Annotated in this window: 58 protein-coding genes, 1 pseudogene and 1 other annotated feature; of the genes and pseudogenes, 6 read left to right on the top strand and 53 right to left on the bottom strand. The window is 36.7% G+C overall.

Annotated features, from left to right (window positions below; genetic code table 11):
* Positions 1–62 precede the first annotated feature (62 nt).
* The gene (locus PQF83_RS15600) at positions 63–317 is read left to right on the top strand and encodes a YbeF family protein (RefSeq protein ID WP_001003923.1); all 255 of its coding nucleotides are present in this window, start codon (positions 63–65) and stop codon (positions 315–317) included.
* Positions 318–432: 115 nt separating this feature from the next.
* On the opposite strand, the gene pyrE is transcribed toward PQF83_RS15600, so the two are convergent.
* The 39 genes from pyrE to panE form a co-directional block, all read right to left on the bottom strand.
* A complete protein-coding gene (gene pyrE / locus PQF83_RS15595; protein WP_000711449.1) occupies positions 433–1,065 on the bottom strand; it encodes an orotate phosphoribosyltransferase in 633 nt (210 codons plus the stop codon).
* On the bottom strand, positions 1,062–1,778 hold the full coding sequence (pyrF, locus tag PQF83_RS15590; protein WP_000083496.1) for an orotidine-5'-phosphate decarboxylase: 717 nt from the start codon (positions 1,776–1,778) through the stop codon (positions 1,062–1,064). The genes pyrE and pyrF overlap by 4 nt, the downstream gene beginning before the upstream one ends.
* A complete protein-coding gene (gene pyrD, locus PQF83_RS15585) occupies positions 1,763–2,692 on the bottom strand; it encodes a dihydroorotate oxidase B catalytic subunit (protein WP_001081057.1) in 930 nt (309 codons plus the stop codon). Before pyrD ends, pyrF begins: the two co-directional genes overlap by 16 nt.
* Positions 2,689–3,468: a dihydroorotate oxidase B electron transfer subunit gene (gene pyrK / locus PQF83_RS15580; RefSeq protein WP_000983352.1), complete on the bottom strand. Its 780-nt coding sequence runs from the start codon at positions 3,466–3,468 to the stop codon at positions 2,689–2,691. Before pyrK ends, pyrD begins: the two co-directional genes overlap by 4 nt.
* Positions 3,465–6,683 (bottom strand): carbamoyl-phosphate synthase large subunit, encoded by a 3,219-nt coding sequence (gene carB, locus PQF83_RS15575; protein ID WP_001126106.1) that lies wholly within the window; start codon positions 6,681–6,683, stop codon positions 3,465–3,467. Before carB ends, pyrK begins: the two co-directional genes overlap by 4 nt.
* On the bottom strand, positions 6,668–7,765 hold the full coding sequence (locus tag PQF83_RS15570) for a carbamoyl phosphate synthase small subunit (protein WP_000828682.1): 1,098 nt from the start codon (positions 7,763–7,765) through the stop codon (positions 6,668–6,670). Before PQF83_RS15570 ends, carB begins: the two co-directional genes overlap by 16 nt.
* Positions 7,762–9,048 carry a dihydroorotase gene (gene pyrC / locus PQF83_RS15565; RefSeq protein ID WP_001108374.1) on the bottom strand — a complete coding sequence of 429 codons (1,287 nt, stop codon included), beginning with the start codon at positions 9,046–9,048 and terminating at the stop codon, positions 7,762–7,764. The genes PQF83_RS15570 and pyrC overlap by 4 nt, the downstream gene beginning before the upstream one ends.
* Positions 9,032–9,946 carry an aspartate carbamoyltransferase gene (gene pyrB / locus PQF83_RS15560; protein ID WP_000018849.1) on the bottom strand — a complete coding sequence of 305 codons (915 nt, stop codon included), beginning with the start codon at positions 9,944–9,946 and terminating at the stop codon, positions 9,032–9,034. The genes pyrC and pyrB overlap by 17 nt, the downstream gene beginning before the upstream one ends.
* A gap of 148 nt (positions 9,947–10,094) precedes the next feature.
* Positions 10,095–11,378, bottom strand: a complete 1,284-nt coding sequence (gene uraA, locus PQF83_RS15555) for a uracil permease (RefSeq protein WP_000435929.1) — start codon at positions 11,376–11,378, stop codon at positions 10,095–10,097.
* Positions 11,379–11,524: 146 nt separating this feature from the next.
* Positions 11,525–12,067 carry a bifunctional pyrimidine operon transcriptional regulator/uracil phosphoribosyltransferase gene (gene pyrR, locus PQF83_RS15550; RefSeq protein ID WP_001156487.1) on the bottom strand — a complete coding sequence of 181 codons (543 nt, stop codon included), beginning with the start codon at positions 12,065–12,067 and terminating at the stop codon, positions 11,525–11,527.
* Positions 12,068–12,269: 202 nt separating this feature from the next.
* Positions 12,270–13,178: an RluA family pseudouridine synthase gene (locus PQF83_RS15545; RefSeq protein ID WP_000005840.1), complete on the bottom strand. Its 909-nt coding sequence runs from the start codon at positions 13,176–13,178 to the stop codon at positions 12,270–12,272.
* A gap of 4 nt (positions 13,179–13,182) precedes the next feature.
* The gene (gene lspA / locus PQF83_RS15540; protein ID WP_000642177.1) at positions 13,183–13,641 is read right to left on the bottom strand and encodes a lipoprotein signal peptidase LspA; all 459 of its coding nucleotides are present in this window, start codon (positions 13,639–13,641) and stop codon (positions 13,183–13,185) included.
* A 124-nt stretch (positions 13,642–13,765) separates the two neighbouring features.
* Positions 13,766–14,095: a molecular chaperone DnaK gene (locus PQF83_RS15535; RefSeq protein ID WP_001004664.1), complete on the bottom strand. Its 330-nt coding sequence runs from the start codon at positions 14,093–14,095 to the stop codon at positions 13,766–13,768.
* A gap of 156 nt (positions 14,096–14,251) precedes the next feature.
* Positions 14,252–17,017, bottom strand: a complete 2,766-nt coding sequence (gene ileS2, locus PQF83_RS15530; RefSeq protein ID WP_000455923.1) for an isoleucine--tRNA ligase — start codon at positions 17,015–17,017, stop codon at positions 14,252–14,254.
* Between the two features lie 71 nt (positions 17,018–17,088).
* Positions 17,089–17,313 (bottom strand) — a binding site (T-box leader).
* Between the two features lie 51 nt (positions 17,314–17,364).
* On the bottom strand, positions 17,365–17,871 hold the full coding sequence (gene divIVA, locus PQF83_RS15525; RefSeq protein WP_001131612.1) for a septum site-determining protein DivIVA: 507 nt from the start codon (positions 17,869–17,871) through the stop codon (positions 17,365–17,367).
* Between the two features lie 89 nt (positions 17,872–17,960).
* Positions 17,961–18,728 carry a YlmH family RNA-binding protein gene (locus PQF83_RS15520; RefSeq protein WP_000029725.1) on the bottom strand — a complete coding sequence of 256 codons (768 nt, stop codon included), beginning with the start codon at positions 18,726–18,728 and terminating at the stop codon, positions 17,961–17,963.
* 15 nt (positions 18,729–18,743) lie between these two features.
* Complete coding sequence (locus PQF83_RS15515; RefSeq protein WP_000450920.1) at positions 18,744–19,007, bottom strand: YggT family protein; 264 nt, start codon at positions 19,005–19,007, stop codon at positions 18,744–18,746.
* Between the two features lie 6 nt (positions 19,008–19,013).
* Positions 19,014–19,484 (bottom strand): cell division protein SepF, encoded by a 471-nt coding sequence (locus PQF83_RS15510; RefSeq protein WP_000119138.1) that lies wholly within the window; start codon positions 19,482–19,484, stop codon positions 19,014–19,016.
* A 19-nt stretch (positions 19,485–19,503) separates the two neighbouring features.
* Entirely contained in the window at positions 19,504–20,178 is a 675-nt protein-coding gene (locus tag PQF83_RS15505) for a YggS family pyridoxal phosphate-dependent enzyme (RefSeq protein ID WP_000218169.1), read from the bottom strand.
* Entirely contained in the window at positions 20,175–20,993 is an 819-nt protein-coding gene (pgeF, locus tag PQF83_RS15500; RefSeq protein ID WP_001208999.1) for a peptidoglycan editing factor PgeF, read from the bottom strand. The genes PQF83_RS15505 and pgeF overlap by 4 nt, the downstream gene beginning before the upstream one ends.
* Before the next feature lie 118 nt (positions 20,994–21,111).
* Positions 21,112–21,396, bottom strand: a complete 285-nt coding sequence (locus PQF83_RS15495; protein WP_001998116.1) for a YlmC/YmxH family sporulation protein — start codon at positions 21,394–21,396, stop codon at positions 21,112–21,114.
* A gap of 167 nt (positions 21,397–21,563) precedes the next feature.
* Complete coding sequence (gene sigG, locus PQF83_RS15490; RefSeq protein ID WP_000197753.1) at positions 21,564–22,343, bottom strand: RNA polymerase sporulation sigma factor SigG; 780 nt, start codon at positions 22,341–22,343, stop codon at positions 21,564–21,566.
* Positions 22,344–22,500: 157 nt separating this feature from the next.
* Positions 22,501–23,220: an RNA polymerase sporulation sigma factor SigE gene (sigE, locus tag PQF83_RS15485; protein ID WP_000976948.1), complete on the bottom strand. Its 720-nt coding sequence runs from the start codon at positions 23,218–23,220 to the stop codon at positions 22,501–22,503.
* A 19-nt stretch (positions 23,221–23,239) separates the two neighbouring features.
* Positions 23,240–24,157, bottom strand: a complete 918-nt coding sequence (gene spoIIGA, locus PQF83_RS15480) for a sigma-E processing peptidase SpoIIGA (protein ID WP_000261993.1) — start codon at positions 24,155–24,157, stop codon at positions 23,240–23,242.
* A 315-nt stretch (positions 24,158–24,472) separates the two neighbouring features.
* Positions 24,473–25,627, bottom strand: coding sequence for a cell division protein FtsZ (gene ftsZ / locus PQF83_RS15475; protein ID WP_000888991.1), 1,155 nt, complete (start codon positions 25,625–25,627; stop codon positions 24,473–24,475).
* A gap of 39 nt (positions 25,628–25,666) precedes the next feature.
* Positions 25,667–26,974, bottom strand: a complete 1,308-nt coding sequence (gene ftsA / locus PQF83_RS15470; RefSeq protein WP_001087555.1) for a cell division protein FtsA — start codon at positions 26,972–26,974, stop codon at positions 25,667–25,669.
* 400 nt (positions 26,975–27,374) lie between these two features.
* Complete coding sequence (divIB, locus tag PQF83_RS15465; protein ID WP_000798230.1) at positions 27,375–28,145, bottom strand: cell division protein DivIB; 771 nt, start codon at positions 28,143–28,145, stop codon at positions 27,375–27,377.
* Positions 28,146–28,243: 98 nt separating this feature from the next.
* Positions 28,244–29,149, bottom strand: coding sequence for a UDP-N-acetylmuramate dehydrogenase (gene murB / locus PQF83_RS15460; protein ID WP_000437040.1), 906 nt, complete (start codon positions 29,147–29,149; stop codon positions 28,244–28,246).
* A 61-nt stretch (positions 29,150–29,210) separates the two neighbouring features.
* Positions 29,211–30,305 (bottom strand): undecaprenyldiphospho-muramoylpentapeptide beta-N-acetylglucosaminyltransferase, encoded by a 1,095-nt coding sequence (gene murG / locus PQF83_RS15455; protein WP_001265415.1) that lies wholly within the window; start codon positions 30,303–30,305, stop codon positions 29,211–29,213.
* 105 nt (positions 30,306–30,410) lie between these two features.
* On the bottom strand, positions 30,411–31,502 hold the full coding sequence (gene spoVE / locus PQF83_RS15450; RefSeq protein ID WP_000753510.1) for a stage V sporulation protein E: 1,092 nt from the start codon (positions 31,500–31,502) through the stop codon (positions 30,411–30,413).
* Positions 31,503–31,592: 90 nt separating this feature from the next.
* A complete protein-coding gene (gene murD, locus PQF83_RS15445) occupies positions 31,593–32,945 on the bottom strand; it encodes a UDP-N-acetylmuramoyl-L-alanine--D-glutamate ligase (protein WP_000860124.1) in 1,353 nt (450 codons plus the stop codon).
* Positions 32,946–33,920: a phospho-N-acetylmuramoyl-pentapeptide-transferase gene (gene mraY, locus PQF83_RS15440; protein ID WP_000893058.1), complete on the bottom strand. Its 975-nt coding sequence runs from the start codon at positions 33,918–33,920 to the stop codon at positions 32,946–32,948.
* Between the two features lie 22 nt (positions 33,921–33,942).
* Positions 33,943–35,418 (bottom strand): UDP-N-acetylmuramoyl-L-alanyl-D-glutamate--2,6-diaminopimelate ligase, encoded by a 1,476-nt coding sequence (gene murE, locus PQF83_RS15435; RefSeq protein WP_000766300.1) that lies wholly within the window; start codon positions 35,416–35,418, stop codon positions 33,943–33,945.
* A 208-nt stretch (positions 35,419–35,626) separates the two neighbouring features.
* Positions 35,627–37,543, bottom strand: a complete 1,917-nt coding sequence (locus PQF83_RS15430; RefSeq protein ID WP_001266227.1) for a stage V sporulation protein D — start codon at positions 37,541–37,543, stop codon at positions 35,627–35,629.
* An 81-nt stretch (positions 37,544–37,624) separates the two neighbouring features.
* The gene (locus PQF83_RS15425; protein WP_073535857.1) at positions 37,625–39,775 is read right to left on the bottom strand and encodes a penicillin-binding protein; all 2,151 of its coding nucleotides are present in this window, start codon (positions 39,773–39,775) and stop codon (positions 37,625–37,627) included.
* Between the two features lie 21 nt (positions 39,776–39,796).
* Positions 39,797–40,159: a cell division protein FtsL gene (ftsL, locus tag PQF83_RS15420; RefSeq protein WP_000067081.1), complete on the bottom strand. Its 363-nt coding sequence runs from the start codon at positions 40,157–40,159 to the stop codon at positions 39,797–39,799.
* Positions 40,160–40,174: 15 nt separating this feature from the next.
* Positions 40,175–41,107: a 16S rRNA (cytosine(1402)-N(4))-methyltransferase RsmH gene (gene rsmH, locus PQF83_RS15415; RefSeq protein WP_000481790.1), complete on the bottom strand. Its 933-nt coding sequence runs from the start codon at positions 41,105–41,107 to the stop codon at positions 40,175–40,177.
* 368 nt (positions 41,108–41,475) lie between these two features.
* The gene (gene bshC / locus PQF83_RS15410; protein ID WP_000403052.1) at positions 41,476–43,092 is read right to left on the bottom strand and encodes a bacillithiol biosynthesis cysteine-adding enzyme BshC; all 1,617 of its coding nucleotides are present in this window, start codon (positions 43,090–43,092) and stop codon (positions 41,476–41,478) included.
* Positions 43,093–43,171: 79 nt separating this feature from the next.
* Positions 43,172–44,062: a 2-dehydropantoate 2-reductase gene (gene panE, locus PQF83_RS15405; protein WP_000782392.1), complete on the bottom strand. Its 891-nt coding sequence runs from the start codon at positions 44,060–44,062 to the stop codon at positions 43,172–43,174.
* Between the two features lie 293 nt (positions 44,063–44,355).
* Here panE and PQF83_RS15400 point away from each other — a divergent pair, with 293 nt between their 5' ends.
* Positions 44,356–44,829 (top strand): N-acetyltransferase, encoded by a 474-nt coding sequence (locus PQF83_RS15400; RefSeq protein WP_000506707.1) that lies wholly within the window; start codon positions 44,356–44,358, stop codon positions 44,827–44,829.
* Positions 44,830–44,863: 34 nt separating this feature from the next.
* Here PQF83_RS15400 and PQF83_RS15395 read toward each other — a convergent pair whose 3' ends face one another.
* From PQF83_RS15395 to PQF83_RS15385, 3 genes are all read right to left on the bottom strand, one after another.
* On the bottom strand, positions 44,864–45,370 hold the full coding sequence (locus tag PQF83_RS15395) for an RsfA family transcriptional regulator (protein WP_000246478.1): 507 nt from the start codon (positions 45,368–45,370) through the stop codon (positions 44,864–44,866).
* Positions 45,371–45,499: 129 nt separating this feature from the next.
* Positions 45,500–45,673, bottom strand: coding sequence for a 50S ribosomal protein L32 (gene rpmF / locus PQF83_RS15390; protein WP_001984764.1), 174 nt, complete (start codon positions 45,671–45,673; stop codon positions 45,500–45,502).
* A gap of 61 nt (positions 45,674–45,734) precedes the next feature.
* Positions 45,735–46,235: a YceD family protein gene (locus PQF83_RS15385; protein ID WP_000872145.1), complete on the bottom strand. Its 501-nt coding sequence runs from the start codon at positions 46,233–46,235 to the stop codon at positions 45,735–45,737.
* A 153-nt stretch (positions 46,236–46,388) separates the two neighbouring features.
* Here PQF83_RS15385 and PQF83_RS15380 point away from each other — a divergent pair, with 153 nt between their 5' ends.
* Positions 46,389–47,630, top strand: a complete 1,242-nt coding sequence (locus PQF83_RS15380) for a nucleotidyltransferase (protein WP_411267126.1) — start codon at positions 46,389–46,391, stop codon at positions 47,628–47,630.
* Between the two features lie 29 nt (positions 47,631–47,659).
* On the opposite strand, the gene PQF83_RS15375 is transcribed toward PQF83_RS15380, so the two are convergent.
* Together PQF83_RS15375 and PQF83_RS15370 are read right to left on the bottom strand one after the other, a co-directional pair.
* Positions 47,660–48,682, bottom strand: a complete 1,023-nt coding sequence (locus PQF83_RS15375; RefSeq protein WP_000476307.1) for a SepM family pheromone-processing serine protease — start codon at positions 48,680–48,682, stop codon at positions 47,660–47,662.
* Positions 48,675–49,466: a patatin-like phospholipase family protein gene (locus tag PQF83_RS15370; protein ID WP_272792300.1), complete on the bottom strand. Its 792-nt coding sequence runs from the start codon at positions 49,464–49,466 to the stop codon at positions 48,675–48,677. The genes PQF83_RS15375 and PQF83_RS15370 overlap by 8 nt, the downstream gene beginning before the upstream one ends.
* A 113-nt stretch (positions 49,467–49,579) precedes the next feature.
* Here PQF83_RS15370 and ylbJ point away from each other — a divergent pair, with 113 nt between their 5' ends.
* Positions 49,580–50,809, top strand: coding sequence for a sporulation integral membrane protein YlbJ (ylbJ, locus tag PQF83_RS15365; RefSeq protein WP_000273104.1), 1,230 nt, complete (start codon positions 49,580–49,582; stop codon positions 50,807–50,809).
* On the opposite strand, the gene coaD is transcribed toward ylbJ, so the two are convergent.
* Positions 50,801–51,292, bottom strand: a complete 492-nt coding sequence (gene coaD, locus PQF83_RS15360; RefSeq protein ID WP_000200598.1) for a pantetheine-phosphate adenylyltransferase — start codon at positions 51,290–51,292, stop codon at positions 50,801–50,803. The two genes, ylbJ and coaD, sit on opposite strands and share 9 nt — an antisense overlap.
* Positions 51,289–51,855, bottom strand: a complete 567-nt coding sequence (gene rsmD, locus PQF83_RS15355) for a 16S rRNA (guanine(966)-N(2))-methyltransferase RsmD (protein WP_001266987.1) — start codon at positions 51,853–51,855, stop codon at positions 51,289–51,291. Before rsmD ends, coaD begins: the two co-directional genes overlap by 4 nt.
* A 503-nt stretch (positions 51,856–52,358) precedes the next feature.
* Here rsmD and PQF83_RS15350 point away from each other — a divergent pair.
* On the top strand, positions 52,359–52,748 hold the full coding sequence (locus tag PQF83_RS15350; protein ID WP_000616011.1) for a DUF7147 family protein: 390 nt from the start codon (positions 52,359–52,361) through the stop codon (positions 52,746–52,748).
* 54 nt (positions 52,749–52,802) lie between these two features.
* Here the strand turns inward: PQF83_RS15350 and PQF83_RS15345 are convergent, their stop codons facing one another.
* From PQF83_RS15345 to PQF83_RS15320, 6 genes are all read right to left on the bottom strand, one after another.
* Entirely contained in the window at positions 52,803–53,069 is a 267-nt protein-coding gene (locus PQF83_RS15345; RefSeq protein WP_002080814.1) for a YlbG family protein, read from the bottom strand.
* Between the two features lie 126 nt (positions 53,070–53,195).
* Positions 53,196–53,648 carry a YlbF family regulator gene (locus tag PQF83_RS15340; RefSeq protein ID WP_000634351.1) on the bottom strand — a complete coding sequence of 151 codons (453 nt, stop codon included), beginning with the start codon at positions 53,646–53,648 and terminating at the stop codon, positions 53,196–53,198.
* Between the two features lie 115 nt (positions 53,649–53,763).
* The gene (locus PQF83_RS15335; RefSeq protein WP_001998138.1) at positions 53,764–54,336 is read right to left on the bottom strand and encodes a histidine phosphatase family protein; all 573 of its coding nucleotides are present in this window, start codon (positions 54,334–54,336) and stop codon (positions 53,764–53,766) included.
* An 82-nt stretch (positions 54,337–54,418) separates the two neighbouring features.
* Positions 54,419–54,664 carry a YlbE-like family protein gene (locus PQF83_RS15330; protein WP_001200990.1) on the bottom strand — a complete coding sequence of 82 codons (246 nt, stop codon included), beginning with the start codon at positions 54,662–54,664 and terminating at the stop codon, positions 54,419–54,421.
* Positions 54,665–54,675: 11 nt separating this feature from the next.
* The gene (locus PQF83_RS15325) at positions 54,676–55,125 is read right to left on the bottom strand and encodes a YlbD family protein (protein WP_001143326.1); all 450 of its coding nucleotides are present in this window, start codon (positions 55,123–55,125) and stop codon (positions 54,676–54,678) included.
* A gap of 141 nt (positions 55,126–55,266) precedes the next feature.
* Positions 55,267–56,301: a CAP domain-containing protein gene (locus PQF83_RS15320; protein ID WP_000735391.1), complete on the bottom strand. Its 1,035-nt coding sequence runs from the start codon at positions 56,299–56,301 to the stop codon at positions 55,267–55,269.
* A 207-nt stretch (positions 56,302–56,508) separates the two neighbouring features.
* Between PQF83_RS15320 and PQF83_RS15315 the strand changes: the two genes are divergently transcribed.
* Positions 56,509–56,874, top strand: coding sequence for a YugN family protein (locus tag PQF83_RS15315; protein ID WP_001160940.1), 366 nt, complete (start codon positions 56,509–56,511; stop codon positions 56,872–56,874).
* Between the two features lie 46 nt (positions 56,875–56,920).
* Here PQF83_RS15315 and PQF83_RS15310 read toward each other — a convergent pair.
* Positions 56,921–57,544: pseudogene (locus PQF83_RS15310) on the bottom strand (formamidase); the annotation flags it as partial.
* Between the last annotated feature and the right edge of the window lie 127 nt (positions 57,545–57,671).

Genomic DNA, 57,671 nt, shown 5'->3' with positions numbered 1-57,671 from the left:
AGTAATTATTTCAAAACGTTTATAAGAAACAGATTACTGCAATTAGAAAAGGGGACATACCTATGAATGAATTGATTTTCGTCTTATTAATTTGTCCGTTATTTATCTTTATCGTATCTGTTATTGGAACACGCAAAACGAAAACGTATTACGTAATGCCGATTGTAACGTTTACTAGTTTTTTAATAATAGGTGTTATCGCCTTTACTCCAAAATTTTTCTTTTGGGTTGGCATGTACAGCATCTTCTCATTTATTGTTTCTTATATGACGCTATTGTTTGTGAAAGGATATGAGGTTGCTGAAAACGCTAAATAGTTGTTAGCAAGGAGACAGGAATATGATTTTCTTTGATATTGATGGAACTTCACATGAAGTTTTAACAATAATATAAAAAAACGACTGCGTTCCCCCGCAGTCGTCTTTTTTCGTGTTACGCTGTGATCCAAGCTTCGTTAGCTGGATTTTTACGCCACTCTTGTAATTTTTTCGTTTCAGCTTGTCCGATCATACCTTTTTCTGCTGCAACTTCAGTTAATGCACTGTAATCACTTAAAGAATATGATGCTACGTTCGCTGCTTCTAACTTTTCTTTTCCTGCTTCTAGCTCGTATGTGAAGATTGATACGATTCCTAATACTTCACAGCCAGCTTCGCGAAGTGCTTCTACACATGTAATTGCACTGCCGCCAGTTGAAATTAAGTCTTCTACTACTACAACTTTTTGACCTTTTTCAGCTTTTCCTTCGATTTGATTCCCTTTACCGTGACCTTTTGCTTTACTACGTACGTAGCACATTGGTAAATCCATACGATCACTTACCCATGCAGCGTGCGCAATACCAGCAGTTGCTGTTCCTGCAATAACTTCTACAGTTGGGAAGTGCTCTTTAATTAACTCTTCTAATCCAGCTGCAATCGCTTGACGTACTTTCGGATAAGATAAAGTTAAACGGTTATCACAATAAATTGGTGATTTCATACCTGAAGACCATGTGAATGGATCATTCGGTTGTAAAAATACTGCTCCAATTTCTAATAAATGCGATGCGATTTCTTTTTTCATACTGTTACACCTTCCCACTGTTGTTTTACTGTTTTATACGCTTCAAGCGGATTTTCTGCTTTTGTAATACTACGTCCAACTACGATATAGCTTGAGCCAAGTTCCCTCGCACGTTTCGGTGTTGCTACGCGCACCTGGTCATTTACATCATCGCTTGCAAGACGAATCCCCGGTGTTACTGTTACAAATTCATTTCCGCATACTTCACGTAATTTTGGAACTTCAAGCGTTGAACAAACAACGCCATCCAGTCCACTTTCTTTCGTTAATTTTGCATAATGAGCAACCGCTTCTTCTAACGTTTTCTCAATGCCGATCTCTTTTTTCATCATAGCTTCCGAAGTGCTTGTTAGTTGTGTAACTGCAATACAAATCGGTCTCTCTTTTCCTTCTTGCTTACCTTCCTCTAATCCCTCAATCGCAGCTTTCATCATGCTGCTTCCCCCAGCAGCATGAACATTTACCATATCAACATCTAGACTAGCTAGGCTACGCATAGCGCTTTTTACCGTATTTGGAATATCATGAAGTTTTAAATCTAGAAAGATCTTATGCCCTTTTTCTTTTAAGTACGTAATAATCGCAGGGCCTTCTTTGTAAAATAACTCCATACCAACTTTGACAAATAACTCTTCCCCTTCAAAGTGGCGCAAGAATTGTTCTACATCTTGTTTCCCCGGAAAATCTAGTGCAACGATTAACGACTGTGACATGTTTGCTTCCAGCTCCTTCCTTGACATTCCGAAATGTGATCAAATCCTAATTCATCTAGTAATGCTGGTAACTCTTCAATAATTGTCGGACATACGAACGGATCGATAAAGTTCGCTGTACCAACTGCAACTGCGCTTGCGCCAGCGTAGAAGAATTCAATTACATCTTCCGCTGTTTCAATACCACCCATTCCGATAATTGGAATGTTAACCGCTTGGCTTACTTCATGTACCATACGAATTGCTACTGGCTTAATCGCAGGACCTGATAATCCGCCTGTACGGTTTGCTAAAATTGGTTTAGCTGTTTTTAAATCTAGACGCATACCAAGCAATGTATTAATCATCGTTAAACCATCTGCACCTGCATTTTCAATCGCTTTTGCAATTTCCACAATGTTTGCCACGTTCGGTGACAACTTCACATATACAGGTACTTCAGAAACCTCTTTTACTCGCTTCGTTAAATCAGCAGCAATTTCAGGATTTGTACCAAAGGCGATACCACCTGTTTTTACGTTTGGACAAGAAATATTTAATTCCAGTGCATGGACATTAGGCGCTTTAGAAATTTCCTTTGCAACCGCTACGTAATCCTCAGCTTGTGAACCTGCAACGTTTGCAATGATTGGAAGGTCAAATTGTTCTAACCATGGTAATTCAGAATTCATTACTTTTTCTAATCCTGGGTTTTGAAGTCCGATTGCATTTAACATGCCACCCGGTGTTTCAGCAACACGAGGCGTCGGATTTCCATAGCGTGGTTGTTCTGTCGTCGCTTTGATCATGATTGATCCTAGTACACTTAAATCGTAAAACTGTGCATATTCACGACCAAATCCAAAGCATCCAGATGCCGGTATAATTGGATTTTTTAATGATAATCCTGGTAATTCAACTTGCAATCTGTTCATAGTACAACCTCCCCGATTGGAAATACTGGTCCGTCGCTACACACCTTCTTGTAAGAATGTCCACTTGGATCTTCTTGTAAGTGGCATACACATGCGAAACAAGCTCCAATACCACAGCCCATACGTTCTTCTAATGAAATATAGGCTTTTTTCTCTTTGTAACGTCCTTCTAATGCACGAAGCATCGCTAACGGACCACATGAATAAAGAATATCAAAGTCAATTCCGTAATGATCAATTACATCTGTGACAAATCCTTTTGTACCGTGTGTACCGTCTACTGTCGCAACGTACGTATCACCAAGTTCTGCAAATTTTTCTTCATAGAAAACAACATCTTTCGTTTGAAAACCTAAGATGTGAATTACGCGTACACCTTTTGCAACGAGGCGCTGTGATAATTCATAAAGTGGTGGTACACCAATCCCCCCACCTACTAGTAAAGCTGTTTGACCAGCTTCTGCTTCTTCTACAGGAAAACCGTGCCCTAATGGTCCTAGTACGTCTACCATTTCACCTTGTTTTTTAGTGGCTAATGTTTTTGTTCCTTGTCCTTCCGCACGATATAGCATTGTAAATTCGTTCTTCTCTTGATCTACATTACAAATACTAATTGGGCGGCGCAGAAGGGGCGCAATGCCCTCTGCTACCTTAATGTGTACAAACTGCCCTGGTTCGTTCATTTGCTGTACTAAAGTTCCTTGAAGCACTAATTCGTAAATGTTCTTTGCGATTTCTTTTTGATTAACGACGATCATATTTTGCTTTTGCATCATGCATGTACCACCTCGTGACGCTTTGTTTGCGTAATTTCTTTCATTGAATGAGCTGAGAATGTCATAGATTCTAATACTCGTAAGATTGCTCTCGTTGTATCAAGTGATGTTAAGCAAGCTACACCATTTTCTACTGATTCACGGCGAATGCGGAAACCATCACGCGCTGGTTGTTTGCCTTTTGTTAATGTATTGATTACAAACTGTGCTTTTCCTTGGCGGATAATATCTAGTAAGTTGTAGTCTTCAGAATCAATTTTGTTTACAACTTGTACTGGGATATTTTGCTCTGTTAACGATTTTGCTGTTCCAGCTGTTGCTAATAAGTTATAGCCGATTTCATGGAAACGTTTTGCAATTTCCATCGCCTCTTCTTTATCTTTATCCGCTACAGTAATGATTACTGATCCGTGCGTTGGGATGTTAATTCCAGAAGCAACTAAACCTTTGTATAATGCTTTTTCAAGCGTTAAATCTTTACCCATTACTTCCCCTGTTGATTTCATTTCAGGTCCTAATGTTGTATCCACTGAGCGTAATTTCGCGAATGAGAATACCGGAGCTTTTACATACACTTCTTTCTCTTCTGGGTGATAGCCCGTTCCGTATCCTTGCTCTACTAGGTCTTGCCCTAGAATAACTTTCGTTGCAACGTTTGCCATTGGTACACCTGTAATTTTACTTAAGAATGGTACTGTACGGCTCGCACGTGGATTTACTTCAATTACGTACACTTGATCTTCGAATACGACAAACTGGATATTTAGTAATCCAACAATGTTTAATCCTTTTCCAAGTGCAATTGTATGTTCAATAATTTGTTCTTTTAATTTTTCAGATAAGCTTTGTGGTGGATATACTCCAATTGAGTCACCAGAGTGAACTCCAGCGCGTTCAATATGTTCCATAATACCTGGAATGAATACATTCTCACCGTCTGAAATTGCATCTACTTCAATTTCTTTACCAACCATGTAACGGTCGATTAATACTGGGTGATCTGCGTGAACTTTAACTGCATTTTTCATGTAGTGCAGTAGTTCTTCTTGACGATATACGATTTCCATCGCACGTCCACCTAGTACGTAAGATGGTCTTACTAATACTGGGTAACCAATTTCTTCTGCGATTGCTACCGCTTGCTCTACAGTCGTTGCTGTTTTACCAACTGGTTGTGGGATACCAAGTTTTGTTAAAGCAGCTTCGAATTTATCACGATCTTCTGCACGGTCTAAGTCTTCAAGTGATGTTCCTAAAATCTTCACACCATGTTCTTCTAATTTTGCCGCTAAGTTAATTGCTGTTTGTCCACCGAACTGAACGATAACACCTTCTGGTTTTTCTAAATCGATGATGTGCATTACATCTTCAATCGTTAATGGTTCAAAGTATAATTTGTCAGAAATACTGAAGTCTGTTGAAACAGTTTCTGGGTTATTGTTAATGATAATTGCTTCATATCCAGCTTCTTTAATTGCCCATACTGAGTGAACTGTTGCATAGTCAAACTCAACACCTTGACCAATGCGGATTGGACCAGATCCTAGAACTACTACACTCTTACGATCTGTTACAATTGATTCGTTCTCATCAGCGTATGTGCTGTAGTAATACGGTGTTGCAGATTCAAACTCTGCCGCACAAGTATCTACCATTTTGAATACTGGCGTCATATTATTTTCTTTACGCATATCGTAAATTTCGCGCTCCGTTTTGTTCCAAGCTGCTGCAATGTAGTGATCGCTGAAGCCCATTTCTTTTGCAGTTTGTAGTACTTCCATATTTCCTACATTCGCTTTTACTTCGCGTTCCATATTTACGATATTTTCAACTTTTTGTAAGAAGAAGAAGTCCATTTCACACCATTCGTTAATCTCTTCTTTCGTTACACCTTGACGAATTGCTTCTGCTACGATAAACAGTCGCTCATCATCTGCTTTAATAATGCGTTTTTTCATTGTTTCTTTATCAAGTTCTTTTAAGTGGTCTAATTCTAAGTGATAAATACCAAGTTCTAAAGAACGAACCGCTTTTAATAATGATTCTTCTAAGTTACGTCCGATTGACATAACCTCACCAGTTGCTTTCATTTGCGTTCCAAGTGTTCTGTTCGCTGATTCAAACTTATCAAATGGCCAGCGTGGAATTTTTGAAACAACATAGTCCAATGCTGGCTCGAAGCAAGCGTAAGTTTTTTGTGTTACCGGGTTTACGATTTCATCTAACGTTAAGCCGACTGCAATTTTCGCTGCTAATTTCGCAATTGGATATCCAGTTGCTTTAGACGCTAGTGCAGATGAACGACTTACACGTGGATTTACTTCGATTACATAGTATTGGAAGCTATATGGATCTAGTGCAAGCTGAACGTTACATCCACCTTCAATTCCTAGTGCACGAATAATTCGTAATGACGTGTTACGTAACATTTGGTATTCACGGTCGCTTAGCGTTTGGCTCGGTGCTACAACGATAGAATCACCTGTATGAACACCAACTGGATCGATGTTTTCCATGTTACATACTACAATCGCGTTATCATTTGAATCACGCATTACTTCATATTCAATTTCTTTACAGCCAGCAATACTTTTCTCTAATAAACATTGTGTTACTGGGCTATGTTTTAAACCACTTGTTACGATTTCAATTAACTCTTCTTCGTTATGACAAATTCCGCCGCCCGTTCCGCCTAATGTGAATGCTGGACGAACGATTACTGGATAACCAATTTCGTTTACAAAGCCATATGCTTCATCAAGGTTATGAATAATTTCACTTGGTGGTGTTGGTTCATTTAAATCTTGCATTAATGTACGGAATAAATCACGATCTTCCGCTTGCTCGATTGCTGATAATTTTGTTCCTAAAATTTCAACTCCGCACTCTTCAAGTACGCCTGATTTTGCAAGTTCAACAGCCATGTTTAAACCTGTTTGACCGCCTAATGTTGGTAAGATTGCATCTGGACGTTCTTTACGAATGATTCGGCTTACGAATTCTAATGTTAAAGGCTCAATGTATACTTTATCTGCAGTTGCAGTATCTGTCATAATTGTCGCTGGGTTAGAGTTAACAAGGATTACTTTGTAACCTTCCTCTTTAAGAGATTGACAAGCTTGTGTTCCAGAGTAGTCAAACTCCGCTGCTTGCCCAATTACAATTGGTCCTGATCCGATTACTAAAATTGTGTTAATGTCTAGGCGTTTTGGCATAACTCTTCCCCTTCTTTCTTGAAGTTTTCAATCATTGTTAAGAAATCTTCGAATAAATCATTTGCATCTTCTGGTCCTGCTGAAGCTTCTGGATGGTATTGAACTGTAAATGCTGGGAACTTCTTATGACGAAGACCTTCTACTGTTCCATCATTTAAAGCAACATGTGTAATTTCAAGTTCTGTATTTTCAACTGATTCTTCTTCTACTGCGTAACCATGGTTTTGAGATGTAATTGCTACTTTTCCAGTTGCAAGATTTTTTACTGGATGGTTTAAACCACGGTGACCGAATTTTAACTTACTTGTATTCGCACCAGATGCTAAAGCAAATAGTTGGTGTCCTAGGCAAATTCCGAATAAAGGAACTTTACCGATAATGTCTTTTAACATTTCAATTGCTTCTGGTACATCTTTTGGATCCCCAGGTCCGTTACTTAACATAATTCCATCTGGGCTAAGGCGTAAAATTTCTTCAGCTGTCGTGTTGTAAGGAACTACAATTACATCACAATCACGTTTATTTAATTCTCTTAAAATACCATGTTTCATACCGAAGTCTACTAATACAACACGATGTCCGCGGCCTGGGCTTGGGTATGGATCTTTCGTTGATACGCGTTTTACATGGTCTGTAAATACTGTCGCTTTTAATTGACTTACGATGTATTCTACATCTGCATCCATGTTACAAAGGCGTCCGCGTAATGTACCGTATTGACGAATTTTTCTCGTTAATTTTCTCGTATCAATTCCTGCTAATCCTGGAATGTTTCTTTCTTTTAAGTAGTCATTTAACGAAATTTCATTACGGAAGTTTGATGGGTGATCACAAATTTCGTTTACGATTAAACCATTTACAGATGGGTGAATCGATTCAAAATCGTCACGGTTGATGCCGTAGTTTCCGATTAATGGGTACGTGAATGTTACAATTTGACCGCAATATGATGGATCAGATAATGTTTCTTGATATCCAGTCATTCCTGTTGTAAATACAACCTCACCTGACTTTTCGATTTCTCCTCCGAAACCTGTTCCAATTAATACTGTTCCATCTTCTAAGATAAGTTGTCTTTTCATACTAATGCACTCTCCTTTTGCCATGCGATCTTACCACCAACGATTGTCATTACCGGCCATCCTTGGCATTTCCAACCTGCGAATGGTGTATTTTTTCCTTTTGATAAGAATGTTGTTGGATCAATCTCTTCTTCTTGTTCTAAATCAATGATTGTAATATCAGCTGTTCTACCTTCTTTCAGGCGACCTGCTTCTAAGCCGAATGTATCAGCTGGCTTTTCTGTTAAGAATTGAATTAACTGTTCTAGTGTAATAATTCCTTTTTTCACAAGGTTTGTGTATAGAAGTGGGAATGCTGTTTCAAAACCAGTAATTCCGAACGGTGCTCTTTCAATTCCTTGCGCTTTCTCTTCCGCTGTATGCGGTGCATGATCAGTTGCAATCATATCGATTGTTCCATCTAATAAACCTTCAATTAATGCTGCATGATCCTCTTTTCCACGAAGCGGTGGGTTCATTTTAAAGTTAGGGTCAGCTGATGGGATATCATCTTCACATAACACTAAGTGATGGGGTGTTACTTCTGCTGTTACTTTAATTCCAGCGCGTTTCGCATCACGTATTACACGTACAGATCCTTTCGTACTTACATGACATACGTGATAGTGACAATCTGCCGCTTCAGCAAGCAGTATATCCCTTGCAATATGTACAGATTCACATACTGATGGGATACCGTTTAATCCGTGTTTCTCAGAAAACTTCCCTTCATGTACACAACCTTTATTAATAAGAGTATTCTCTTCACAGTGCGCAACTACTGCCATATTCAGTTTTGCTGCACGCTTCATAGCAGCTAACATCATGCTAGCATCTTGTACGCCTACACCGTCATCAGTGAAAGCAAATGCTCCAAGCTCTTTTAATGTTTCGAAATCTGTCATTTCAGAACCCGCTTGACGTACTGTAATTGCTCCATATGGTAGTACGTTAACATGTGCTTTTTCTTTAATACGATTTTGTAAGTCTTCCATATGTTCTCTACAATCTGGTACTGGGCGTGTATTTGGCATTGCGCAAATTGTTGTGAATCCACCTTTTGCCGCTGCTAGCGTACCTGTTTCAATTGTTTCTTTATGTTCACCACCTGGTTCACGAAGGTGTACGTGTACATCTACTAATCCAGGTGCGATTAACTTTCCGTTCACATCGATTACTTCAGCATTATCTGCCGTAATATTTTCTGCTACCTTAGCGATTTTACCGTCTTGTACGAGAAGATCCGTTGCTACGATTTTTCCTTCTTCATTCATATAACGACCATTTTTAAACAAATAATTCATGTTTCATTCCTCCTAATACATTTGGTAAGGCGCGTTTTAGTACAGCCATTCTTACGTAAACTCCATTTTCCATTTGTTTAAATATGCGTGAACGCTCACACTCAACAAGTTCACTTGCAATTTCAACATCTCGGTTTACAGGAGCTGGATGCATAATAATGCTTCCTTCTTTCATACGCTTTTCTCTTTCTACTGTTAATCCGTGTTTCTCATGATACTCTTTCATAATGTCTGTTTCATAATGATCATGACGCTCATGTTGTACACGAAGTAGCATCATTACATCCACTTCCGGAACAAGTTCATCTAATGGTTTGTATGTTCCAAATGTGTTGTCTTCATCTTTCCACTCTTCTGGACTTGCAAAGTAAATTGTTGCACCTAGCTTCGTTAATGCTTCTGCATTAGAACGTGCTACTCGGCTATGACGAACATCTCCTACTATCGCAATCTTCAAACCTTCAAATCTTCCAAACTCTTGTTTAATTGTAAGAAGGTCGAGTAGGCACTGCGTTGGGTGGTTTCCACATCCATCTCCAGCGTTTAAGATCGGGATATTCACCTGATCTTTTAGTTCATCGAAGTAGCGATCTTGCTCATGGCGGATGACCACTGCTTTTGTTCCGATTGATTCTAGTGTTCTTATCGTATCGTATAAAGTTTCTCCTTTTTGTACGCTAGATGCATCCGCTGAAAAGTTTAAAACATCAAGTCCTAATCTCTTCTCAGCAACTTCAAAGCTAAATCTCGTTCTCGTACTATTCTCAAAGAACAAGTTTGCAACAAAAGTTTGCTCTGTCGTTTTGCTCTCTTTTCCATTCGCAAAATCTTCTGCGTCTTTTAGGATTTCTGAAATTTCTACTTCCGATAATTCACTCATCGTTAACAAATGGCTCATCGTCATCCCTCATCTTTCTGATTTTTATGTTACCACTTTTGTATTTTTATAACAACCTTTGCATAAAAATACCCTAGTCATGTGAGACTAGGGTGCAAGAAAGAAGCCACCCTTTCCGGTCTCACAGGACTGAATTAAAAGGTTATTATTATGAAGCAATCTGCTTAGATTGTTTTATTTGTTTCGTTTCCGGTAGTAGTAGATTTAACAGTACACCTACAATTGCTGCTAGTGCCATTCCTTCTACTTGGAATGATTCTCCTACGTGAAGTACCGCTCCACCAATACCGATTACTAGTATTACTGATGCAATCATTAAGTTTCGTTTGTCACTTAAATCTGTTTTATCGTCTACCATCATGCGTAATCCGCTTGATGCGATTACACCGAATAGTAAGATTGATACACCACCCATAACTGGTGTGGGGATCGAATGAATCAGTGCAGAAATCTTACCGATAAATCCGAACATGATTGCGAATACCGCTGAACCGATGAATAAGTATACACTGTACGCTCTTGTAATTGCTAGCACACCGATGTTTTCACCATACGTTGTATTCGGTGGTCCACCGATTAGTGATGCGATTAATGTGGCTACTCCATCACCGAAGATTGAACGGTGTAAACCTGGTTTTTTAATTAAATCTCTTTTAATAACATTTCCTAATACAATTTGATGTCCGATATGTTCTGAAATTGTTACTAGTGCAACTGGTACCATCAAGAGTACAATCTTCCATGAAAACTCTGGTGTGTATGTTACAAATGGTACTGTGAAATCTGGTACAACAAACCATTTTGCCTCAGCTACCGGCTTTAAGTCTACTAACCCTTGGAAGTAAGCGAAGATATATCCGCCGATAATGCCAAGTAACACTGGTATGATACTGAAAAATCCTCTTCCGAATATTGAGCATATAATTGTAATTGCTAATGTTACTAATGCTACTGAAAAGTGTGTAAAGCTATATTTGCCATCCGCACCATTCATCGCCATGTTAACTGCTGTATGTGCTAAAGCTAGCCCGATTACCATTACTACTGGACCAACTACGATTGGTGGTAGTAATTTCATAATCCACTCTGATCCTGATTTCTTAATTCCGAGTGAGATTAAGATGTATACAAGTCCTGCTAGCAAACCACCAAGCATTGCTGCTCCAGGTCCCCCTGCCGTTTTCGCTGTTATAATCGGTGCGATAAAGGCGAATGATGATCCTAGATAGGCAGGTACTTGACCTTTCGTTATAAGAAGAAACGCTAACGTTCCTAATCCACTTGATATTAATGCTACTGACGGATTCAATCCTGTTAAAAACGGAACAAGCACTGTTGATCCAAACATCGCGAACAAATGTTGTATACTTAAAAATAACCATTTTCCCGGTTTCGGTACTTCATTAACGTCTAACACTGGCTTTTGTTCCATTGTTACATCCTCCTTCAGTTTAAATCTTTGCAATAAAAAAACTCTTTGTGCCTGTGCACAAAGAGTCCTACACTTTCGTATGCCAAATTTGACATATGAAAGCCAAGACCCTTTGGCAGCCTCACAGGACTACATTTAAAAGGGCTTTACTTATCGTATATGCTTACTCGATCTTGTTGATCTGTCTCTTGCAAATCAACTTCGATACGCTCTTCACTTGATGTTGGAATGTTCTTTCCTACATAATCAGCGCGAATTGGTAGTTCACGATGACCTCTATCAACAAGAACCGCTAGTTGGATTTGTGATGGTCTACCTAAATCCATAAGAGCATCCATTGCTGCTCGAACAGTTCTGCCTGTATATAATACATCATCCACAAGGATAACTTTTTTCTTCGTAATATCTACAGGGATATCAGAACCTTTTACAAGTGGTTCTTTATTTTTCGATTGTAGCGTTAAATCATCACGGTATAACGTAATGTCTAGCTCTCCAACCTCTATTTCTTTTCCTTCAATTTGACCAATTCGTTCTGCCAAACGTTGTGCAATAAAAATTCCACGAGTTTTAATTCCGACAAGAACACAATTATCGACACCTTTATTTCGTTCCACGATTTCATGACTAATTCGTGTTAAAGCGCGGCGAATCATTTGGTCATCTAAAACGACAGCTTTCTCTTGCATGCTCTACACCTCCAAGCTTTTTTCTTGCGTGAGAGTAATGGTATAAAAAAAGTCCTCTCAGCGTGTGCGAGAGGACTTTTGAAAAAGGGTATAGCATACCCTATGCATTTCAAACCGTTACCTTCTCAACCTCACGGGGCTGTGTTAAAGGATCATTATTTAACTGTTGTCAGTATCTCAGTTTTCTTATGATTTGTCAATACTATTTTCGCAAAATATTTAATGCGTCTTCAAACACTTTTGGAATCGGTGCCTCAAACTGAATATATTCACCAGTACGAGGATGATCAAAGCCTAAAATACCTGCATGAAGTGCTTGTCCGTTCATATCTAATGTTTTCTTTGGTCCATACTTTGGATCTCCTGCAAGTGGATAGCCAATATATTTCATATGAACACGAATTTGATGTGTACGCCCTGTTTCTAAGCGACATTCTACAAGTGTGAAATCTTTGAATCGCTCTAACACTTGGAAATGCGTAACAGCATGCTTACCATTTTCATCAACCGTCATACTTTGGCGTTCTTTCTTATCACGAGCAATCGGAGCATCAATCGTTCCCTTATCGTGCGGAATAACACCGTGTACAATCGCTTTGTAACGTCTCGTTACTGTTTTTGCTACAAGTTGATTTACAAGTGATTCGTGTGCCATATCATTTTTAGCAACCATTAATAGACCAGACGTATCTTTATCAATACGATGTACGATACCCGGACGCATCACACCATTAATGCCTGATAAGTCTGTACAATGGTGCATAAGACCGTTCACAAGTGTACCACTTGTATGACCTGGTGCTGGATGCACAACCATACCACGCGGCTTATTAACAACAAGTACATCTGCATCTTCATAATAAATTTCTAAATTCATATCTTCTGGCTGAATATCTAACTCTTCTGGCTCAGGAATCGTCACTGTAATTTCATCATTTTCTCTAACTTTATAATTCCCTTTTACAGCTTTTCCATTAACTGTAACAACGTCATCTTTAATCCATTGTTGTACTTGTGTACGTGACCATTCATTATTTATTCCTGCAACGAATTTATCAATTCGCTCATTTTTTTGTTCTTCTGCAACTGTTACTTGTACTACTTCACTCATTCAATTACTCCTTCGTTTTCTTGCCTTCTAATAATGTTTGAATAATAATTAATACAACACCAATACATAATGCTGAATCAGCGATATTGAATACTGGATAGTTGTACGAGAAAATATACACGTGAATGAAATCCACTACTTCTTGTCTAAATACACGATCAATAAAATTACCAATTGCTCCGCCTAAAATTAGACCTAATGAAATTCCTAGAAGCTTGTCTGTTTTTGCATATTTTTTCATATAAAATACGATAAATGCTACAAAAACGACTGTAATAATGTAGAAAAACCACATTTTATTTTCTAAAATACCCCAAGCAGCTCCTCTATTTCGATGTGATGTTATGTATAATACATTATCGATAATCGGAATACTCGTACCCAATTCCATGTTCTTTACAATTAGCCATTTCGATATTTGATCGATGGCAATGACAAATAACGCTATTACATAATATATCATTTTCATTTCCCCCACAAAGACAGTGTACCTCAAAATTTTAGCATAGCTGCAACCTTTTCACAATGAACCTTTATAGAAGAATAAAATAAATTAAAAAAAGGTAATATAATATCGTTGTGCACATTCATACATTTACTTTTTCATAGAAAAATTCATGAATGGTACGTGCAGTCGGCATCGTTTTCATTTGTTTTACCGACATTACTCTCCCTGTGTCTTCACAAATACCATACATATCTATTTCCATTTTAAATAATGCACGTTCTACATCTTTTAAATCCTCTTTTATATCATGTAATAAAAGTTTTTTCTTTATCTCTTCCTTAATTTCATACCCAAGCTCTTCGCTAAACTCTGTATTATATTTGTACATAACCTCTTTAGCTAGCCTCTCTTGTAACTCTTTTCGCATCAATTGCAATTCTTCTTTGATTTCCATATACATTTCATTCACGTGTACATTCCTCCCAGTTGCAATGTACGATTAGTGTGTCCGAAATTTATATGCTTACCTCTCACACATTTTTCCTTCATAGGAAAGAGAGTGAAAGTTATTTCAATATACTGTTAACCAAAAAAATGACTGCACTTTACGTGCAGTCACCCCTTATTATTTTACATAATTTTCTTTAACAACCGTTGCGCAACGCTCACATAATGTTTCATGTTCAGCATCTTTACCAATTGTTTCTGAAACTACCCAACAACGTTCACATGTTTCACCAGTTGCTTGAACAACAACAACCGCTGTATGTTCATACTTCGGTGCATCTGCTGGCGCCTCTTCCATCATACCACCAAGTTTGTACTCAGAAACGATGAATAATTGCTTTAAGTCTTCGTTAATAGACTCTAACATAGCTTTCATTTCTGCAGTTGGATATAGCGTAATGCTTGCATTTAATGACTTACCGATTACCTTTTCATTACGAGCTACTTCTAACGCTTTTAATACGTCATCACGCAATGTCATAAATGCATCCCATTTTGTTTTTAATGCTTCTGCACCATCTAATTGTACAGCTTCTGGCATATCAGTTAATTGTACACTTTCTTCTGTTACACCTGGAATGTATGGCCATACTTCATCAGCTGTATGCGGTAAGATTGGTGTTACAAGTTTCGTCAATGCAACAAGAACATCATATAATACAGTTTGAATTGCACGACGATCTTCATGGTTCGCACCTTCAATGTATAAAATGTCTTTTGCAAAGTCTAAGTAGAATGAACTTAAATCAATTGTACAGAAGTTATGAATTGCATGATATACAGCAGCGAAGTCGTATGTCTCATATGCTTCTTTTACTTTTGTAATTAAGTCATTTAATTTCACTAACATGTAACGATCTACTTCACGAAGTTCAGCTATAGCTACTGTATTTTCACTTGGCTTAAAGTCGTCTAAGTTTCCTAATAAGAAACGGAATGTGTTACGGATTTTACGATACACTTCTGCTACTTGTTTTAAAATATCATCCGAAATACGTACATCAGATTGATAGTCAACAGAAGATACCCATAATCGTAAAATATCTCCGCCTAATTGATCCATAATTTTCTTCGGTACGACGATGTTTCCAATCGACTTACTCATTTTACGTCCTTCACCATCTAATACGAAACCGTGGCTTAGTACGCCTTTATATGGCGCTTTTCCTGTTACAGCAACTGCTGTCGATAATGAAGAGTTAAACCAACCACGATATTGGTCAGATCCTTCTAAATATAAATCTGCTGGACGTTGTAAGTCATCGCGCTCTTCTAATACTGCTTGGTGAGAAGAACCTGAGTCGAACCATACATCCATGATGTCTGTTTCTTTACGGAATTCACCATTTGGGCTACCTGGATGTGTAAATCCTTCTGGTAATAGATCTTTCGCTTCACGCTCAAACCATACGTTAGAACCGTGTTCACGGAATAAATCAGCTACATGGTTAATTGTTTCATCCGTAATGATTGGATCACCATTCTCAGCATAGAATACAGGTATTGGCACACCCCATGCACGTTGACGAGAAATACACCAGTCACCACGGTCACGAACCATGTTATGAAGACGAGTTTCGCCCCATGCTGGTACCCATTTTGTTTCCGCAACAGCTTCTAATAACTCTTTACGGAATGCTTCAATAGATGCAAACCACTGTGCTGTCGCACGGAAAATAATAGGTTTTTTCGTTCTCCAATCATGTGGATATGAATGCGTAATGAATGTTAGCTTCAGTAATGCGCCTACTTCTTCTAATTTTTCTGTAATTGGCTTGTTAGCTTTATCATAGAATAAGCCTTCAAATCCAGGTGCTTCCTCTGTTAATACACCTTTATCATCAACTGGACAAAGTACTTCTAAGCCATACTTTTTACCAACAATAAAGTCATCTTCCCCGTGTCCTGGTGCTGTATGAACACAACCTGTACCTGCATCTGTTGTTACGTGATCTCCTAGCATAACTAATGAATCACGATCGTAGAATGGATGCTTTGCAACTGTATACTCAAGCTCGCTACCTTTTACTGTTTTCACAACTTCAGCGTTTTCCCACTCTAACGTTTTTGCAACTGTCTCAAATAGTTCAGAAGCAATAATATATTTTTCATCATTTACTTTTACAATAGCGTATTCAAGTTCTGGGTGAACAGAAATACCTAAGTTTGCAGGCAACGTCCAAGGCGTTGTTGTCCAGATAATGTATTTCTCATCACCTTCTAATACGTTCTTTCCATCTTTTACAGGAAATGCTACGTAAATAGATGCAGATTTTTTATCTTGGTATTCAATTTCAGCTTCTGCTAAAGCTGATTCACTCGTTGGTGACCAATAAACTGGCTTTTGCCCTTTATAGATATAACCTTTTTTCGCCATATCACCAAACACTTTAATTTGTTGTGCTTCATATGCTGGCTCTAAGGTAATGTATGGGTTATCCCAATCAGCACGTACACCTAAACGCTTAAATTGCTCACGCTGACGTTCTACTTGTTCATATGCATACTCTGCACATAACTTACGGAACTCAGCAACTGTCATTTCTTTACGCTTCACACCTTTATTTGTTAAAGCTTGTTCAATTGGTAAACCGTGTGTATCCCAACCTGGGACATATGGTGCACAGAAACCAGTCATTGATTTATAACGAACGATAAAGTCTTTTAATACTTTATTTAATGCATGTCCCATATGAATGTCACCATTCGCATATGGAGGTCCATCATGCAGTACAAATAAAGGACGACCTTTCGTATGTTCTTGTACCTTTTCATAAATATTCATTTCCGCCCACTTTTCTTGCATTGCAGGCTCACGTTTTGGTAAATTCCCACGCATCGGGAACTCTGTTTTTGGCATTAGTAATGTATTTTTGTACTCCATGCTCAATTCCTCCTTACATGTATAAAAGAAAGACCTAAAAAACGGAATAAAAAAGAGACTTTCTCATCCCAAAAAGGGACGAGAAAGTCTCCCGCGGTACCACCCTAGTAGATTCTATACGTATGTATACAATCCTCTTTATATTCTTAACGCGAATATACGCCTACGCTTACTCTATTTGTTCAGCGCGGAACTCCAGGGTGATATTCCCATTATCTCCTTATCCTGAGCTTACACCATCCTCAGTTCGCTATATAAGGTATGAAAAAGGTACTTATCCCTATCTTCGTTTTTCTTAATAAATATGTTGTATAAAATTATATGTAATAATGAGAAAAACGTCAAGCTTACACTGTTTCTTCTTTTTTCAACAGCTCGTCTACTTCGTCTTCTAACTCAATTAGTTTATCCCAATCATCGTTGTTTAACATTTCAAGCTGTGTTTCTAATAACATACGGAAACGAGTGCGGAATACTTTCGCTTGTTTCTTTAGCTCTTCAATATCAAAAGCAACTTTTCTTGATTTTACTAAAGCTTCGTTAATAATACGGTCTGCATTCTTTTCAGCTTCACGTACAATTAATTTCGCTTCTTTTTGGGCATTACGTTTTACTTCTTCCGCTGCTTCTTGTGCAACAACGATAGATTTGTTTAACGTATCTTCAATATTAGAGAAATGATCTAACTTCCCTTCTAATTGCGCAACTTGTTCTTCTAAAGCTTTTTTCTCACGAATGACTAATTCATAATCTTTGATAATTTGATCAAGAAACTCATTTACTTGATCCTCATCATAGCCACGGAATCCGCGACCAAATTCTTTGTTATGAATATCTAATGGTGTTAACGGCACAACGCCACCTCCAAGTAGTTATCTAAATTTCCTCTTTCAATTATATCTTTTCTTCGACAAAATAGGAGGATTTCCTTCTAAAAAACCAATCATTTTAGTATACCATACAAAATTCTCCATTTGTCGCGCTTTGTTCTACCTTCTACAGAAAACAATTTACTGCGTCCATATCCTCTCACTGAAAAAACATCTCCTGGATAACATTCATAAGAGGTTTGCTCCACTGTTTTCCAATTCACTTTTACTAAACCATTTTTTATGAAAGGTTGTACTTTTTGCCTAGATATATGTAACATTTCAGCTAACATAACATCTAAACGAAGTGAAGAAACCGTTCCGGATTTCTCCCCCCACGTTTCTTGTATCTGTAGAATTTTTTCCCCTTGCACTGGTGATAAGGAGACTTTCACTTTTCCTATAGATTGTAAGTTCATCTCAATATAAGATACAACTTCTTTCGCGACTACAATTTGGGCACGATCTTCTTGAAGCAAAATATCACCACATTTTTCTCTCGTTAAACCGAGAGACATAAATGTACCTAATATTTGCCTATGCTCTAGCGTATAAAACTTGGAAGGATAGTCAATTTCCAATACTTCTACTTGAAATTCCTCTTCATTTATTACTAGATAGTCCGGATAAATGAGTGCTCTTTTGCGCTCTGCTTGAGACGTTGCACCATCAAATTGTACAGCAACATCCCCTTGGCCTATTACCATCGTGACAATTTGTTGTTGCCTTGGATCAAGGAAATCTGTTAATTTCACTTGATGGTACTCCGCTGCTCGCTTCCACTCTAACACTTTATCCACAAAGACCACTTCATCAGGTCTAAAATGCTCGTAGATGCTCATACATATAACCTCTTACTATAAGAAATAGCCGAATAAACTTATTAAACCATTTGTCGCAAGTCTTAAAGCAAAGATCGCAACGAGTGGCGAAATATCAATCATACCAAGCGGCGGAATAAATCTGCGAAATGGTTCTAAATATGGTTCACAAATACGCGCAAGAAACTCTCCGAAAGTTGATTCCTTTGCACCTGGGAACCATGATAGGAGAATGTAAATAATAAGTGCCCACGAGTAAATCTCGATAGCATAAACTAAAAGTCTTAAAACGGTTTCCATGGCGTATTACCACCTCTTTATATTTGTGTCTTCTTCTTCACCGAATAACTCTGAAATTGCACCAACTATATCTACATTTTCAGGCGTACACATAAATGTTTTCGGTCCTATTTTTTGAATGTCCCCGCCTATAGCGTATACAGTACCACTTAAAAAGTCAACGATACGTACAGCTTGATCCGTAGACATTCGTTGTAAATTAATTACAACAGCTCGTCTACCTTTTAAATGGTCCGCAATTCCTTGCGCTTCCGAATATGTGCGTGGTTCTAATAAAACAACTTTTGAGGATTGCTTCGCTGTTTCAATGCTCACAACATTTTGTTTCGTTTGCGCTTTTGGAAACGTAACATCTTGTTGTTCTGGCGGATCTTGCTGCTTCTTCATGTCCGTTTGCTCCTTTTCATAACTATATTGAGCTGCTTCTTTTTCTTCAGGTGTATCAAAAAAGAAGTATTTTACTTTTGACCAACTCATAATAAGATTCTCCTTCCTTTTACGCTTTTCCTACTAAAATCGTCCCCAAACGAATGTATGTAGCACCTTCTTCAATTGCAATCGTGTAATCATTAGACATTCCCATTGATAATTCTTTACATGGCGCATGTAATAATTCTAACTCCTGCACCTCTGTTTGTAGCATACGTAATGTCTTAAAACAGCGTCTGATTTCTTCCTCTTCTTCTGTAAACGGAGCCATTGTCATTAGTCCAACCACTTCAATCTTATCCAATTCTTGCAAACTTTGAATAAAAGAAACGGTTTCTTCTATTGCCAATCCTTGCTTTGATTCTTCAGATGATGTTTTCACTTGAATAAAACATTTCACTTTCTTATCCGCACGTTTTTGAATTTCTTTTGCAAGTGAAAGACGATCTAATGAATGTAAATAATCGATTTCATTAATGATTTCTTTTACTTTTCTCGTTTGTAATGATCCAATAAAATGCCAATTCACTTTTGAACCGAAATGTTCATACTTCTGTAAGAAACCTTCATTTCTATTTTCACCTAAATCGATAATTCCTGCTTCAATTACTTCGTTTGTTTTTTCAATTCCTACCGTTTTTGTAACTGCAACGAGTTTAATATCTTGCAAAGAACGTCCCGCTCGCGCGCAAGATTGTTTAATTGCTTCGTTTACAGTTGTTAAATTTGTTTGTACTGTCACTTGCTTTCATCCTCCTTAAAACCTATGAAACTCAACATTCTCCCTGTCTTACCTTGATCACGACGGTGAGAGAAAAACAGTTGTTCTTCACAGCTTGTACAAAGAGATGACATTACAATATTCTCTTCTTTTATGCCTGCTTGTACACATAATATACGATTAATTTCTTTTAAATCAATTGCGTACTGTCCGTCAGAAACTTTTTTATAAGGAACAGAACCGTTTACTACTTGCTCTGCTGCTGTTAACACTCGATCATCAACAACATAACAACAAGATCCAATTGCTGGTCCAATCGCAACATGAATTTCATCACTCGAAATCCCTTCTGCATTCCATTTTTGAATCATTTCTTTTGCAATCTCTTTTACAGTCCCTTTCCATCCAGCATGCGCAAGTCCTATCATACCATGTGATGGTGCATAAAAATAGAGTGGAACACAATCAGCATAACAAGATGTTAAAAGAACATCATTATTAGTCGTATAAATGCCATCTGTTTTTGAAATGCCGTCTTCATATGAATAAACGCCACTTCCTTTTTCCTGTTGTCCTACTTTTTCAACATGATGATCATGAACTTGTTCAGAGCAAATCCAGTTTTCTAATGGTTTTTGTAACTTATTTGCTAAAATGCGTCTATTTTCATGAACGTTCTCGGCAATATCATTCACATGTAATCCTAAATTCATTGCATGAAAGGAGCCCGTACTTATCCCACCATCTTTTGTCGTAAATCCAGCAGTAATGTTTCCAAGTTCTTTCCACGCTTCTAAATACAGTATACCGTCCACATATTTAAATGGTTCTCTCATAACAGCGGCTCCTTTTAATTAAAATAACATAAAAAAGCATGGTACTTCCTGTCTATTTTACCATACTTTTATTTTTTCATAATCCTAACAGAAAAAAAAGAGGAATTTGTAATATTCTTTATGAAATTGTCGGTGTTTGTATTGATTCTGTTACAGAATTAACAGGATTTACTCTAACAAGTATGACATCTTCCCCAATTTTCACAATTTCTTTCCAAGGAATTACAATTTCTACGTCTTTCCCAAAAATCCCAAACATACGTGCCTGTTTAGAAATAATAATAGAATCGATCTTCCCTGTGTTCATATCAATTTCAATATCACCAATATTACCCAGCCTTTTTCCGTCTGAAACATTTATTATATCTTTCATCTGCAATTCCGAAATTTGTATCACTTTCATCCTCTCCCTTATATATGACGAATCGAAAAAACATTGTTTCTCAAATGAACAGGAAGCAACCTCTTACCCACTTCATATTATTTTCATTATATGAACACAGCTACCCTACTATGAGCGCAAACAAACTATATGACATATAAAAAGGTTTCACCATAAATGGTGAAACCTTATCCTTGAATTGTCTTATTCATTTGTTTAATAGCTGATTTCTCTAAACGTGACACTTGTGCTTGAGAAATCCCAATTTCTTCTGCAACTTCCATTTGTGTTTTCCCTTGGAAGAAACGTTTGCGAATAATCATTTTCTCACGATCATTTAAACGCTTCATTCCTTCTTTTAGTGCTAGCTCTTCAACCCACTGCTCGTCCTTTTGTTTTTCATCACTTAACTGATCCATAACAAAGATAGGATCTCCCCCATCGTTATAAATCGGCTCAAATAATGAAACTGGATCTTGAATTGCATCTAAAGCAAAAACGATTTCTTCATGAGTCACTTCAAGCACTTTTGCAATATCCATTGCTGTTGGTTCTTTTGAATTTTCTGCAATCAACTTTTCTCTTACTTGTAACGCTTTATACGCAATATCTCGTAATGAACGAGATACGCGAATCGGATTGTTATCACGCAAATATCTGCGTATTTCCCCAATAATCATCGGCACAGCATACGTTGAAAATTTTACATTTTGGCCTAAATCAAAATTATCAATGGATTTCATAAGTCCGATGCAACCAACTTGAAATAAATCGTCAACATATTCTCCTCTGTTATTAAATCTTTGGATGACGCTCAGTACAAGACGTAAGTTTCCATTCACTAATTTCTCTCTTGCGCTTATCTCTCCACTTTGCATTTCACGAAATAATTTACGCATTTCATCATTTTTTAGTACGGGAAGTTTAGCTGTATCAACACCGCAAATTTCTACTTTGTTTCTCGTCAAAGTGTTCCCTCCTATCGGGAGTTGCTGTACAGTGTAAAGTATTTCCTTTGAAGGAGATTTTATGCATGCGGTTTTCTCTTCATTTTTCATTTTCGTTGTCCTTCCTCATACAACGAAAGAGAATAAGACCAGCCTACATAACGGCTGGTCTTATTCTTTACACCATTTTATTAAATTCTTTTCGTAATCTTTTTATGATTCTTTTTTCTAAACGCGAAATGTATGACTGTGAAATCCCAAGCATATCCGCTACATCTTTTTGCGTCTTTTCCTCTCCTCCTGCAAGCCCAAACCGAAGTTCCATAATTTGTTTTTCACGATCATTTAATTGATGTAATGCTTTCATTAGAAGATGACGATCAACAGTAGCTTCTAAATCTTTTGTAATAATATCATCGTCTGTCCCTAATACATCTGATAATAAAAGTTCATTCCCGTCCCAATCGATGTTAAGCGGTTCATCAAAAGAAACTTCTGAACGATTTTTATTATTCCGGCGCAAATGCATTAAAATTTCATTTTCTATACAACGTGATGCATATGTTGCTAATTTTATTTTCTTTTCTGGATTAAATGTATTTACCGCTTTAATAAGCCCAATTGTTCCAATGCTAATTAAATCTTCAATATTTATCCCTGTATTTTCAAACTTTCTTGCTATATATACAACTAGCCGTAAATTGCGTTCAATCAGTAACGACCTTGCTGCCTGATCTCCTTTTGGCAATTTATTCAAAAGAACTTCCTCTTCTTCTTTCGTTAACGGTGGTGGTAACGCTTCACTTCCACCAATGTAATAAATTTCATCGGTCTTAATTCCTAATTTCAACAATACTTTATACCAAAGGTATACTAAATAAAATTTTAATTTCATCATATTATCCCGCCTCCCATTATTAAGCAATTACCATTTTTTGCGAAATTAACATTTTCGGATGCACAATACATTGATACTCTCCATTGGTTGACAACTGTTGTGTATTTAATCCAATCAATACTTTATTGACGACAATAGAACTACCTTCATGATAAATTTGTACACTTTCTGGCTTAATTGCCCATAAAAATTGATTCTCTACTCCTACTGCTCGGAAAGGAATTAAGCGTAATTTTGTCGCCCACCCAGAATCATTTTCTGGTATTTGAGGAATCTCTGTTTTGGAATAAATTTGTTCTGTTAACCAAGCTGGTAAACAATGTTCTAACGATGAAATATGCATAATCATAACAGGTGTTTTCGTTAACGGGTCGTAAAGTTGATTCCCACTATCAATTAAACCTGCGAGTTCTAGTTCCTCTTCAGCTAATTGAATTTTCAATTTCACAATTTGATCATAGTGTATTTTTGTAACCTCTACGCTTTCAATACGCTTTTTAGAAAAATAATAAATGACTGGAAAACCAAAAATAACGAACAACCAACTAATTGGGTCACCATAAGAAATTGATTGAGATTGAACCAACCCATTTACCATTTCATTCGTTTGCAAAAAGAAATGAGTGCCCATTAATCCTCCGCCAACCATAAAGGTTACAAAGTAAAAAGTAAAAACAGTTTGTGCATAATTTCTAAATGTTGTAAACCCAAATGCTGTATACACAATAAGTAACGAGTACAGTAGTTTCATAATCGGATGTGTCATCATAGAAGCAAAAGGAGTAAAGGCAAAAATAACAATGGTTGAACCTATCAATGCCCCTAACACAAGCCTCCATCTTTTGATCTTCTTTTTTAACACGGTAGCCGTTAATAAAAGTAAAAGAAAATCAATGCAGGCGTTTAACAACCAAACAACGTCGGCGTAAACAACCAAACAATTCACCTCTTTTTTTAAGTTGAGACTAGTATAATGCATATCCAATAGGAAAGTGTGTCAATTTGCGGAGGTGTTTTTTTGTTATTTTGTGCTTTCTAGACATAATCTGTCGGTAAAAAATAAAAGTATATGTTTCATAGAATGCTATATACTTTTTACTTACATATAAAGTGAAACTTTAATCACCACGCACCAATCATGTTATCCGGCAAATAGCGAAATAGATTAAAATATATAAAATAAAAAAAGACCTGCTTAGGCAGATCTTTTCCCCGTATAAAACAAAAAAGGAGCATAAATGCTCCTTTTCTTTTATCGTCTACGACGATTACGTAAGAATGCTGGAATATCGATATCATCTGAATCTGAATGACGCTCATGTACAACTGGCTCTTCACGCTTCATTTCACGTTTTACTTCACGTTGTTTTGGTGGTTGAGCTACTGGCTGTTGCTGTTGTTGCGTGTGATTCACATTCGGACGGATAATTGGTTTTGGTGGTTGAGTTGCAATTGTATCATCAAAACCAGTTGCAATTACAGTTACAACGATATCATCTTTTAATCCTTCATTAATAACCGAACCGAAGATCATATTTACTTCTGGATCTGAAGCTGAAGCTACAATATCTGCCGCTTCTTGTACTTCATATAAGCTTAAGTTAGCTCCACCAGTAATATTCATGATAACACCTTGAGCTCCATCAATAGATGTTTCTAATAATGGACTAGAAATCGCTTTTTTCGCAGCTTCAGCAGCACGATTTTCTCCATTACCAGAACCAATACCCATTAAAGCAGAACCTCTATTAGACATAATTGTTTTTACGTCTGCGAAGTCTAAGTTAATTAAACCTGGTGTTGCAATTAAATCAGAAATACCTTGAACACCTTGACGTAATACGTTATCCGCTTCACGGAATGCCTCTAACATTGGCGTGTTTTTATCAACAATCTCTAATAAGCGATCGTTTGGAATTACAATAAGTGTATCTACATTTTCTTTAAATGCTGCAATACCAGATGCCGCTTGTGTTGCACGCTTACGTCCTTCAAATGTAAATGGACGTGTTACAACACCAACTGTTAATGCACCTAATTCTTTTGCCACTTGAGCAACAACTGGCGCTGCACCAGTTCCAGTTCCGCCGCCCATACCAGCAGTTACGAATACCATATCAGCACCACGAAGTGCTTCTTGGATCTGTTCTTTACTTTCTTCTGCAGCTTTTTTCCCTACTTCAGGGTTTGCACCTGCACCAAGTCCACGTGTTAATTTTCCACCAATTTGCATTTTTGTTTCAGCTTTTGATAGATTTAATGCTTGTGCATCAGTATTCACAGCGATAAAGTCTACACCTTGTACACCGTGTTCAATCATACGGTTTACAGCATTGTTTCCGCCACCGCCGACACCGATAACTTTTATATTCGCTAATTGATCTTGAGTAGTATCAAACTCTAACATGTCGAAATCCCCCTAGAACCTCATTTTTCGTGTCCAATTTTAATCCCATAAATAACGGAATACACGTTTTACTTTTGACATCATACGGTCATCATTTTGATTATTATTGTTTTGATTACGAGTTTTTTGTTTCGCAGGTTGCTGTTGTACCGGCGCTGGAGCTTGTGCTGGTACTGGTTCAAAATGCTCTTGCTTTTCCTGTACATTTTTCCCACGTAATTTAGCTTTTTGATAAGAATGTTTAATTAATCCTACTCCACTTGTATATTGTGGCTCACGCACACCAATATAATCAGGAGTTGCTATACGAACATTTTCATGTAAAATATCATATGCAAGATCAAGGACACCTGGCATAGAAGCAATTCCACCAGTTAGTACATAACCAGAAGCTACTTGCTTTACTCCTAACTTACGCACTTCATCTTGAACAAACATTAAAATTTCCTCTACACGAGCCTCTATTATATCCGATAATTCCAACTGAGAATATTGTTCTGTTTGATCGCTTCCCATAATAGGAACCGTAAACATCTCTTCTTCAGATGCTGTATCATAAAAAGCATGTCCATATTTCAACTTAATTTGATCTGCATTTTCTGTTGAAGTTTTCAACCCAATTGCAATATCCTTCGTTATATGGTCTCCACCTAATGGTAATACGCTCGTCGCTTGTAACTCTCCATCTTTAAAAATAGATAAAGTTGTAGATCCTCCGCCCATATCAACAAGGGCTACTCCTCTATTTTTTTCATCCGAAGATATAGCAACTGTTGCAGCCGCTAAAGGTTGAAGACAAATATCAACAATTTCAAGACCTGCTTTTTCTACACAACGAAGTAGGTTATGTAGTAAAGTTCTCGAGCCTGTAATAAGTGTACCTTCCATTTCTAATCTTACACCGATCATCCCGCGTGGATCGTTAATCTCGTCAAGACCGTCTACAATGAACTGTCGAGGTACCACATCAATAAACTCACGTTCTGGAGCAATTGACACAACTTGTGCTGCATCTAGAACGCGTAAGACATCTTCATTCCCGATTTCACGATCTTCATTTGAAACAGCGACTACTCCGTGACAAGGAAGTAGTTGTACCTGGTTTGCATTGACACCTACTACAACTTGCTCAATGTGGATTCCCACCATGCGCTCAGCTTGTTCAATTGCTTTTTTAATTGATCGAACAGTCTCGTCTATATCAACTATCGATCCCTTCTTTAAACCATTTGATTTTACATTTCCAACACCAATAATGTTTAAGCTGTCATTAACCATTTCACCAATGATGACTTTAACATTGGATGTACCGATGTCAAGACTAACATATATTTCATTGCTGTTCATTCTTTGGCACCTCCTTCTTTATTTATACCATACAACTCAATATATGGAACAACAATCGCAACTTTACTATTTATAAGAAAAATATTCAACGTCTTTATACGTTTCCCTTTTTTAACCCTATATTTTTCTTATTTTTATTTAACATTCATTTAAGAATATCGCAGTAAACTGTGAATAACTGCTTATCTTGAAATAATTCCATTTCAAGTGTAAAGATTACCGCCAAGTATAAGTCTACACTAAGATGTACTCATAGAAAAGTGAAACTTGTACCAATCCTAGTATGAATCTAAGAATTTTTACATCTTTTTCATCAAATGAACCATTCTTGTAAATTCAGGCACATCCAATAGAACGTTCGTTTCGTTTTTTCTACAATAACGTAGCGAACACTATCTTTCTATTCTTTTTTTTCTTCCGCCCCTAATTCTTTCGTATATGCCCCTACTTCTAAGTCAATTAATACCTTTTTACCCGGCTCAATTGTTTTTAAGATAAGTGGATAAGCTTCCATACGTTTTGCGAAATTTTGAATCGTAGTGCTCACTTCATACCCTTCATTCATATATAAAGTAAGGTGGTCTTCATTCGCATTCGTCGGTGAATAACGAATTTCAGAAATAGACCTTAAAATAGTTGGGGTTAATTTTTCAAGCTCAGCAATTAACTCCTTCATTTTTTCCTCTTTAAAAGGTTCAAAAATTGGCGCTGCAACAGGAAGTTTTCCGTTCGGGAGTACATCAAGTGTTTTCCCATTCTCTAATAACGGTTGTAATTTCCCTTCTTTGTTTATATAACCAATCGTTAAATATTCTTCAATATGAACGTCAATTTTATTTGGAAAACGTTTCTTTACATTTACTGCTTTAATTTCTTTTCGTTTCGTTAAATTTTCTTCAGCTTTATGTGCTGTCACCCGGAAATAACTTGTATCATACGTCACACCTGATTCCTTCATCACTTGTTCATCTGTCATATAATGATTTCCAAACACACTTATCTTTTTTATATTGCTAAGCGGAGACCGAAAATAAATTAAAAAGAGAACTAATAGAAATAAAATTGATATGTATAAAATCAACCGATGATTAACATTTTTCTTCTTTTTTTTCTGTTGATTTTTTAACTTTGGTACACGATCCTGTAGTTTAATTACTTTACTATTTTTCATGTACGATCCCCCTACGTAACATAAAGAACGGCATGTTCCTCATGCCGTTCTTATCTTCTTATTATAACATAAATGATAATGAGCGGAACGAATAACCGTTATCTTCCAATGATTTCTACTTCTGTATGCATTTCTACGCCAAATCCATCCTTAATTGTTTGTTTTATTAATGCAATTAAAGATAAGACATCTTGCGCGCTGGCTCCCCCAGTATTAATAATAAAATTCCCATGCATTTCAGAAATTTGAGCTCCACCTATTTGATAACCACGAAGCCCCGCCTTTTCTATTAAATCTCCTGCAAAGTATGGAGTTGGATTCCGAAACACACTTCCTGCACAAGGGTGATTCCATGGCTGTGTTTCACGACGGTAATCTTTATTCTTTTGCATAACACTTACAATTCCTTCACGCTCTCCTATCTGCAATTGAAACTCAGCCTCCAAAACAATACCAGGACGTTTCGTTTGCAATACAGATGTACGATAGGAAAACTCCATTTCTCCATGCGTTAACCAGTCAATTGTTCCGTCTTCAAACAAAATAAGAGCTTTTGATAATATGTTTGATATATCCGAATTATGTGCTCCTGCATTCATATACACTGCACCGCCAACACTTCCTGGAATACCACTTGCGAACTCCAGACCGGCTAACCCTTGCCGACTAAGTAAAGTTGATAATTTAATTAGGGGATACCCACCACCAACTCTTACTCTATGTTTTTCGACTTCTAAGTGGTCTAATCCTTCTCCTAAACGAATAACGACACCTTCTATACCTAGATCAGATACAAGAAGGTTCGAACCGCGACCAATTACAGTCCACTTTGTTTTATATTTCTTTACTAACTGCAACGTTTTTTCAATACCGGCAACATGCTTTGGCACAATTAAAATATCAGCTGGTCCACCTATTTTCATAGTTGTATAACGTGCTAACGGTTCATCCACTAACACGCGACCAACATTTGCTTCTATAAGCTCATTTACTAATTGCTCCATAAACAATCTCCCCCATACTAAGCATCCTTATTACAGTAGTATGCAGGGCGTTCACCTAACGTTATTTTTTTACAAGCTTATTCATTACTTCATACAACTTATTTGCTGCATCTGGAATACCTAATTGCCCAGCAGCAAGCTTCATATTTTGTAATGTTTGTGCATCTAATAAAATCTCGTCAATATCACGAATAAGTGTTTCAGCTGTTAAATCTTTTTCAAGCAACATTTTTGCTGCTCCTTTATCGACAACAGAACGTGCATTTTTTTCCTGATGGTTATTTGTTACATAAGGACTCGGAATTAACACACTTGGCTTACCTAACGCTGTTAATTCTGCAAGTGTTGTTGCTCCAGCTCTTGAGACAACAAGGTCTACACCTGTAAGTACTTCTGGCATATTATGAATGAAAGGTTTAATAATAACATTATTCGGGTTCCCTTTTTGCTTCACTGCATCCATCACTTTGTCGTAATGAACTTCACCTGTTACATACAATATTTCGTAACTTTTATTTCCAAACTGTTCAATTGCCTCTACGAAAGCATCGTTAATTGGTCTAGCCCCACGGCTGCCACCAAAAATAAGCACGGATTTTTTAGGAAGAGATAAACCTACTGAACGTTTTCCTTTCATTCCATTTTGATCCATTACTTCTGACGCTCGTGGGTTTCCTGTCATGACCACTTTTGACTGCGGAAAATGTTCTGCAGCCGCTTCAAAACAAACTGCAACTTTATCAACATAGCGGCTTAAAAATTTATTCGTTACACCAGGTACACTATTTTGTTCATGTACAATAGTTGGAATACCTAATTTTGCCGCAGCATATACAACAGGTCCACATACATATCCACCTGTTCCAATTACAATATCTGGATTGAAACGACGAATATATCGTTTACTATCTTGTACACCTTTTAGAAAACGCATCACCGTTTTCACGTTATCTAACGATATTTTACGCTTAAATCCACTTATAACAATAGATTGAAACGGTATACCTGCTTTGGGCACGATTGTGCTCTCTAATCCATTCTCCGTACCAATATATAAAAACCTTGCTTCCGGATTTAATTTTTTTATTTCTCTTATTAAAGCAAGAGCCGGATAAATATGACCTCCAGTGCCCCCACCACTTACTAATACACGCACTACTAACTCCTCCGCTTCTCTTTTTCTTATTACAGTCGTATTTATTTCTATATACATATTGTTTCTTCGTACACATACGAAAAACCCTGTCTTATAAAACAGGGTTTAGTAGCGAGAATGGCGACTTATATTTAATAATACACCTACTGCCATTAACATTAATGTCAAACTTGATCCACCATAACTTAAAAACGGCAAAGTAATACCCGTAACAGGCATCAATCCTGTTACAACACCAACATTAATCATTACTTGAATCGCAATCATCGCCACAATACCTACTGCTAAAAACGTACCATATAAATCTGGCGCTCCTAAAGCTATACGAATCCCACGCCATAATAATAGACTAAATAATAATAACACAAATGAACCACCAATAAAACCTAATTCCTCGGATAAGATTGCAAATATAAAGTCTGTTTGCGGTTCAGGTAAATAAAGAAACTTTTGTCTACTTTGTCCAAGTCCAAGCCCGAATAATCCACCTGGTCCAATTGCGAGTAACGATTGAATAATTTGAAATCCACTTCCAAGCGGATCTGACCACGGGTCTAAATATGATGTAATACGTTTCATCCGATACGGTGCTGATGCAATTAGCCCTACAAATCCTGCTACACCAAGCAAACCAAACATTGCAAAGTGAAAGACTCTTGCTCCTGAGATAAATATCATAATGATACATGTCCCAACCATTACCGTCCCTGTACCAAGGTCGGGCTGTAACATAATCATTCCGAAAGCAAGAAATACAAAACCTAAAGCTGGTAGTAAACCACGTTTAAAAGAGGTAATTAATTTTTGTCGTTCCGCTAAAAATTTCGCTAAGAAAATAATCATCGCAAACTTCATAAATTCGGACGGTTGAATGGAAAATGCCCCGATTCCAATCCAACTTCGCGCTCCTCCTCGAACAAGACCTACTCCAGGAATAAGAACGAGAATAAGAAGAATGAAGCAAACTAGCAAAATTACTTTTGAATACGTACGCCACACCCAATAATCAATTTTCATAATAAAAAACATAGCCACTACACCAAGACCTGCGAATAGCAATTGCCTTTTTGCAAAAAAGAATGAGTCCCCCATTTTATAAGAGGCCCAAACCGCACTCGCACTATAAACCATAATCATTCCGATTGTTAACAACGCAAGTGTAACGATGATGAGAATAAAATCAGGCGTTTTCTTCATTACCCATAAACACCACCTCTTTAGGCAGAAACTTTTGCCCTATGTAACAAAACATCAGTAGGTGTTAGCCTACTGATGTTTTGATTTACTTTATATAAGTTTATGCACAGCTTGTATAAAAATGTCTCCTCTTTCTTCAAATGTTTTAAATTGATCCCAGCTTGCACATGCTGGAGAAAGAAGAATTACATCGCCATCTGTAGAATGAGCATAAGCTTTCACTACAGCTTCATCTAAAGTATCGACACTTTCAATTGTATCTAATCCCGCTTTTTCTGCAGCTCTTACTAATTTTGGAGCTGTTTGTCCAAATGTTACAATCGCTTTAACATTTTTGAAATACGGAATTAAATCATCGAATTCATTTCCACGATCTAGCCCACCTGCTAATAACACAGTCGGTTGTGTAAACGCAGATAAAGCTTTCTCTGTCGCTAACATATTCGTTGCTTTTGAGTCATTATAAAACTTACGGTTGTTTATAGTTGTTACGTATTCTAAACGATGTTTTACACCTGTAAAACGTTTTAAAACTGCCGTAATCGCTTCATTAGAAACACCCAATAATTTTGAGATACTCATCGCTGCTAAAATATTTTCTAAATTATGTTGACCAGGTAAAACGATATCGCCTACTTCAACAACTTTTTCACCTTTAAAATAAAGAGCATTATCTTTTATACACGCACCATCTTCAATTTCTTTCGTTGTTGAGAACAGTACTTTTTGACCTTTACTATAAGCAGATAAAGCCATCACATCTGCATCATCTGCATTTATTACACTATAATCATTTTCTGTTTGGTTTTTAAAAATATTCGCTTTTGCTAAACCATATTCTTTCTTCGTCCCATGATAATCTAAGTGGGCCTCAAATAAATTTAAAAACGCAGCAATTTTAGGTTGGAACAATTCTACTCCCATCAATTGGAACGATGAAAGTTCTGTAACTACAACTTCATTTTCTTTCGCATCCTGTGCAACTTCACACGCTACAGTTCCAATATTCCCTGCAATTACGGGATGCTTTTGTCCTTCTTTTAGCATTTCAAATGTAAGCATTGTCGTCGTCGTTTTACCGTTAGACCCCGTAATCCCAACAAATGGTGCTTCTGAAATACGATATGCTAATTCAACTTCCGTAACAATTGGAATTTGCTTTTCTTTCGCAGCAACTAATATTGGATTAGAATACGGGATTCCTGGATTTTTTACTACAAGAGAAATATTTCTCTCTAATAATTCTAAAGGATGACCACCACATACAACATCCATTCCTTTTGCTTGTAATTCTGCAGCAAGTACATTCTCTGCTAAAGGCTTTCCGTCATTTACAATAACATTTGCCCCTAACTTTTGTAACAATGTAGCTGCTGCATAACCACTTTTTGCAATGCCTAATACAAGAATATTTTTATTTTGAAATTCAGTTACAGTTTTCAATTACATCCACACCCCGATATAAATTCCTAACACAGCTAATAAAAATCCTACAGACCAAAACGTCACAACGACACGCCACTCTGACCAACCACATAATTCATAATGATGGTGTAGTGGACTCATTTTAAAGACACGTTTTCCTGTTGTTTTAAATGAAATGACCTGAATAATAACCGATAAAGTTTCCATTACGAATACTCCGCCAATGATTACAAGTAGCAATTCTTGTTTTAATAAAATCGCTACAGCTGCAATGGCTCCACCTAAAGCTAATGAACCTGTATCTCCCATAAACACTTTTGCTGGATTCGCATTGAATACTAAAAATCCAAGTACAGCTCCTACAACTGCCATACAGAATATCGCTACTCCAAATTGCTCTTGTGCCACAGCAATAATACTAAATGCTCCAAATGCAATAGCAGCAGTTCCTGATAATAAACCATCTAAACCGTCAGTTAAGTTAACTGCATTTGATCCACCAATAAGCATAAATAGTACAAGTACAAAATACGCCCAACCTAATTCAAACTTAACATCCGTTCCCGGAATCATGATGTATGTGTGGAACGCTTGCCCTTTTCCAATTAAAAAGAACGCAATAGCAATAACAAGCTGACCTACTAATTTTTGTTTTGATGTTAAACCAAGATTTCTCTTCTTAACTACCTTTATGTAGTCATCTAAAAATCCAATCAATCCGTAACCAAATGTCACTAATAGTAATAACGATACCTCTGCACCTAAATGATTAAACTTAATCGCCATAATAAGTGAAGTTACCATCATAGATACGTATATGACGATACCACCCATTGTCGGTGTCCCTGATTTTTTTTGATGTGATTTTGGTCCCTCATCACGAATACTCTGTCCGAACTTTAATTTTCTTAAAAATGGAATAAACAATGGCGAAAGGGCAACAGAAATTAAGAATGCTACCCCAGCCGTTACTAATAAACCTTGCTCAAGCACATGTAGTCCTCCTCTCACGTTGTTACTCTTCGTTGTTTAAACGCTCTGTAATTGCTTCTTTAGCGATTTCACGATCATCAAAATGATGAACATCTTTACCAATAATTTGATATGTTTCATGACCCTTACCAGCAATAATGATAATATCTTCAGCTTTTGCGTTAGCAATTGCATGGTATATCGCTTCTTTTCTATCAATAATTACTTCATAATTATTTCCATTTGCACCATGTACCATATCATCTAAAATAGCTCCTGGCTCTTCACTTCTTGGATTATCTGAAGTGTAAATGGCGTGAGTTGCATATCGTGTTGCAACACTTGCCATGATTGGTCTCTTCGTTCTATCTCTATCACCGCCACAACCGACGATGCAATATACGTCACCTTTTGCAAACTGTTTTGCTGTTTTTAATACATTTTCTAAGCTATCTGGTGTATGTGCATAATCAACAATAACTGTATAATTTTGTCCACCATCAACTACTTCAAAACGTCCTGGAACTCCAGCTAGTTCCTTTATTACATCAATGATTGTTTCTAAACTTACACCAGAAACAAGTCCTGCCGCTGTCGCAGCTAGTACGTTATATACATTAAATTTCCCAATTAATTTCATCGTAACATTTACACTCTCATACGGGGTTACAAGCGTAAATGTAGTTCCACCACTTGTCATAACGATATCTTTTGCCATAACATCACTTGTTGTATCAATTCCATACGTTACAACAGTTGCTGCAGTACTTCTCATATATTCCGCTGTTACAGCATCATCGTTATTCAATACCGCGTATTTTTCACGATTATGATTATAACTATTGCCAAGTTGCGCAAATAGCAACCCTTTTGCATGTTTATATTCTTCCATCGTTTTATGATAGTCTAAATGATCTTGTGTTAAATTTGTAAACACTGCGACATCGTAATCACATCCGTGTACACGGCCAAGATCTAAAGCATGTGATGAAACTTCCATTACTGTGCTATCCACACCGTGTTCAACCATTTTTGCAAACGTCTGTTGAAGTGTTAGTGCATCTGGTGTTGTATTTTTCACCTCAAATGTTTCATCACCGATTTTCATATTAATCGTTCCAATTAGCCCGGTTTTATGACCATGTGCGCGCATAATCTCATCCATAATATGCGATGTTGTTGTCTTTCCATTTGTACCTGTAATACCGATTAAATGTAACTTGTGTGTTGGTTGACCATAAAAATAATCAGCTAAAACCGCTAACGAACGAAAAGTATTTTTCACAAGTACAACTGGAACGTCAACATCAATTGGTCTTTCCGCAACAATAGCAGCCGCTCCTTGTGCCGCTGCTTGCTTAGCAAAATCATGGCTATCAACCGTATATCCTTTCATACATACAAATAAGCTTCCTTCTTTCACTTTACGTGAATCAGCTTCTATAGATGTGATTTCTGGATTTTCTTTTGGAACAACTGGAAAATCATGCAAACATGATACAAGTGTATGCAACTTCATTTCACTAAACCCTCTCTACATTGTGTATTTATCTCTTTTATTAATAAGCAACACGTTACCTCCTAATTATGTAAAATAGGAGGTAAGTGCTACTGTGTCTAATAAATAGACCTATTTATAACCGAGACTCTTGCGGTCTCAAATTAAGTAACTCTTCTATAAAGAACTCACTTCCACCAATTGTACCATAAAACGTACTAGGTTACCTTTAATTCCCGAAGTAAATTCTAATTTTTGAGCCTTCTTTCACTTTAGCTCCTGCTTCTGGGGACTGTTTAATGACTTTCTCTCCATCTCCGCTTATATCAAGCTTCAAATCAACGAGTTGCGTCTGTAAGTCTTTCTTTTTCATACCAATTAAATTTGGAACTTCCACAGTTGGTGTATCGCCCCATTTATATTCTCTCTCAACTTGTTCTTTTCTCGGTTTCACTCCCATAACAGGAAGTGCATCCCGCAGAATATTTCCAACAATTGGAGCTGCTACTACTCCACCAAATTGCGTTACACCTTTCGGATTATCAACAGCAACATATACAACAATTTCCGGATCATCTGCTGGAGCAAAACCGATAAAAGATACGATATAATTATTCTCTAAATATTTACCATCTTTCACTTTTTGGGCTGTACCTGTTTTTCCGCCTACACGATACCCATCAATAAAAGCACCTTTACCAGATCCCTTTGCTACAACATTCTCTAATGCATACCGAACTTTTTCTGAAGTTTCCTTGGAAATAACTTTTCTTTTTTCCACAGGTGTCTTTTTACTTACAACTTGATTGTTTTTCGGATCAATAAATTCTTTAGCTATATACGGTTGATACAATGTTCCACCATTTACAGCTGCTGCTACCGCCGCCACTTGTTGAATTGGCGTAACAGAAACACCTTGACCGAATGAAGTTGTTGCTTGCTCGACTGGACCGACTTTGTCTAAATTAAATAAAATCCCACTACCTTCACCTTGCAGGTCAATTCCGGTTTTTTGTCCAAAGCCAAAATTACGAATGTATTTAAACAATCGATCTTTACCAAGACGATCACCCAGCTCGATAAATCCTGGGTTACAAGAGTTTTGAACTACTTCTAAAAACGTTTGGCTACCATGACCTCCTGCTTTCCAGCATTTCAATCTTGCTCCACCAACTTCAGCTGCTCCATCATCATAAAACGTATCTTTCTCTAAGTCTACTAAATTTTCATTCAAAGCTGCGGCTAACGTAATGATTTTAAATGTTGAACCAGGTTCATACGTACTCCATACTGGTAAATTTCTATTGTACACTTCTGGAGAAACACTTTGAAAATCTGCCGGATCAAAACTCGGCCGACTCGACATACCTAAAATTTCACCATTTTTCGGATTCATCGCAATCGCAATCATACCATCTGGATTATATGTCGACTCTGCGATATTCATTTCTCTTTCCATAATTCTATTAATACGTGCATCAATTGTTAAGCCTAAATTCAAACCAGCTTCTGGTTTTTTGAAATCATCGCCAACATTAGGCATCCTTTGCCCTTTTGCATCTGCAAAAAAGCGCACATGACCTTCATCACCATTCAGTTCTTTATCATAATATTTTTCTAGTCCCATAAGACCTTGGTTATCACTACCTGCAAACCCTAATACATGTGATAAAAAGTTGCCAAATGGATAGTACCGGATAGAGTCCTCTGCGATATAAACACCTTTCAAACTTAATCCTCTTACCTCTTTCGCCTTATCATGTGATATTTTCCTTCCGCCTTTATCTAACCTTACAATTGATTCTTTTTTTGTAATCCTCTTATAAATCTCATCTTTTTCCACACCTAATACTGCAGCTAACTTCTCTGCAGTCTCTGCTGGTTTTTCAATTTGCCTCGGTACAACAAAGACAGTTGGAGCACTTTTATTCGTGGCAAGTTCCACACCATTTCGGTCTAAAATTTTTCCACGTTCAGGTTCAAAAGTAATATTACGACTCCATGAATCTTTCGCACGATCCGTTAACATATTCCCAAGAAAAAATTGCACATATCCAAGACGAATATCGATGATAGTGAAAATAAGTATACCTGATATGAGTATAAAAATAAGTCGTTTTCTAACTGTTACATTTGATACACGCATATTGGAACAAGCCTCCCTTACGCCTAGCTTGTTCCAATATATGCTTGTACTTATTTAATTAGAACTTCTTCTCTTTTACCATTACGGCTTTTCTGCTTCTTGTTGTGGTTCAAGTGGCGGTACAAGTGTTACACCTAACTCTGTACCAGGTTGCAACAATGTTCCTTCTGGTACACTTTGTTCGGTTACGTATCCTGTACCAGTAGGTTTTAGATTAAGCTTTAATGTTTTTGCTAAATTCATAACATCACGAAGTGCCCAGCCTTGTATATTTGGCATTGTAGGTTTATCTCCCACTAAGAAGACTCGGTCACCCTTTAATGTTTGTTCAGTTGCTTTCGGTACTTGATGCTGTACTTTCCCTTCACCTAATACGATTGGGCGAAGTTTTGCTTTATCAATGGCTTTTTTCGCTTCTTCCATCGTTTTTCCCGTTACATCTGGAACAGCAGTTTGCTGCTCTTTCACATATTTCTTCGGATCTTTCACTTCATTAGGCTTAATCTTTAAATACTCTAAACTATTCTTCGTTACATATTTAAAAATATCAGCTAAAGGTTGTGCGCCGCTCTCATCATCTTTCAATTTCGGCTTTTTAACAGCTACATACACAACAAGTTGCGGATTGTCCATAGGTGCCATACCTAAGAATGAGAATATATAATTCTCTCTTCCCGTCATATAGCCTCCTTTTCCATCCGGAATTTGCGCTGTTCCTGTTTTACCACCAACTGAATAGCCATCGACTTTATAAGCAGTTCCTGTTCCTTTCGGCGATGTAACAACGCGTTCTAATAACTGTCTTACTTGCGCTGCTGTCTCTTTTGTAACAGGTTTTCCCACTTCTTCTGGTTTATGTTCTAATTTTACTTCCTCTGTTATCGGATCTACAATTTTATCAATTGTATAAGGTTTCATCATTTTCCCATCGTTCGCAATAGCAGTTGCAGCCTGTACAAGCTGAATTGGTGTTACAGTAGAACCTTGTCCAAAAGCTGTTGTTACTTGCTGTATTTGCTGATCGAATACAATGGTATTTGAACCTTCACCAGGTAAATCAATATTCGTTTTTTCATCTAATCCGAAAGCATGGATATATTTCCGGAAACGGTCTGGACCAAGTTTTTGATCCCCTAAAATAGCAAACGCTACGTTGGAAGAGCGCTCTACACCTTCATCAAATGTGATAGATCCCCATCCAGCACCGCCATTATGATCTTTTATTTTGCGGTTCCCGACTTGATATGTACCAGACTGATAATAATCTTGTCCCTTATACACACCTTCATTAATAGCTGCTGCTAGCGTAAAAATTTTCATTGTTGATCCAGGTTCAAATGCATTTGCAATTGCGTCATTATAAAAATAATTATTATTCTCTTGGTTCGGATCATAACTAGGCTTACTAGACATCGCTAATATTTTCCCTGTTTTTGGATCCGCAACAATTCCTATTAAGCTTTCTGGCTCATAATGTTTACTCGCTTCTTTCATTGCATCTTCTAAATAACTTTGAATACGCTGGTCGAGTGTTAAATATACATTATCTCCATTTTTAGGTGCCTTCACATTCACTTTTCCACCGTCAAGAGATACGCCTCTACGATCGCCTGTATAAGCTACCTCTCCATTGGAAGCACCTAAATACTTATTCAAACTCTTTTCTAAACCAAATTGACCTACAGCGATTCCCTTTTCATCAGGTCTCGCATGACCTACAACATAAGATGCAAAATCACCGTTCGGATACACTCTTGCATTTTCAGTAATAAAAGATATACCTGGTAATTTCAATGCTTCTATTTGTTCTTTCTGTTCTTTCGTCAAGCCTTTACCTAATTTCCCAAACTCTACTTGACTTCTACCCTCTTTATTTAAAGTAGCTAAAATCTTCTCTTCATCTTTTCCGAGTACGCCCGCAATTTTCTTAGCAGTATCCTCTTTATTCTCAACAGGCTTCGCACCTTTTAATTCCGCTACAAGTTTATAAGAGTTTGCATCTTGCGCTAACACATGGGAATTTTGATCATAAATCGTCCCACGATTCGCTTCCAGAACTCCTGTTTTACTATGTTTTTGCTGAGCGAGTTTATCCAAATCCTGATTATGCACTGTTCCTGTCGCTTGTATGTAAAAAAATCGGGCTAATAACAGCAAAAAGAGCAGGAGGAATAAAATCATAAAATACCCTGCTCCCTTATTGGTATGAAATTTAGTCATATTTCTCTTCATTTTCCCTTCACACCTATTGCCTTATTTGAGGCCTTTCACATTATTCGCATTAATTTCTAGCCCGTGTTTTTTTGCAACTTCAGCGATTCGTTCATAACGACTTAACTTCTCTACTTCAGCCTGTAACTCTTGATTTTCTTTTTGCTGCTGTACAATTTTTTGTTCTATTGTCGCAGCTTCTACATTAACTTGATAAAGGCCTGCTTTATTTCCAATAAACGCTACACAGGCATACAATAAAAAGCCAATAAACGCTACATACAACAGTTTTTCGATTCTTGTAATCTTCGCTTTAGCTTTTGGTTGAACCATCTGCTGTGGGGGCGTTTGAATCTGAACCTCTTCTTGCGCTTGTTGCTTGTACTTTACAGCTAAGTTACTCATACCTCTCTCCCCTTTTTATCGTTTTTCAGCGATTCTCAATTTCGCAGAACGCGCTCGATTATTTTCTTCTAACTCTATATCAGAAGGTAAAATCGGTTTTCTTGTAATAAGCTTTAATTTCGGCTTAAATTCATCAGGAATAATTGGTAATCCTGGTGGCAATTGTGGCGTTGTACTATTTCGCTTAAACGTCGTTTTACAAATACGGTCTTCTAAAGAATGGAATGTTATAACGCTAACTCTTCCGCCTGGCTTAACCATCTCAATTGCAGATTCCAACGCTTCTTCAAATACTTTCAATTCATCATTTACCGCAATACGGATCGCTTGGAACACTCGCTTCGCAGGATGTCCACCCGTTCTACGAGCAGGAGCTGGAATACCCTCTTTAATTAGTTCTACTAATTCCCCTGTCGTTTCAATAGCTTTATTCTCACGATACGCTTCAATTTTTCTTGCTATTTGTTTTGAAAATTTCTCTTCGCCATACTGGAAGAAAATTCTTACAAGTTGTTCATATGACCAACTATTTACAACATCATAGGCTGTTAATGGGGCATCTTGATCCATTCGCATATCTAACGGTGCATCATGATGGTAACTAAAGCCACGCTCTGGTGTATCTAATTGCGGGGATGAAACACCTAAATCAAATAAAATACCGTCTACTTCTGTTATACCTAATTCCTGTAGTTTTTCAGATAGGTAACGGAAATTACTCCTTACTGTTATGAACTGCTCACCGTATGAAGAGAATTTTTCTTTCGCATTTTGAATTGCTATCTCATCTTGATCAAACGCGATTAATCTTCCGCCTTCAGTTAATTGGGATAATAAATAAGAACTATGTCCTCCTCCCCCCAGTGTACAATCTACATATGTACCACCTGGCTTTATATCTAAGCCATCTACTGTTTCCTTCAAAAGCACTGTTACGTGATTAAACATTGTTGCACCTACTCTTTTTCCAATTAATTATGTTGAATGTATCTCCTCCTCTAAACGCATATTTCACGACTAGAGAACGAAATACTATGAAAGAACGACTCATTTAACTTGCCTACAAAGGCAGCATACTATACAAATCGCCATTTTCTTTTATTATATACTAAATTTTATCATCTTTTGCGGGAATTTAAATAAAAAACTGTCGAAAAAGATAATAATACGTTTACATTTTGTGCTATTTTGTCATATATTTAAGTATCCTGCATAATTACGATATTAGCTTTTTTAAAATTAATAATTCAGAAAAATTTCACTTCACAGTAAATTCAACGGAATAAAAATAAAATCCTGCTCCTAAGAGCAAGATTCTATAGTTTTATAACGTGATGTTTTCCATTCCAAGAGAATGGTTTTTCCATTACACGATCAACGAAATCTAAACCGAACTGATTTAAATAGTAACATACATTCCACACACGCTCTTGTGGCGCTCCCAATGGGCGTAGTGCAAATTGTATACGACGGAATTTATTTAGTTCCACTTCATGTTTTTTCTCAACATTTCTTTTCAACATTCTTTCCAACAGTTCAATTTGTTCATTAATTTTGAACTCGTTTTTCCCTGCAAACGAACTTAATCCAGGATCTATTTTCTTCACAAACTGTTGTAATGACTTATGAATATCAATTATTTCTTTTTTCGCCTCTACAAATCGTTCATCTATCGGTTCCTCTATTTGATTAGATAGCCAGTTTTCACGCAACTTATCTACGTTATTCAAAAACGGGTCACTCTCTTGCAATTGTAAATCGTGTAAATCTGTCGCTATATCCCTCTCAATATAAGTAATTGTAATACGAGGAACGACAGGAGGCATTCGGAAGCCGATAGTATGGAAGACTTGTTGTAATTCACTCCAGTAAGCTAATTCCCCTGGACCTCCAATAAACGCCAACGTAGGAAATACATACTCTTGCATAAGAGGGCGCGTTACAACATTATTACTAAAGCGCTCTGGGCTTCTTTCCATCTCTTCAATCAATTCCTCATATGAAAAGGAATACGTCCCATCTTTCCCAACAAACTTCCCTTGATTGTCTTCAAGCAACACTCGCTCATTATCAATTTCCATAAATATATGTACTGCATTAGACTTTGTTTCAATAATTGGCTTATATCCTAATTCTTTAATTACTTCCTGTTGGTTATGAAGCCCCTCTTGCACTTCTTTATACTTACTTACAATTTGTTTAAAAAACGGCACTTCTAATTTTCTTAATTCAGGATGATGCGAATCGACAAGAATTAAACCAGAATTCATGAACATTTTCATAATAAGGTGACCAAAGAAATCTACATACGTATTCGATTTCCGTAAAGAATCATCAATAAATCGCAGTACATCCTTTGTAAAATTCGTTTCAGGGTATGTTTTAAAAATTTCTTCAATCCACTTTCTACAGTCTTCCAAAGAAAGCTCAGACTCTGAAGCACTCGCCTTTTTCGGATTACGATCATGAAAAATGGTCTTTTTTATTTTTTTATTCTTCGTTACAAAAGTATGATTAATTTCATCCATATCATGGTCTTCACCAGCAATCCAGAAAACAGGAACAACTTTAACGCCTAAACTTTCTTCCTTTTCCTTCGCAAGCTGTAAAACTGAAATAATTTTATGAATCGTATAAAGTGGCCCAGTTAATAACCCAGCTTGTTGTCCAGCTATAACAACATATGTATCTTCATCTTCAAGCGCTTTTACATTTTGAATTGTAGCTTCTCCCGCTTGTAATTTTGTATTATATTCTAATAAATGCGCTACTAAATCTTGGCGGAAAAACTCCCTCTCACGCAAATCTTGTACACGCTGTTTAAAAGCATCTTCTGTTAACATATAATCAAAACACGACTGTATCTCTTTTTTACCGTTCATATAGTCCGCTACAACACCTTGTTGCGGAACAGAGATTTCTTTTATCTCCATATAATTCTTCCTTTCGTATCCTGTTCTCTCACCAATCCACATTGTAGTCAATGTTTCACGTAAAAGCAAAGAATTACACTTATACTTTTACTTCTAACCCTTTTATTGCATCGAACAAAAATTGAAGTGTCGGAACGGATCGTTGCTGTTTCTTAGCTTCTTCTAATACATATCCAACAATCGCACCAATCTCTGTTTGTCTATTCGCCCTTACATCTGCCAGCATAGATGATGTATTATGAGATGTTCTTTCACATACATGACGTACCATTTCCCATACCATTTCTTTTTCTTCTTTAACGAGAAAAACGACTTCCTTGAATACTTGCTCCATCATCTGATAAAAAAACGGGTTCGTGATCAATTCTCCGTTCTTGACCTGTAATAATGCCGTCAATGGATTGATACATACATTCACTACTAATTTTTTGTGCATAACATCCTTCCAATTATCTTCTATTCGAATTGGAAAATGCGGAAAAGGAAAGCAATTAAATATTTTTTCAAAATGTATAGACCGACCGCGCACGATTCCAAACTTCGTTACACCTATCCCTGTATGATAAACGGTATGTCTTTCTTCTTTTTTCGCACCATGCTCTACAATTCCAACTGCAATATTTTCATTCTCTATTTTCTGCATAGCATGAAGGTGTGACATTCCGTTTTGCAAAAAGACTACTGAGGATTTCCCTCGCACAAAAGGTAGTATGTCAGTTATATGATATTGCTTAACAGCAATAAATATATAATCTAGCTGCTGGTCTAGCATGCTTTCTATTGGTAATACTGGCGGGAATACCGTTTCACGTTTCCCCTCCCTAATACAAGTTACACCCGTTATATTTAATTCGTCAGCCTGCTTAGCTGTCCTTGTAAACAACGTAACATCTTGATTACTTTTTTGTAAATAAAATGTATACAATAGACCAATAGCTCCTGGTCCCACAACTCCAATTTTCATTTTCACACAAGGAACTCATTTGAACACGATACATAAGTCCCTTTTTCCCCTCCTCTTTTATTCCGCGAACCCCCGATTCATACGGAATCATAATTAACTAAAGATGATCAAATGCCACCTCTTCTTTCAATATGTATATACTACTTATTACTATACTTCTACTCTTAGTTTAGCAAATCCTCAAAAAAATAATAAAAGAAATACACTATCATCTTCATAAAAATAAAAAAATGAGTTATAATATTATTATAAATATTTTCACTTTTCTGCATTCAACGAGACAAAAAGGATGTGATGTTATGGGATTCCCAAAAGTTGAGCGCTTGCTCATCAATTATAAAACATTAGACGAGTTTAAAAAATTTAAAGGCTGCGGAGCTCAAGAACTATCCATGTTAGAAGAATTACAAGCAAACATTATTGAAAACAATAGTGAATCTCCATTTTACGGTATTTATTACGGTGGATCACTCATTGCACGTATGAGTCTATACATGAAAAGGAACGGCGGGGAACCATTCGAAATTACAGGTACTTACCTAGAACTTTATAAACTTGAAGTATTACCAACTTTCCAAAAACAAGGATTCGGAGAAATGCTTGTAAATTATGCGAAGGGACTGCAGTTCCCAATTAAAACGATCGCACGTATCCATTCAGCTGGTTTTTGGGATAAATTAAATTTCCAACCTGTGTCAGTACCTGATGGTGATTTTTACGTTTGGCACCCAGAAACAAATTTGAATGCGGTTACAAATGAAGAGTCTGCATAAGAAATAAAAAAACAGCTACATAGCAGCTGTTTTTTTATTTCTTTAACTTCTCTAATTTCCCATTCGAACGAGCGCTATTTCTTTCCGCTACCATTACACTTCTTTTTTGATCGATATAATCAAGCAATGTTCTATATTCTTCCTCATATACTGATAATCGCTCCAACAGGCTCTCTTTCTCTGTTTGTAACGATTCAATTTGCTGTTGCAACACCACTAAAGAGTTTTCATCTTTATAATTTTGCAAGAAATCAATAACATCATTCAATGTAATTGACGTAGGTTCTAATACCTTCGTCTCTTTCACTTCATAATTTTCCACTTTACGCAGTTGCTTCGCTTCTTCAATACGTTCTTTGTATTGCTTTCTAACGTAAGAATTCCATCTAAAGCCACATGCTGCTGGTGTACGAGATAAATGTCTTCCCACTTCTTTAAAGGCAGATAATTGCGTTCCACCTTCTCGAATATGCCGGAGTACTACTTCTGCCAGAAGCAAATCTTCATCATCAGTCCAAGCATCTTGTCTTGTTGTCGCCATCTCTCTAGTCCTCCCTATGCATTTTTTATTAAACATATGCAGTTACTAGAAAAGATAGAATACAACAAATGAAGAATAAGACAAAAAAAATAAACGTAGAAGATATCTTCTACGTTTATTTTCCCGCAATTACTTGCTGATTACTTCTTTACCTTTGTAAGTACCGCATGCTTTACATACACGGTGAGCTAATTTCGCTTCACCACAGCTTGGGCACTCTACCATACCAGGTACTGATAATTTGAAATGCGTACGACGCTTTCTTTTTACTGTTTTAGAAGTTCTTCTAAAAGGTACAGCCATTCTTCCCACCTCCTTAAAAGAAATAGTTATTTTCATATGAAGGCCTGAACCAGTCTTCCGATTATTTGTCAAAAAACTTTGCAAGTCCTGCCAATCTTGGATCAACAGGCTTTTCTTTGTCTTCTTCCGAAATCACTTGCCAGTCTTGACCTTGCGTCGGTGCTCCACCAGAAACATCATCACTGAAAATTTGCATTGGAATCTCCAAAAGTATATTTTCCTTGATTACGGGCAGTAAGTCAAGTACTTCTCCTTCTAAACAATGAATTTCAGCTTCAGTTTCAAATTCTTCTTGTGAAGTTTGGAACACCTCAGTTGTTTTAATGTCAAATGGTAATGTCACATCTACTAAAGAGCGAGAACATGGTAAAACCATGCTTCCAGTTATATGTAGATGGAACGTAAACTTACCGGAGCCAAAATCAACTCTTCCTGTTACGTGAACAGGATTAATTTCACGAATATCTTTCTCGACCTCTTTTAGCTCACTTACATCTACCATCTCATCCAATGTCAATCCTTTATTTCTCAATTTATTCAATTGATGGATGGACCATTTCATATCATATCACCTCAAGGCAACAAACAAAATTATAGCTAGCCATTTTATATTTGTCAATGTTTTTTCTTTACACTATAATGAAGTCATCATAGTAAATAATATATAGAGTATCACGTTTTTCAAAAAGATGCTACATCGAAAGGAGAGATTACCATAAAAGCCAGTGGTATTGTTGTTGAATATAACCCTTTTCATAACGGTCATGCTTATCATGTGCAACAAACAAAAAAGTTAACACACTCTGATATTACAATCGCTGTTATGAGTGGCCCTTTTTTACAACGTGGTGAGCCAGCACTCGTATCCAAATGGTATCGTACCAAAATGGCCTTAGCATGCGGTGTAGACCTCGTTGTAGAGCTTCCTTATGCCTTTTCAACGCAAAAGGCCGAAACCTTTGCAAATGGCGCTATTTCTATTTTAAACGCCCTACACGTTTCTGAAATTTGTTTCGGCAGTGAAGATGGACAAATCGAAAATTTTTATAACACCATCTCTGTGCAGAAAAATGAAGAAGAGACTTTTAATCGTCTTGTAAAGCAATTTATGAACGCAGGTAATAGTTACGCAAAAGCTACATCTGAAGCTTTCCTACACATTTTATCTTCTGAAAAAAATATAGACATGTCACAACCAAATAACATTTTAGGCTTCCAATACATAAAAGCAATTCTAATGCAAAATAGTTCTATGCAAGCACAAACGATAAAAAGATTCGCATCTCATTATCATGATGAAACATTTAACGACCAACATATTGCAAGCGCAACAAGTATTCGCAAACAACTTTTTAGTGAAAATAGTTCCTTTACAGAAATTGAGCCTTTCATCCCAAAAGCGACTGCTTCTCTTTTAACGAGTTATAAACAAAACTACGGGACATTACATAATTGGGAACAATACTTTTCATTTTTTAAATACAAACTTATGACGATGTCTCCAGAAGACTTACGACATATATATGAAATTGAGGAAGGTTTAGAGCATCGTATTTTATCAAAAATACAAACCAGTTCCTCCTTCCATTCATTCATGGAAGCGTTAAAAACGAAACGTTATACGTGGACTAGATTACAAAGAGCTTGTACACATATTTTAACAAATACAACAAAAGAAGAAATACATTGCGCAAATATAGAGCAACATGCACCATACCTTCGTCTATTAGGCATGTCACAAAAAGGACAAACGTACCTTTCAAAAAACAAGAAAAAAATAGAGCTTCCAATCCTTACCCATACAAAAACATTTGACCATCCTACTTTACACATAGATCGAAAAGCCAATTCTGTATATTTCTCCATCATACAAGAACCATTACGAACACAACTACTAAAACAAGATGCAACACATCACCCAATTCGTTACGATGAAACAACTGCAAAATTCCTATAAAAAAATCTCTCTGAAAAAGAGAGATTTTTTTATTTATTGCCCATTTTTTCCAAATACATTAATGCATCATCCAACGTATCAACTGGCACAACTTTCATTTTCGTTTTAATATCTTTCGCAGCCTCAAGTGCATCTTTATAATTCGATTTCTCTGCACCTTTTTCATTTGGTGCAAAGAACACTTCAGCACCAGCATCACTTGCAGCAACCACTTTTTGCTGAATACCGCCAATCGGGCCAACTTCTCCCTTTTCATTGATCGTCCCTGTTCCAGCTATTTCATGCCCTCTTGTTAAATCATCTTCCACCAGTTGGTTATATATTTCTAATGTAAACATTAGGCCTGCCGATGGTCCGCCTATTTCATGAGAGTCAATTTTCACTTTCGGATCTACCACTAATTCTCTTTCCGTAACGATAGAAACACCTATACCAACACGTCCATTTCCATTCGGAATAGTCTTTACATTTAAATTTTCTTTTAACTGTTTCCCATCCCTCTTGTACTCAATATTTACTGTATCTCCTTCTTTTTTCCCTGTCATATATTCAATAAATTGTTCTGTCTTTTCAAATGTTTTTCCGTCGACGGCAATGATAACATCTCCAAGTTTAAGCTTTCCTTCTGAAGGCATCCCTTTCGCTACACCAGCAACCAACACACCTTTATTTTCAAAAGAAACAGTACGATTTGCACGTTTATAAGCATTATAAATCGCTGCATTTTGCGAATCTTTCATCGCATAATTTTGGCGAAATTGATATTCTTCATCACTTTCACCTTTTTGCAATATTTCTTCCGCTTTTGAAATATGTGTATATTTATTAAACTGTGCCGCTATTAAATTCACTACATTTGCCGGTCCCATTGAAACCGTAACAAGCATAAAATCACCTGATTCTTTTGTTCCCCCTTCAACTTGAACGTAAGGCTCTAATTTGGCAGCCATTCCTGGTTTCGTTACATAATACGGCAGACGTACATAAACAAGTAACATTGCCAATATAACCCCTATTAAAATTGCATATATAAACCGAAAACGCTTAAACATTATGTTTCTCCTTCCACTGCTCAATTAATAAATGAATATTTGCAACATACTTTTCCGCTTCTACCTCTCCAACTCGAATAATGTCTTCAATGTTTGTAAAAGCCCGGGAACTAAATTGTTCTACAGCTGGTCGCATCATTAAATCAGATGCAATTTGCCGATTTATCACAAGCTCATGTTGCATAATTTCAATACTCTGCATAATTACATCATAAATAGACGTAACCTCTCCATTTACTTTAATCGGGGATACATCAACAGCAATGACAATATCGGCACCTAACTCTTTCACAACCGATACTGGGATGCGATCAATTACTCCGCCATCTACCAATAATCGTCCATCTATTTTCTCTGGCACAAACACTCCAGGTACAGAAATACTTGCTCTCACCGCCTCTGCAACTGGACCACTTGTAAAAACTACTTTTTCCCCCTTTAAGATATCAGTAGCCACAACAGCCGTCGGGATATCTAATTCTTCTAAATTTTTATTATATGTAAACATTTTAATCATATCTTTGACACGTTTTCCAGAAATAAATCCCATTTTCGGAACCGTAAAATCTAAATAATATTTCCTCTTAAAAACATTTGCCAGTTTATACAGTCTTTCAACGTTTGAACTAGCCGCATAAAATGTACCTACTAAAGCCCCCATACTACTTCCTGCAATCATATGAATCGGTATATCATTTTCCCTTAAAACCTTTATAACACCAATATGAGCAAAACCTTTTGCGCCCCCAGATCCAAGAGCTAAGCCAATTTTCGGTTCTTTCACTTTTCTCACCCTTTAATTTTTTTCGTTCCTTTTTCATACTTATGGTCTAAATTCACTACGTATCCACGTATACTGAAATGAACGTTTTTTGGGACAAAGGGGGATTTACTTACATGTATGAAAAATGGAAAACGGCTTTCCTTACCATATCAACACTTTTTTTAACCTTTTCTCTTGTACTCCACCCCCAAGCTGCTTTACAAGCTTCCATTCGAGGGTTAAATATATGGTGGGAAGTTGTATTCCCTTCACTTTTACCGTTTTTCATCATTGCCGAACTTCTCATTAGTATTGGTGTTGTAAAATTTATAGGCGTTATATTAGAACCACTTATGCGACCACTTTTCCGCGTTCCAGGAATAGGCGGATTTGTTTGGGCAATGGGAATGGCTTCAGGCTTTCCCGCTGGCGCCAAATTAAGCGCTAGACTGCGCAAAAGCAATCAACTAACACAAATTGAAGCAGAACGCCTCGTATCTTTTACAAACTCATCCAATCCACTTTTTATTTTCGGGGCTGTTTCTATCGGTTTTTTCAATAATCCGAAATTAGGAATCGTATTAGCTGCTGCACATTATGTAAGTAATTTTGCCGTCGGGTTACTGATGCGTTTTTACGGCAATAACAACAGTTCCACGCATGATAAACATGTTACTAAAAAACACCCTTTTCAAAACCCTTTTTCAATTCTACACGAGACACGTATGCAAGAAAAAAGACCAATAGGAAAATTACTTGGGGACGCTATCGTTTCTTCTATTCAAACGCTACTTATGATTGGTGGATTTATTATTTTATTCTCTGTTTTAAATAAAATGATTACTGTATTTCATATTACAGCAGCCCTTTCTTTTATTATGCAACATATTTTATCATTCTTCCAACTAACTACTGAATTTAGTATCCCAATATTATCTGGCATGTTTGAAATGACACTTGGAAGCCAAATGATTAGTCAAATAACTGAAACACCCCTCCTGCAGCAAGCTATGGTAACAAGCTTTATTTTAGCATTTAGCGGCCTTTCTATTCAGGCACAAGTCGCTAGCATATTAGCTGAAACAGACATTCGATTTAAGCCCTATTTTTTCGCACGAATTATCCAAAGTATTCTTGCCCCTATTTTTACTTTTATATTTTGGAAACCATTTTATGAAAAAGTAAGCTCTTTCTCACCTATGCAAAAAGATATCCCTGTCTTTTTATCGAATCATTCTTCTATTCTGCATGAATTTTGGACATCTTTTATACACTACGGACCGATATTTACATTATTTTGCTTATATGTATATGTCATCTTATTATTTTTTCGGAGCAACAAAGAAAAACCCCGTTCACTTTAACGGGGTTTGAAACTTTTCTTTTAAAGCACGTTCTACAACAGGAGGTACAAGATCTACTACACTTCCTCCATATCTCGCAACTTCTTTCACAATGCTCGAGCTTAAAAATGAGTATTGATTGTTTGTCATAATAAAAAAGGTTTCAATGTTTTCATCTAACTTTCGATTCATAGAAGTAATTTGCATCTCATATTCAAAATCAGAAACTGCGCGTAACCCACGTAAAATCGCGTTCGCATTACGCATTTTTGCATACTCAACTAATAGTCCACTATGTGAATCTACTTTGACATTAGGAATATCCTTTGTTGCTTCTCGAATTAAATCTAAACGCTCTTCCACTGAAAAGAACGGTTTTTTTGACGAGTTGTTTAAAACTACTACGTATACCTCGTCAAATACTTTTGCTCCCCTTTTAATAATATCCAGATGCCCAAGGGTAATTGGATCAAAACTTCCCGAAGAAATAGCTATACTTGTCATTCCGTCCCCTCACCTTCATACTTATAAATCGATATCGCTGTAATGCCATAATTTTCAGCTCGCACTTTTACAAGTCTTCCTATAGCCTCAGGTAAAACTACATCATTACCATGCTCCGCCATAATTAAACCATCGTTATGTAGCAATCCATGTTGATCCATTACACTAATTAAAGATACAATTTTTTGATCTTTATATGGAGGATCAATTAATATAAGATCAAATGATATTTCACGTTTTATAAGTGCTTTTATCGCACGTTCTGCATCATTCCGATATACTTCAGCTTGTTCCTGTATTCTACAACTTTCTAAATTTTGATGGATTACCTTTATCGCTTTATTGTCTCGATCAACAAAAATCGCTTTATCAATCCCTCTACTTATAGCTTCGATTCCAAGACCACCGCTACCACCAAATAAATCAAGAGCGACACCCCCATCAAAATAAGGTCCTATCATATTAAAAATGGATTCTTTTACTTTATCAGTCGTTGGACGTGTTGTATTACCTGGCACCGCTTTAAGTGGGTGTCCTTTACATTTTCCTGAAACTACTCTCATCTGTTGTCACTACCTTTATTTCAATCTATAGAGCAATTATAGAAAGCCCTTCTCCATTCGGTAACCGCTACCAAACTTTACGATTCCATTCATCTTCCAACGAAGACTAGAAGAACTTAGCTTAAAATAACCGCTCTGCATTTTTATGTATTCATCTCACCATTCGCTAACACGAACTATTCGTTTCACTTTATCTTTTTTATCCTATCATAAAATAAAAAAAAGAAAAATAAAAAGCCCAACATAAAATTTAATTTCATCATGTATATCTTCATTTAGATTGGACATAAATAACTATAACAACATCACCTTCGATGTTGTTGCCAACCGCGGAGAAGACTTACGTTTCCCCATAAGTTCTTCCTCCGGTTTCTCCTCTCCCTTTGCCTTCTTACTAGTACATGCTAGTATAAGAAGGGCCCTGCTTTGCAGGGTTTTTTTTCTTTGTCTACTTTTCATTTAAAAAGTGAGATGGTACAGTAAAAGAAAGAGGAGGAAAAGATATGATTCAACGCTTTATAGAACTCGGAGAGGGCTACTCTGATTTATATGAATTACTTGAAATTGCCAAAGCAAATCAAGAACGTATAACACATATGTTACAATTTGAAACAATTAAAAATGAAAAAAAAGTGTGCTCACTTGTTGTAATATTAAAACCAACTACTACTGGTGATTTCCAACCATTATACATATGTCGTGAAGGCATTCCTGTACTTGAAAATAAAAAAAGTAAACGCGTCATTTTATTTGAAGAAACGGCAGAACAACTTGGAAAAAAAGTGACTACCTTTACGGTAAAACCATCCACAACTTTCCCAGAAAAAGAACTGTTTTTCAATCATTTAATTGGTATTTTACGAATGAATAATTTTATTCCTCCAATGAAATAATGTGTTATTTCAAATAAAAAATCCCCTGTTAAAATTAGCAGGGGATTTTTTCTATTAGCTATAATCGTATTCTTTTGCCCGATCAGGACGTGAATTTTCAAATTCCGTTTTTAAATACGGGCGGTACGACTGTTCTATCTTTTTCACAAAAGGAAGTTTGTTCAACTTTTGCATCATATGCTCAATTTGTTCCATATCACAATATACTACTGCATATTTTAAACGTTTTGATATGTAATGTATGTTACCATATTTTCTTAAAATCTTGGCATGTTTCAATGAATGTAAATAAACAATCATACTTTGTCGTTGCCCGAACATAATCTTCTCCATCTTCTCCTTTTAAAAACATATATTTTATATTTTATGAAAACCAATCAGAAATTTATGACATTACAGGACAAACTCTGTATACGTTTTCTTCTATCTTCTAAAAAACGGGGTGATTTACCCCGTTTTTTTACAACCGCAACCTCCGCCGGTACCACAACCGCCACCACAGCCACCAGCATCAAAAAATGGATTTCCTGTTGGAACTTTGATGGAAGAGGACACCTCAGAACCGATTGCTACACTAACTTCATCTAACAACTTTTGTAAAGCCGTTTCTACTCGTTTAAAAGCTGCAATCTTATCATGTAAATCTACAGAACGCTTCAATTCCCTCATTTTCGTCGAAACGAAAGTATAGTCAGGATGATATTTACCGAAACGTTGCACTTCCTCATATCGTTCTTTCATCGCTGTAAATTGCTGAATTAACGTCTGAACTTCCATATCTTCATGCAAGTCTTTATAACATTTACGGTAATCTTCTGCTATATCTGAACAGATGATCGCTTTTGCAAGCTGCTCTGCCTTATCTAATATTAATACGCTTTCTAGCGTCGCTACAATCATGAGAGACACCTCCGAGTATTTATCATACCACATTTAGAATAGAACTACTAATTGAAGTGTCTCACTAAACAGAAAGATATCATTCTAACTATTTTTTAATAATTTCAGTACACATTTATACATTAATATGTTCCGCGATGTTGTATTTAACAACATCCCACTTCCCACTATTTTCATTCACATAACTAATACATGCGTTTTTTAACGGTGTTTTAAACGAAATATCTTCCGGAGCAATTGCATGTAAAATTGCTTTTATCGCATGAGAATGGGCTACAATAATAATACGTTTGCCAGAATGAGTTTCTGCAACATCTTTTACCGCAGCAAAACAACGAGCTACAATTTCTTCATCTTGCTCCATACCTTCTACTTTACCTTCTGCAATTAATTCCCTAACAGTCGCAACTGGCTTCCCAGAAGCTTCACCAAAATTACGTTCAACAAATCGCTCATCTAATAAAATTGATTGTAATCCAGTTGCCTCTGCAATTTCCTTAGCTGTTTCTTGCGCTCTAATTAATGGGCTACTTATAATTATATCCCATGCCTCCGCTTGCAAAGCAGCTGCACTTTGACTCGCTTGCTTCTTCCCCACTTCATTAAGCGGAATATCTTCACGTCCCTGAATAATCTCTTGAAAATTCCAATCAGTTTGTCCATGTCGTACTAAACAAATTTCCGTCATGCTCATGCTGCAACTCCTTTTTAAATAATCCGCTTCTATTGTATCAAAAGTTCTGCATGACGGACATAGTTTTCCCTTCCAATTATGTTGCATTTTGCTGCTTCATATACTGAAACATATCAATCATAATGGAAGCAACTGCCAATTGATTTTGAAATTTCTCAACTTTATCTGGTATCGTTTTTTTGAAATGTTGCATAGCTGCTAACTCAAATGCCTCTTTTTCTTCAGGGTTTCGCGTTAGTTTTCTATACCAGTAAGGTTGCTCCCTAATATAGCGAGATAAATCCTCATCAGCCTTTATAAACTCCATAATTTCTGCTCTCATCCGCTTTCCTCCTAATCCTTCTGAAAGAAAAATGGATTATTTTCGGAAGTACTCTCTTCTTGCTGCGTGCGTTTTCCTTGAAATTGTTGAAAAACTTGTTGCACACTCCCAATAGCACTCGTCACATTGGCTAAATGATGTTGCATTTGTTCCACGTCTAACTTTTTAAAGAAAGAAAGCATTTGCCCCATCACATCAGCAGTTTTTTCCTCTTCAGTTCGAGTATCCTTTTCTTTTCCATTTTCTTTTTTCTTTTCTTTTACCGAAGAAAAAGCAGGCGCTCCATCCGGTCTAAAAGTTGCCCATATTGGATCTTCTTCACCAAGTAAGTACCATTCCTCATAAAACTGTTGCCAAGTTTTATGACCACTTCGAACTTCATGAAGCATTTTAGGGTGATGGTTTACAAACTCTTTAAACTGTTGAACCGATGGATGTAACGGTCCTTTTGTTGTCGGCATAATCCTCACCTCTTCATGTATATCTACTATATAATAAGAAAAAAAAGGCGCATGGTTCGCCTATTTTTAGACGATTCATGCACCTTTTTATCCTACTATTTGCATAGGGGAAGATTCCCATCCACAATTTACAGTTTCATTTTATTTCCGAATAAAGTTTTGTGTATAAAACTTATCGTATACGCCAACACCTAATCCTGTAAATTGTTCATTCAATAAATTTTTTCGATGTCCCTCACTATTTAACCAACCTTGCAATGCCGCAACCCCATCACTATGTTGCGCCGCTATGTTCTCACCGGCAAGTTGAAATCCTACTTTCCCGCGCTGTAAACGATCTCCTAACGTACCTAATGTAGGTGAATCGTGTGAAAAGTAATTATTATCCTTCATATCTTTACTATGACCGATTGCCACCTCTGCCGTTTGTTGGTCCCACGCTAATAACGGTAAATTATGACGACTTCGAATAATATTTGTTAAATCAAAAATTTGTTGCATATTCCCATTCTCTATTTGTTTCATTTTATCTGGAGTTAATGGTTGTTCTGCTAATAATTCACCCGAATAAACGAGCTGATACGGTCTTTGACGCAATAACGTTTCGTCATCCATATAACGAACACCGACAAGCTCATGCGTAAAATGATCAAAATATAATTGTGCCCAACCATCTTCTACTGGTACTAATGGTTGTTCCATCACTTCGGTATCAGATAACTCAAATTGATAACTATTCTTTCCTCTTTTTAACGAAATCTCATGAGAAAGTGGATTCTTTTTATACACATCTTCATACTTTTCATTTATATAATAAGGTGGCACCTTAACTTGCTCACCAGCGACATACGCCGTTACAATTTTACGTTCAGCAACCCCAAATTGAACATACTGAGCTAAATCTTGATTGTATACCCACCATTCATATCCGTAAGCAGATGGTTCTATTCGAGAAGGTTCGCCCCATTTTGCTAATAAATTTTCAGAGTCCCCACCAATCATATTTAAAACCGTATCAGAAGAGTCTTCATTTACTTGTTTTTTCTTTTTCACAATTTTATTTTCTTGCTTTGATTGAGAAGGGGTTAATATATATTGTGAAACGAGTAATTTCCCGTATAAATCAACAGCTAAAATTAAAATTGTAATCATTACGATACGCAATAATTTCTTCAATCGATATACCTCCTGCAAAAAACATAAAATTGAGATATACACAAATCCTTTTCTTTCCTTTTTTTGTGTGTACCGTACTCTTTTCACTATATCATATTTTCGCAAAAAAAGTCTGGATTATCCCTTTTCTCTCAATATGAATTGCACTTTCTTATTATTCATACTATTATAAAAATAATGGTGTAACATTAAAAAAGGAGGTATTTTATGCAATTTACAAATACGAAATTTAATGGGGCAGTCGTTGATTTAACACTATTAACAGAGATTATGGAAAAGAACCATTTTGTACTTGCTGGACAGTGGGATTATGAACGAGTTACATACGATTATAAATTCGAAATATTAAACGATGTTTATTATTTACGTGTACAAGGTTTAGCTGTTGAAGGTGACATTGGCAGCAGACACGCTGAAATAAAGCTACTCCCTCCCTTATTAGGTAAACATTATTATCCTCACGGCGTTGAATATGGTGATGGTGAAACTTTCCCAACGAATGTAATTCAAAAAAGCGAACAACTCCTACAAAATATCGAAAAAGAGTTAAAAGAATTCCAAATCATTGAGTAAATAGAACAAGCGCATCAATATGATGCGCTTGTTCTATTTATCTTACTTAAGAATGAATCGTCTTTTTGACTGGATACCCATAAATAGTTCCATCCTTTACTTTAATCTCATCTTCCCAAGGAACCTTATATTTACCTTCAGCTAAATCTTTTACAAACGTATATGGGTTTTCTTTCACCCCACCAGGAGTCGCTACATATCCCCTTGAACCTAGATTATATATATTATTTTCGAGACCCCATCCTAATCTAGCTTGATCTGCTAGCTCTGGATATACTTCAGCAGTAACAATCTCCCAAGGATTTCGGTGTCCCTGCACTAAAGTAGTCCCATCAAAATTACATACTTGTCCTTCACCAAAATAATAAAATACACCATCATAACCGGCTAAGTTCACCGACAATGTATACATTAAATTTTGCCATGCATTCGAACGATTAGTTAACATCCATTGTTCACTAACTTGTGTGCTATATCCAGAAATACGAATCAAGACATTTGCACCTTTATAAGCTGCTTCACGAGCTACTTCAGGAAACATACCATCATGACAAATACAAACAGCTAATTTACTTCCTCCTGGCCCATCACAAACAGGTAAACCTAAATCTCCAGCCTTCCAAGGTTCAACTGGCACCCAAGGATTTAGCTTACGATACTTCAAAATCATTTATGATGATAGGTAAGGCTTTGATGTAATCTCCACCTTTTCCCCCACCTCACACCGTACGTGCTAGTTTCCTAGCATACGGCGTTCCATCGTTTCCAACTGACTTTAAAATCAAATTATGTTACTA

This window comes from Bacillus sp. FF-1, assembly GCF_028548245.1.
GTDB lineage: Bacteria > Bacillota > Bacilli > Bacillales > Bacillaceae_G > Bacillus_A > Bacillus_A paranthracis.
This window is presented reverse-complemented; position numbering and strand designations above follow the sequence as displayed.

Excerpts from the sequence above, each read along its gene's own strand:
- PQF83_RS15600 (WP_001003923.1), top strand. The coding sequence starts at position 63 with ATGAATGAATTGATTTTCGTCTTATTAATTTGTCCGTTATTTATCTTT.
- pyrE (WP_000711449.1), bottom strand. The coding sequence starts at position 1,065 with ATGAAAAAAGAAATCGCATCGCATTTATTAGAAATTGGAGCAGTATTT.
- pyrF (WP_000083496.1), bottom strand. The coding sequence starts at position 1,778 with ATGTCACAGTCGTTAATCGTTGCACTAGATTTTCCGGGGAAACAAGAT.
- pyrD (WP_001081057.1), bottom strand. The coding sequence starts at position 2,692 with ATGAACAGATTGCAAGTTGAATTACCAGGATTATCATTAAAAAATCCA.
- pyrK (WP_000983352.1), bottom strand. The coding sequence starts at position 3,468 with ATGATGCAAAAGCAAAATATGATCGTCGTTAATCAAAAAGAAATCGCA.
- carB (WP_001126106.1), bottom strand. The coding sequence starts at position 6,683 with ATGCCAAAACGCCTAGACATTAACACAATTTTAGTAATCGGATCAGGA.
- PQF83_RS15570 (WP_000828682.1), bottom strand. The coding sequence starts at position 7,765 with ATGAAAAGACAACTTATCTTAGAAGATGGAACAGTATTAATTGGAACA.
- pyrC (WP_001108374.1), bottom strand. The coding sequence starts at position 9,048 with ATGAATTATTTGTTTAAAAATGGTCGTTATATGAATGAAGAAGGAAAA.
- pyrB (WP_000018849.1), bottom strand. The coding sequence starts at position 9,946 with ATGAGCCATTTGTTAACGATGAGTGAATTATCGGAAGTAGAAATTTCA.
- uraA (WP_000435929.1), bottom strand. The coding sequence starts at position 11,378 with ATGGAACAAAAGCCAGTGTTAGACGTTAATGAAGTACCGAAACCGGGA.
- pyrR (WP_001156487.1), bottom strand. The coding sequence starts at position 12,067 with ATGCAAGAGAAAGCTGTCGTTTTAGATGACCAAATGATTCGCCGCGCT.
- PQF83_RS15545 (WP_000005840.1), bottom strand. The coding sequence starts at position 13,178 with ATGAGTGAAGTAGTACAAGTAACAGTTGCAGAAGAACAAAAAAATGAG.
- lspA (WP_000642177.1), bottom strand. The coding sequence starts at position 13,641 with ATGATATATTATGTAATAGCGTTATTTGTCATTGCCATCGATCAAATA.
- ileS2 (WP_000455923.1), bottom strand. The coding sequence starts at position 17,017 with ATGGAGTACAAAAATACATTACTAATGCCAAAAACAGAGTTCCCGATG.
- PQF83_RS15520 (WP_000029725.1), bottom strand. The coding sequence starts at position 18,728 with ATGAGCATCTACGAGCATTTTAGACCTGATGAAGTGGTCTTTGTGGAT.
- PQF83_RS15515 (WP_000450920.1), bottom strand. The coding sequence starts at position 19,007 with ATGGAAACCGTTTTAAGACTTTTAGTTTATGCTATCGAGATTTACTCG.
- PQF83_RS15510 (WP_000119138.1), bottom strand. The coding sequence starts at position 19,484 with ATGAGTTGGTCAAAAGTAAAATACTTCTTTTTTGATACACCTGAAGAA.
- pgeF (WP_001208999.1), bottom strand. The coding sequence starts at position 20,993 with ATGAGAGAACCATTTAAATATGTGGACGGTATACTGTATTTAGAAGCG.
- PQF83_RS15495 (WP_001998116.1), bottom strand. The coding sequence starts at position 21,396 with ATGAAAGTGATACAAATTTCGGAATTGCAGATGAAAGATATAATAAAT.
- sigE (WP_000976948.1), bottom strand. The coding sequence starts at position 23,220 with ATGATGAAATTAAAATTTTATTTAGTATACCTTTGGTATAAAGTATTG.
- ftsZ (WP_000888991.1), bottom strand. The coding sequence starts at position 25,627 with ATGTTAGAGTTTGATACTACTCAAGATCAATTAGCGAATATAAAAGTT.
- ftsA (WP_001087555.1), bottom strand. The coding sequence starts at position 26,974 with ATGAACAGCAATGAAATATATGTTAGTCTTGACATCGGTACATCCAAT.
- divIB (WP_000798230.1), bottom strand. The coding sequence starts at position 28,145 with ATGAAAAATAGTAAAGTAATTAAACTACAGGATCGTGTACCAAAGTTA.
- murB (WP_000437040.1), bottom strand. The coding sequence starts at position 29,149 with ATGGAGCAATTAGTAAATGAGCTTATAGAAGCAAATGTTGGTCGCGTG.
- spoVE (WP_000753510.1), bottom strand. The coding sequence starts at position 31,502 with ATGAAGAAAACGCCTGATTTTATTCTCATCATCGTTACACTTGCGTTG.
- murE (WP_000766300.1), bottom strand. The coding sequence starts at position 35,418 with ATGAAGTTGCATACACTTGTATCATGTTTGCATGATTTTCCAGTTGTT.
- PQF83_RS15430 (WP_001266227.1), bottom strand. The coding sequence starts at position 37,543 with ATGCGTGTATCAAATGTAACAGTTAGAAAACGACTTATTTTTATACTC.
- PQF83_RS15425 (WP_073535857.1), bottom strand. The coding sequence starts at position 39,775 with ATGAAGAGAAATATGACTAAATTTCATACCAATAAGGGAGCAGGGTAT.
- ftsL (WP_000067081.1), bottom strand. The coding sequence starts at position 40,159 with ATGAGTAACTTAGCTGTAAAGTACAAGCAACAAGCGCAAGAAGAGGTT.
- rsmH (WP_000481790.1), bottom strand. The coding sequence starts at position 41,107 with ATGTTTAATCACGTAACAGTGCTTTTGAAGGAAACAGTAGATGGCTTA.
- bshC (WP_000403052.1), bottom strand. The coding sequence starts at position 43,092 with ATGGAGATAAAAGAAATCTCTGTTCCGCAACAAGGTGTTGTAGCGGAC.
- PQF83_RS15400 (WP_000506707.1), top strand. The coding sequence starts at position 44,356 with ATGGGATTCCCAAAAGTTGAGCGCTTGCTCATCAATTATAAAACATTA.
- PQF83_RS15395 (WP_000246478.1), bottom strand. The coding sequence starts at position 45,370 with ATGGCGACAACAAGACAAGATGCTTGGACTGATGATGAAGATTTGCTT.
- rpmF (WP_001984764.1), bottom strand. The coding sequence starts at position 45,673 with ATGGCTGTACCTTTTAGAAGAACTTCTAAAACAGTAAAAAGAAAGCGT.
- PQF83_RS15385 (WP_000872145.1), bottom strand. The coding sequence starts at position 46,235 with ATGAAATGGTCCATCCATCAATTGAATAAATTGAGAAATAAAGGATTG.
- PQF83_RS15375 (WP_000476307.1), bottom strand. The coding sequence starts at position 48,682 with ATGTTTAAGCGTTTTCGGTTTATATATGCAATTTTAATAGGGGTTATA.
- ylbJ (WP_000273104.1), top strand. The coding sequence starts at position 49,580 with ATGTATGAAAAATGGAAAACGGCTTTCCTTACCATATCAACACTTTTT.
- coaD (WP_000200598.1), bottom strand. The coding sequence starts at position 51,292 with ATGACAAGTATAGCTATTTCTTCGGGAAGTTTTGATCCAATTACCCTT.
- rsmD (WP_001266987.1), bottom strand. The coding sequence starts at position 51,855 with ATGAGAGTAGTTTCAGGAAAATGTAAAGGACACCCACTTAAAGCGGTG.
- PQF83_RS15350 (WP_000616011.1), top strand. The coding sequence starts at position 52,359 with ATGATTCAACGCTTTATAGAACTCGGAGAGGGCTACTCTGATTTATAT.
- PQF83_RS15345 (WP_002080814.1), bottom strand. The coding sequence starts at position 53,069 with ATGTTCGGGCAACGACAAAGTATGATTGTTTATTTACATTCATTGAAA.
- PQF83_RS15340 (WP_000634351.1), bottom strand. The coding sequence starts at position 53,648 with ATGATTGTAGCGACGCTAGAAAGCGTATTAATATTAGATAAGGCAGAG.
- PQF83_RS15335 (WP_001998138.1), bottom strand. The coding sequence starts at position 54,336 with ATGACGGAAATTTGTTTAGTACGACATGGACAAACTGATTGGAATTTT.
- PQF83_RS15330 (WP_001200990.1), bottom strand. The coding sequence starts at position 54,664 with ATGAGAGCAGAAATTATGGAGTTTATAAAGGCTGATGAGGATTTATCT.
- PQF83_RS15325 (WP_001143326.1), bottom strand. The coding sequence starts at position 55,125 with ATGCCGACAACAAAAGGACCGTTACATCCATCGGTTCAACAGTTTAAA.
- PQF83_RS15315 (WP_001160940.1), top strand. The coding sequence starts at position 56,509 with ATGCAATTTACAAATACGAAATTTAATGGGGCAGTCGTTGATTTAACA.